The following is a 47,937-nucleotide window of genomic DNA, read 5'->3' as shown; positions in this document are numbered from 1 at the left end:
TTTCCCAGCGCGGTATTTGAGCGAGCCCCGATCTGCTCCCTTTCCCCCTCGCCCCCCTTGGGGGGAGAGGGCTGGGGTGAGGGGGGCTGGATCTCATTGGCACAACAAAAAGCCCCTGAATCTCACAATTCAGGGGCTTTCGTTTAAGCGTTGATCAGGCCGCTTCGATCTTGCGGTTTTGTTCAACCTTGCCCAGATAAGCCGCCAGTTTTTCCTGCTCTGCCGGCGTGGTGAACAAACCGAGTTTGCTGCGGCGCCACAGAATGTCGTGGGCAGTGGTCGCCCATTCTTCGCTGCACAGGTAATCGACTTCACGGGTGTAGAGTCCGCCGCCGAGGTGCTCGCCCATGTCGGCCAGGGTTTCCACGCCTTCGAGCATGCGCCAGGTGCGGCTGCCGTAAGTGGTGGACCAGCGACGGGCGATCTCGGTCGGCACGAAGTCGAACTTGTCGCGAATCTGCGCGCACAGAGCCTGTGGCGTGGTCATGTCTTCGCCACCGGGCAGGGTGGCGGTGGCCGTCCAGCTCGGGCGCATCTGGGTGAAAAATGGCAGCAACTGCGCCATCGCCGACTCAGCGAGTTTGCGGTAGGTGGTCAGCTTGCCGCCGAACACCGACAGCAGTGGCGCTTCTTCGCCGCCAGCCGACAAGGCCAGGGTGTAATCGCGGGTGACGGCCGACGGGTTGTCGGATTCGTCGTTGCATAGTGGTCGTACGCCCGAGTAGCTGTGCTGGATGTCGTCGCGGCTGATCTGCTGCTTGAAGTGTGCGTTGACCACTTTCAGCAGGTAATCGGTTTCGGCATCGGTAATCGCCACTTTTGCCGGATCGCCAGTGTATTCACGGTCGGTGGTGCCGATCAGGGTGAAGTGGTTGTTCAGGTACGGAATGGTGAAAACGATGCGCTGATCTTCGTTTTGCAGAATGTGCGCGTGATCGCCTTCATACAGCTTCGGCACGATGATGTGGCTGCCCTGAATCAGACGGATGCCGTACGGCGACTCCATCTTCAGGTCATCACGAATGAACTTGGCGACCCACGGGCCAGCGGCGTTCACCAGCGCTTTGGCAGTGATCGAAAACAGGCTGCCGTCGGCACGTTCCAGGTTCAGGTGCCACAGGCCCTTGGCGCGGCGAGCGCTGACGCAGCGAGTCTGGGTGTGCACGTGGGCGCCTTTTTCACGGGCGGCCATTGCGTTCAGAACCACGAGGCGGGCGTCGTCGACCCAGCAGTCGGAGTATTCGAAGCCTTTCTTGATTTCGCTTTTCAGCGCGCTGTCGGCGCCGAACTTCAGGCTTTTCGAACCTGGCAGTTTTTCGCGCTTGCCGAGGTTGTCATAGAGGAACAGGCCCGCACGAATCATCCACGCCGGACGCAGGTGCGGACGGTGCGGCAGCACAAAGCGCATCGGTTTGACGATGTGCGGCGCTTTGGCCAGCAGTACTTCGCGTTCAGCTAGCGCCTCGCGCACCAGGCGGAATTCGTAATGTTCGAGGTAGCGCAGGCCACCGTGGATCAGCTTGCTGCTGGCCGACGAGGTGTGGCTGGCCAGATCATCTTTTTCACAAAGGAACACCGAAAGCCCGCGACCGGCGGCATCCGCTGCGATCCCCACGCCATTGATCCCGCCGCCGATAACGGCGATGTCGTAGATCTCGGAGATTGGGGGCGTACGCAAGGTAGAGGTGGACATCGGCTGGCCTCGGGTTCTTTTGATTTTCTATATTGGAAATCGAACATTAATGTTCATTTGCGAAAATGGTAGCCCATAAAGACGCGCGCAGCCAGTCACGTTCGATTGAAAAAACTCATCGAAGGGCGATTAAAAGAAAATTTTCGAACATTAAAGGCAAAAGATCGCAGCCTGCGGCAGCACCTACAGGTCAAGTGAACTCATGTAGGAGCTGCCGTAGGCTGCGATCTTTTGATCATGCGGGAGTTAGACGACTTCGAGGCGAATCTTGTGCTGACTCAACAATTGCGCGAGCGCAGGCACTGGCTGCTGATCGGTTACCAGACAATCGATCAGGCTGATCGGGCCGAGGCGAATCATTGCATTGCGGCCGAACTTGCTCGAATCCGCCGCCAGAATCACTTGCCGCGCATTGGCAATGATCGCCTGGGAAACCCGCACTTCCTGATAATCGAAATCCAGCAAACTGCCGTCTTCATCAATACCGCTGATCCCGACCAGCGCGAAATCAACCTTGAACTGATTGATGAAATCCACACTGGCCTGGCCGACCACACCGCCGTCACGACGGACATTACCGCCGGTCAGCAGCACATCAAAATCATCCTTGGCACTGAGCATCGACGCTACGTGCAGGTTGTTGGTGATGATCTTCAGATGATTGTGATTGAGCAGAGCGCGGGCAATCGATTCGGTCGTGGTACCGATATTGATAAACAGCGAGGCGTGATCGGGAATCTGGGCGGCGATGGCTTCACCGATGCGTTGTTTTTCATCGCGCATCTGATCGGCGCGCATCGCATAGGCAGTGTTTTCGACGCTGGAATCATAAGCGGCACCGCCATGGTAGCGACGCAGCAGATTGGCTTCCGCGAGCTGATTGATGTCGCGGCGGATGGTTTGCGGGGTAACAACGAACAGCGTGGCCATTTCCTCGATGCTCACATAGCCGCGTTCGCGGACCAGCTCGAGGATTTGCTGCTGACGGGGAGGCAGATTCATGGGGCTTCCTTTGGGCTGCCGTGCAAAATTTGCCCATGATGACGCAGGAATCCGCTCCCTACCAGTTTCCAAACAACGTGAAAGCTACTTCGTGCTGGGCGCCTACGGCGTTACGCAAGCCATCCTGCGTTAAAAACAGGCTCGGACTGCTCATTTACAAACCCGTAAAGTCGAGTGCGACCCCAGCCGGTCCTCGCCTGTTTTTGCCTTGGCTTGCCTTCGCTCGCTACGCTTTCACGCTGTTTGGACCGTTTTAGCCAGTCCTAAGATTGGCTTATTCAGCGTCTTCACGCGCCCAGTCACGGGTGCGGCTGACGGCTTTTTTCCAGCCTTTGTACAGCTTCTCTTTCTCAACTTCATCCAGGCTCGGCTCGAACTCGCGCTCGATCACCGCTTTACCGCGCAGTTCTTCCAGGCTGCCCCAGAAGCCGCACGCCAGACCGGCCAGGTAAGCTGCGCCGAGTGCGGTGGTTTCGCGCATTTGCGGGCGCTCGACCTGCGTGCCGAGGATGTCGGCCTGGAACTGCATGAGGAAGTTGTTCGCCACCGCGCCGCCGTCAACACGCAGAGCCTTGAGGCGTTCGCCGGAGTCCTGTTGCATGGCGTCGAGCACGTCGCGGGTCTGGTAGGCGATCGATTCCAGCGCAGCGCGGATGATGTGATCCACACGTACGCCGCGCGTCAGGCCGAACAGCGCACCGCGGGCATACGGGTCCCAGTACGGCGCGCCGAGACCGGTGAAGGCCGGCACCAGGTACACGCCATTGCTGTCCTTCACTTTATTGGCGAAGTATTCGGTGTCGTGGGCGTCGTTGATGATCTTCAGTTCATCACGCAGCCACTGCACGGTGGAACCGCCGTTGAACACTGCACCTTCCAGCGCGTAAGCGACCTCGCCACGCGGGCCGCACGCGATGGTGGTGAGCATGCCGTGCTGGGACTTCACCGCTTTGTCGCCGGTGTTCATCAGCAGGAAGCAGCCAGTGCCGTAGGTGTTTTTCGCCTGGCCTGGCTCCACGCACATCTGCCCGAACAAGGCGGCTTGCTGGTCACCGGCGATACCGCCGATGGCGATGCCGCTCTTGGTGCGACCGTAGATTTCCGAAGAAGCCTTCACTTCCGGAAGCATCTCGCGCGGGATATCGAGGATCTCCAGCATCTTCGAATCCCACTCCAGCGAGTGGATGTTGAAGAGCATGGTGCGCGAAGCGTTGGTGTAGTCGGTGACGTGCACCTTGCCGCCGGTGAATTTCCAGATCAGCCAGCTATCGACGGTGCCGAACAACAGTTCGCCATTGCGCGCACGCTCGCGGCTGCCTTCGACGTTGTCGAGGATCCACTTCAGTTTGGTGCCGGAGAAGTACGGGTCGGTGACCAGACCAGTGTTGTCGCGGATATATTCTTCGTGGCCATCGCGCTTGAGCTGCTGGCAGATCTCGGTGCTGCGGCGGCACTGCCAGACGATGGCGTTGTACACCGGGCGGCCGGTGGTCTTGTCCCAGACCACGGTGGTTTCGCGCTGGTTGGTGATGCCGATGGCAGCGACTTGGTCGTGGTGCAGACCGGCCTGGGCCAGCGCTTCAACCATTACCGCGCTCTGGGTGGCGAAGATTTCCATCGGATCGTGTTCGACCCAACCGGCCTGCGGGTAATGCTGAGCGAATTCGCGCTGCGCGGTGCAGACCACGTTCGCATCGCGGTCGAAAATGATCGCGCGGGAGCTGGTCGTACCCTGATCGAGGGCAATGATGTAGTTCTTATTCTGAATGTCGGTCATGTCGATTGCCTTGGACGAAATAAGGGAGAGTGGGCCGTGGCGCAGGCTCTATCGGGCAGGAGCCGGCGCCGACTGTTTCAAGAAGTTCTTGGTTTGCCGTCAATGGCCGGTTCTGCATCCTTTGTAGCAGGTGTGGCGCCGGTCAGGTGACGGGCGATGAGCCCGCGATACCCGGCAGCGCCGAGGCAGGCACCGACAATCGGTGCAAAAATCGGAATCAGGAAGTACGGAATATCGCGGCCGCCAGTGAAGGAAATTTCACCCCAGCCGGCGAAGAAAGTCATCAGTTTCGGACCGAAGTCACGCGCCGGGTTCATCGCGAAACCGGTCAGCGGACCCATCGAGCTGCCGATCACCGCGATCAGCAAACCGATCAGCAGCGGTGCCAGCGGGCCTTTCGGCAGGCCGTTGTTGTCGTCGGTCAGGGACATGATCACGCCCATCAGGATGGCGGTGATGATCATCTCCACCAGGAATGCCTGAGCAGTCGACAGCACTGGATTGGGGAACGTCGAGAACACTGAGGCCAACTCGAGGCTGGCAGCCGAGCCGCGAACCATTTGGTGAGTTTGTTCGTAATCGAAGAATAGATTGCTGTACAGCGTGTAAACCAGCAGCGCGCCGCAGAAGGCGCCGGCGATCTGGGCAAGAATGTAGAACGGCAGTTTGCGCTTTTCGAAGTCAGCGAAGATCGCGAGCGCAATGCTCACCGCTGGGTTCAAGTGTGCGCCGGAAACCCCGGCAGTGAGGTAGATCGCCATGCTCACGCCGACGCCCCAAATGATGCTGATTTCCCACAGGCCGAAGCTGGCGCCCGCGACTTTGAGCGCGGCGACGCAACCGGTGCCGAAAAAGATCAGCAGTGCAGTACCCAGAAATTCGGCCATGCATTGGCTCGAGAGCGATGGTTGCTGTAAAGCAGTTGTCATTGAAAACCTCGGTTTTTGTTGTTGTCTGGCGTCATGCCGATAGGGCAGGGCGCGATTTTCCCCGGTCAGGAATCCCCATTCCTTTCCCGGTTTACTGCTGAGTGCTGCGATGACGATAATTCTTACATTATTCAGATTCGAAAAAATATAGACAAGAAACAAACCTGTCAAAGGTCGAAAGTGAACCATCGGTCACAATAAAACTATTCGCTGTGTGAATGATCCTTCGCCGGCGAGGCGGAACGGCGCGCTCAGAATGTCTGCAAGTCACGGGAATCACGGCTTGGGATAGAGCCTTTTAGGGGCTGATCACCTAGAATCCGGCACAGTGTTTTTCCGTCACTGCCGAGCCCGGAGCTGCCATGACCCCTGCGTTGGACTTGTTGAAAAAAGTTCGTGCCGAACATCGCGTGCACAGTTACGAACATGACCCCAAAGCCGCCTCCTATGGGCTGGAGGCCGCAGAAAAACTGGCACTTGAGCCGGCACAGGTGTTCAAGACCTTGCTTGCAGCCAGCGAAAAAGGTGAATTGCTGGTCGCAGTAGTGCCGGTCGTCGGAAGCCTCGACCTCAAGGGCCTGGCGCATGCTGCCGGGGTGAAAAAAGTCGAGATGGCTGACCCGGCAGCGGCCCAGCGCTCCACCGGTTATCTGCTGGGTGGCATCAGCCCGTTGGGGCAGAAGAAGCGCTTGCGCACCTTCATCGATAACTCCGCTCAGGGTTTTGCGACTATTTATGTCAGCGCCGGCCGGCGCGGCCTTGAAGTGGAATTGGCGCCCGCCGTGCTTGCGGAACATACCCAGGCGAAGTTTGCCGATATCGGCCGCACGTAGCCGTTATCGCCGTATGCAGAAAATTGGCCGGTTCTGTCACTGGCGCTGATTGCCTCGTGGTTGCATGCTCGGCGGACTGACTTAGGGAGAAGGTTATGCAGCTCGAGTTTCATCAGGTCGACGCGTTCAGTGATCGGCCGTTCAGTGGCAATCCGGCGATGGTTTATCGGCTGGAGGCGTGGCTAGCGGATGAGTTGATGCAAAAGATCGCCGCCGAACACAATCTGGCGGAAACCGCGTTTCTGGTGCGCGAAGGTCAGGCCTGGCATATCCGCTGGTTTACCCCGACCACTGAAGTGCCGTTGTGCGGGCACGCCACGTTGGCCAGTGCTTATGTGCTGTTCGACATCTACAAGGAAAGCGCTGAGCGTATCGACTTCACTTGTAAGTCCGGCGCGCTGAGCGTCACTCGAGAAGGTGATCGGTTGTGGCTGGATTTTCCGTCGATCATGCCGTCAGAGATCGGCGTTACCCTGGATGTTGAGCGGGCGCTGGGTGTCGAAGCGGTTGATGTCCTTGGCTCAAACGAACTGTTTGTGGTGCTGGAGTCGGAGCAGGCGGTGCTCGATTGCAAGCCGGACATGGTTGCACTCGCCAAACTGCCGTGGCTGGGCGCGATCGTTACGGCGCGGGGCAATCAGCACGATTTCGTTTCGCGCTATTTTGCACCGGCGATCGGCATCAATGAGGACCCGGTGACCGGTTCGACGCATTGCAGCCTGATTCCGTATTGGTCGAAACGTCTGGGCAAGTCGAGCCTGACCGCGTGCCAGCGCTCGGCGCGGGGCGGGGAGTTGTTCTGTCGTCTGGAAGGTGAGCGCGTGAAGATCGGCGGCAATGCGACGCTGGTTGCCAGTGGCACCCTGATCCTCGGTTAAAAGCTAAAAGATCGCAGCCTTCGGCAGCTCCTACATTGATCCCTGTAGGAGCTGCCGAAGGCTGCGATCTTTTGATCTTTAAAGCGCGGTGCTGTAGCGGCGGACGCCGTTTTCCACTGCCGGGATTTGTGCAGCGGTACTGCCCGATGCCTGGAACAGCACCAGATGTTCAGCAGCTACGCGAATCCCCACCTCTGCCCCAACCTGATGATCGGCATGGCTGGGGAAAATCGATTCCAGCTGCGCACCCGTCGGCAATTGCAGGCGATACAACGTTGAAGCACCAAGGAACGTCTTGCCGACAATCCGCGCTTTCAACGCACTGTCCGGCGCATAAACAATGTCATCCGGACGCAACAAAACATCCACCGCGCCGCCAATCGGCCAAGTGTAAGCACGATTGCCGCGCAGCTCACCCAGCTCAGTCTGCACCGATTCCGGGCTGTCGAGCTGGCCGCGAATGAAGTAACCCTGCCCGATAAAACTGGCCACATAGGGCGTCGCCGGCTCGTGATACAGGTTGTAAGGAGTGTCCCACTGTTCGAGTCGACCTTCCTTGAACACTCCGACGTGATCGCTGACGGCGAAGGCTTCTTCCTGGTCGTGGGTCACCAGAATCGCACTGGTGCCACGGGCCTTGAGGATGTCGCGCACTTCATGACTGAGCTTGCGGCGCAGTTCACCATCGAGGTTGGAGAACGGCTCGTCGAGCAACAGCAATTGCGGCTCCGGTGCCAAGGCGCGGGCGAGGGCGACGCGTTGTTGCTGGCCGCCGGACAACTCGTGCGGAAAGCGTTTGCCAAGGTTTTTCAGGTTGACCAGTTCGAGCAGCTCCTCGGTGACGCGCTCCTTGTTCGGGTGCTTGCGGATACCGAAGGCAATATTGTCGGCAACGCTCAGGTGCGGGAACAGCGCGTAATCCTGGAACACCATGCCGATCCGGCGTTTTTCCGGCGCCAGGGTGAAACCGGCGCTGGAGATGGTTTCGCCACCGAGGGTGATTTCACCTTCGTGCACCGGTTCGAATCCGGCGATGGCGCGTAGGGTAGTGGTCTTGCCGCAGCCGGACGAACCGAGCAGGCAGCCAATGTCACCGGCGTTGAGGTGCAGATTGAGGTTCTGCACCACGCGTTGGTCTTGATAGCCGCAAGCGAGGTTGCGCAGGTTCAGCAGTAATTCATGGCTCATGCGTGGTGATATGCCGGTTCGACGAGGAACTCGAGCAGGGCCTTTTGTGCGTGGAGACGGTTTTCTGCCTGATCCCAGGCGACGGAGCGCGGGTCATCAAGCAGGTCGAGGCTGATTTCTTCGCCACGGTGCGCAGGCAAACAGTGCATGAACAGCACGTCCTCGGCAGCGAGGTCGAGCAGGGCGCGGTTGACCTGGAACGGGGCGAACAGCTTGAGGCGCTTGGCAGTTTCCTCTTCCTGACCCATCGAAGTCCAGACATCGGTGCTCACCAGATGCGCGCCGCGCACGGCGTCGGCCGGATCGCGAACGATGGTCACGCGATCGCCAGCCTTGGCCACGAACTCCGGGTTAGGCTCGTAGCCTTCCGGGCAGGCGACGCGCAACTGGAAGTCGAACTGGATCGCCGCCTCTATATAGCTGTTGCACATGTTATTGCCGTCGCCGATCCAGGCCACGGTCTTGCCCTGAATCGAGCCACGGTGTTCAAGGAAGGTCTGCATGTCGGCCAGCAACTGGCAAGGGTGCAGGTCATCGGACAGGCCGTTGATTACCGGCACGCGCGAGTTGGCCGCGAATTCGGTCAGAGTGCTGTGGGCGAAGGTACGGATCATCACCGCATCGAGCATGCTCGACATGACGATGGCGCAGTCACCGATCGGCTCGCCCCGGCCCAGTTGGGTGTCACGCGGGGACAGGAAGATTGCCTGGCCACCGAGCTGGATCATCCCGGCCTCGAACGAGATCCGGGTGCGGGTCGAGGATTTCTCGAAGATCATCCCCAGCACGCGGTTTTTCAGAGGCTCGAACAGTACGCCGCGGTTACGCAGGTCCTTGAGCTCAACGCCTCGACGGATCACGCTGACCAGCTCTTCGGGCGTGCAATCCATCAGGGAGAGAAAGTGCCTTGCGCTCATCATTGACTACCTTTTTGCTACAAACCGCAGATGCTCAAAGCCTTGTTTAACGGAACAACGGGCGAGACCTGCGGCGTAAGCCGCACGGGGCGACGAAATAGGGGAAGGCGCGATATTGACACTAAATGTCGCGTTTTTCCAATAGGCTACGGTTTTTGCGGAAATCGAAGGGCGCACTGGATGTAGCAGTCACGCATTTGAAGTCGGGTTCAGGACAGCAGCGAGCCTCTTTGTACACTGGCCTCGCGGGGCTTGGCAATGCGCCGTGACGGGGATTGGGTCAACTGGGTCGGTTTACGACCGTGGCGCCATGCCATCACTTGGTCGGATGCTTGGGCTGAAACATTTGCTAAAGCAAAGTGCTGGGTTATAAATAAGTTTCGAGCGACGCAGGAAGCCTCCGCATGGAATCGAAAGAAAAACTGTTAATGGAACTGTTGGGCCACACGGCTCGCTCTCTGACTCATCTCACCGCGTCAGTCACTTCAATGTCATTCGAACTGCTGCGCAGCGAAGACGAAGTGGTGAAGAGTGCCGGCCGCCACATGATTGATCGCATGGCGACTATCAGCGCCGGGCTCGACGAGCATTGGCGGTTGATTGGCGAACTGACCGGCGTCCATGTCGCCCACGAGCAGATCGAAACCATTCAGGAAATCCAGTTGGCGGCACCGCCTCAGCTCCCTTCCAGTTAAACGTGGCGATCTATCGGCTCTCCTGATAGTCGTCGATTCACAAGACGAACGTCGCTGGCGCCTGGACGGCGCCGGGGCCATAGTTTTGTTCCCGCGGGCGTGATTGTCCGCCCAGAACAAGACAGAGACTGGCCATGACCAAGACTCTCCATCACCGTGCCTGCCACCTGTGCGAAGCCATTTGTGGGCTGACCATCGAGACCACCGAAACCGATGGCCATGTTGCGATCACCTCGATCAAGGGTGATGCCCTCGACACCTTCAGCCGTGGCCACATCTGCCCCAAAGCCGTGGCCCTGCAAGACATCCAGAATGATCCGGACCGCCTGCGCCAGCCAATGCGTCGCGTTGGTAGCGAGTGGCTGCCGATCGAGTGGGACGAAGCGTTTGCGCTGGTGGCCGAGAAACTGGCGGCGATTCAGGAACGTCATGGCCAGAACGCTGTGGCGGTCTATCAAGGCAACCCGAGCGTGCATAACTACGGGCTGATGACCCACAGCAATTATTTCCTCGGTTTGCTGAAGACGCGCAATCGCTTCTCGGCGACCTCGGTCGATCAGTTGCCGCACCACTTGAGCAGTTACTTGATGTACGGCCACGGCTTGCTGCTGCCGATTCCGGACATCGATCACACCGACTTCATGCTGATCCTCGGCGGCAATCCGCTGGCCTCCAACGGCAGCATCATGACCGTGCCAGATGTTGAGAAACGTTTAAAGGCAATCCAGGCGCGCGGCGGTAAAGTCGTTGTGGTTGATCCACGACGCAGTGAGACGGCGGCGATGGCTGATCAGCATTTGTTCGTGCGTCCGGGGGGCGATGCGGCGCTGTTGTTTGGTGTGCTCAACACCTTGTTCAGCGAAGGGCTGACCCGCGACAGTCATTTGCCGATTGATGGTCTGGACGACGTACGCGCGGCGGTGGCGGCGTTCACGGCGGAGGCGATGAGTCCGTTGTGCGCCGTGCCAGCCGAGCAGATCCGCCAATTGGCACGTGACTTCGCTGCTGCGCCGAGTGCGGTTTGCTATGGGCGCATGGGTGTTTCAACCCAAGCCTTTGGCACCTTGTGTCACTGGGTCGTGCAATTGATCAATCTGGTCACTGGCAACCTCGACCGGGTTGGCGGCGCGTTGTGCACCGAGCCGGCCGTGGATCTGGTGGCGTCGACTTCGGGCGGGCATTTCAACAAATGGCAGAGCCGTGTCTCGGGTCGTCCTGAATACGGCGGCGAGTTGCCGGTCTCGGCGCTGGCCGAAGAAATGCTCACTGAGGGCGACGGCCAGATCCGTGCGCTGATCACTGTGGCCGGCAATCCGGTGTTGTCGACGCCGAACGGGCGGCAACTGGAGCAAGCGCTGGACGGCCTGGAGTTCATGGTCAGCATTGACCTCTACATCAACGAAACCACGCGCTACGCCGATCTGATCCTGCCGTCGACCTCGGCGCTGGAGAATGATCACTACGACACCACCTTCAATCTGTTCGCGGTGCGCAACGTCACCCGCTTCAACCGCGCGATCCTCGCCAAGCCTGAGGGTGCTTTGCATGACTGGGAGATCTTCGTCGGTCTGGCCAAGGCCTTCGCCGAGAAGACCGGTAAAGAACTGAAACCGACCATGCCGCCGGCGAAGATGATCGACATGGGCCTGCGCATGGGCCTGTACGGTGACGCCTCCGAGCAGAAACTCTCGTTGGCGACATTGTTCGATCATCCCCACGGGATCGATCTGGGGGCGCTGAAAGCGAATCTGGCGTCGCGGCTGAAAACGCCGAATCAGCGAGTGCAGGCCGCTCCGCCAGAGATTCTCGCTGACCTTGCACGTTTCGCTGCCTTGCAGGCGCCAGCCGCTGATGAGCTGTTGATGATCGGCCGCCGCCACGTACGCAGCAACAATTCGTGGATGCACAACTATCACCGTCTGGTGAAGGGCAAGCCGCGTCATCAGTTGCTGATGCACCCGGACGACCTTGCCAGTCGTGGGCTCAACGATGGTCAGTTGGTGCGCGTCAGTTCACGGGTTGGCCAGATCGAGGTGGAAGTGCTCGGCAGTCTGGACATGATGAAAGGCGTGGTCAGCCTGCCGCACGGCTGGGGCCATGCGCGGCCGGGTGTGCAGATGGCGATTGCCAGTGGCCAGCCGGGCTCGAGTGCCAATGATCTGACCGATGAATGCCAGCTTGATGAATTGTCGGGTAATGCGGCCCTTAATGGTGTGCCGGTGACGGTGGCGGCGGCCTGAACGTGACCGTCGGGGAGACCGAGCATGGCGCTCGGGATTCCGTTACAATGCGTCACCGTGCCGACCCATGAGTCGGAAAGTTCAGCCGAGGTGCTCCATGGATATCATCGAAACGATTAAAGAGCAGATTGCCAACAACACCATTCTGCTTTACATGAAAGGCTCGCCGAATGCCCCACAGTGTGGCTTCTCCGCGAAAGCTGCGCAGGCTGTCATGGCTTGCGGCGAAAAGTTTGCGTACGTGGACATCCTGCAGAACCCGGAAATCCGCGCCAACCTGCCTAAATACGCCAACTGGCCGACTTTCCCGCAACTGTGGGTCGGCGGTGAGCTGGTCGGCGGTAGCGACATCATGACCGAGATGGCTGCAGACGGTTCGTTGCAAACCACCATCAAGTCGGCTGTTGAAGCGGCAGCGGCGAACAAGTCCGAAGCCTGATCGGCCAGGTCTCATGCGACAGCTGCTGCTTCTGTAGGAGCTGTCGAGTGAAACGAGGCTGCGATCTTCTGATCTTCAGCCAATAAAAAGCCCCGCCACTCGAAAGAGGGCGGGGCTTTTTAGTGCGTTCGAAAAGTTACTGCAAGTTGCCGGTGCAATCTGAAAAGATCGCAGCCTGCGGCAGCTCCTACTCTTCGCCCATCTGCGATTGCAGATAGTTCTCAAGACCGACTTTATCGATCAGGCCCAGTTGGGTTTCCAGCCAGTCGATATGTTCTTCTTCGGATTCGAGAATGTCTTCCAGCAGTTCACGGCTGCCGAAGTCGCCAACGGTTTCGCAATGCGCGATCGCGGTCTTCAGGTCAGCATGGCCGGTCTTCTCGATACGCAGGTCGCACTCCAGCATTTCCTTGGTGTGCTCGCCGATGTGCAGCTTGCCCAGGTCCTGCACGTTCGGCAGGCCTTCGAGGAACAGGATGCGCTTGATCAGCTTGTCCGCGTGCTTCATCTCGTCGATGGATTCTTTGTATTCGTGCTTGCCGAGCTTGTTCAGACCCCAATCTTCGTACATGCGCGCATGCAGGAAGTACTGATTGATCGCGACCAGCTCATTGGCAAGGATCTTGTTGAGATGCTGGATGACTGTAATGTCGCCTTTCATGATCGGAGTCCTGCCCTGTAATAGCTGTATATACGGCAGAGTTTGAGCTTCGCACTTATAAGTGTCAAACCTAAGTTATTGAATAATATATGAAAATTAATCGGAATAAGAATGTTTGTGTTCCGCGTCTGGACGCTAAGCAATTGATTTACAGGCATAAAAAAACCGGACATAAGTCCGGTTCTTTGAAATGGGGTGTTATTACGCAGCAGTAAATTCTACCGGATAGGGGATCGCGGCCTGAGCGGTTTGCAGCTTGGTCAGGGTTTCGCGGACCACTTCCTTGGCAAGGCAGGCACATTTGCCGCATTGGCTGGCGACGCCGGTGGCCTGGCGAACTTCTTTATAGCTGCAGCAACCTTCATAGATCGCTTCGCGGATCTGTCCGTCGGTGACGCCAGTGCAGAGACAAACATACATAAGTGAGAACCGTCGCTGGTTGTGACTCAATTGCGATGGATCTTAATGTTAACGAGAATGATTGTCAAAGTGCTTTCGGAACGCTTCAGCCGATTAACAGCCATGACTGACGAACGGTATTTACTGGCGATTTGCCTGGCCCCGTAAATGCAGCGCCGTTCTGCGCCTGCTTTGAAAAACCGTTAAGGACAGGCCAAATTCGCAGTGTATGATGGTCGGCCCTTGCGAAGGGGGTTCGTGTCACAGGGCTGTCGCCTGAGGGTGGCAGGCTGGCGCGGACCCTGAACTTCAAGTTTTTACACCAGGAGATATCAATGAGCGTACTCGTAGGCAAACAAGCCCCTGACTTCACCGTCCCGGCCGTACTCGGCAATGGCGAGATCGTTGACAGCTTCACCCTGTCCTCGGCCATCAAAGGCAAATACGGCCTGGTGTTCTTCTACCCACTGGACTTCACCTTCGTCTGCCCGTCCGAGCTGATCGCTCTGGACAACCGCATGGCCGACTTCAAGGCGCGCAACGTTGAAGTGATCGCTGTGTCGATCGACTCGCACTTCACTCACAACGCATGGCGCAACACGCCTGTGAACAATGGCGGCATCGGCCAGGTGAAATACACCATGGCTGCCGACATGAAGCACGACATCGCCAAGGCCTATGACGTTGAATCCGAAGGCGGCGTAGCTTTCCGTGGCGCGTTCCTGATCGACGACAAAGGCGTTGTCCGCTCGCAGATCATCAACGACCTGCCGCTGGGCCGTAACATGGAAGAGCTGATCCGTCTGGTCGACGCTCTGCAATTCCACGAAGAGCACGGCGAAGTCTGCCCTGCCAACTGGAAAAAAGGCGACAAAGGCATGAACGCTTCGCCAGAAGGCGTTGCTGCATACCTGACCGAGAACGCTGCTGCCCTGTAAGGCGCAACGTCGAGGTACAAAAAAACCGGCCCTAGTGGCCGGTTTTTTTATGCTCGGGATTGTGAGCAGCAATCTCTTGGCATTATTTGTTTCAAATGCCCGGGAAAAAATACTGGATGACTGAACAGTGGTTGGATAGGGTGATGGTCGAGCGATAACGGGTGAAGAGGGCGATTACCCTGGCCTGAATCGCGCTTCACTTCAGTAAGGACGGTGCAATGGATTGCATGATGCAGAAGGGGATTCAAATGCCGAGTAGCTTGGACGTTGCGGATTATTTCCTCTGTCTGGAAGGGCATGAGGGCGAGATCTCCAATCTCAAGATTCAAAAAATGGTTTATTACGCGCAAGGGTTCAGTCTGGCAGTCCATGGCGAGGCTCTCTTCCCTGAAAAGCTGGAAGCGTGGATGCACGGGCCAGTGGTTCCGGATCTGTATCGAAGATTCAGCCAATTTGGATCGAGTGCCATTCCTCCTCCAAGTGATTTCAATCCCGATGTTTTCAGTACCAAACAACAAACACTGCTCAACGAAGTGTTCGACGTTTATGGCCAATTCTCGGCGTGGAAACTGCGTCAGTTGACGCATGAAGAGGCTCCATGGCGTAGAAACTTCAAGGAAGGGGAGTTCAGCCGAGAAATTCCCGCCTGCGAGATGCAGGAGTATTTCCGGGAGCATTTGGTGAACTGAAAAATGGCCAAGTTCAAACGCAGGGAACGCGATGCGGCGGTGATAGTAACGGCACGGACGTCCACAATCGAAATGGACTCATCGGAAGCCCGACCTCCGGTTTTCTCATTTGAGTATTTGCAGAATGGCTGGTGCATTCAGGATTGTGAGGCCGTCGAACGGTCGAAAATGCTTGAGCGTCTCAGGATCCTGGGAAAGATGCCTTGGAGAGAATTGCGCAAGGAGCATAGGCATCGGTATGGATGTGAAACAATTGAGAGAAACAGCCTGAAAGTGGGGATACCTGCTTTTTTAACAGGTGATGTCAGGTTGTTGGTGTTTCGGGCTTTCGAGCGTGTAGCGATGGTGGGTTACAAGAACCATCGGGTGTTTTACGTCGTGTGGATTGATCGAGAATTTAAGCTCTATAAGCATTAACAAAAAAACCGGCCCAAGTGGCCGGTTTTTTTTATGCGAGGGATTTACTCAACGAGGATCAGTCGTCGAAATCTTCCCAACCGCCCATCTGTTTCCAGCGGTTGACGATGCCGCAGAACAGCTCAGCGGTTTTCTCGGTGTCGTAACGCGCTGAGTGCGCCTCACGGCCGTCGAAATCGATGTCGGCTGCCTGACAGGCTTTCGCCAGTACGGTTTGACCGTACGCCAGACCGGCCAGCGTCGCGGTGTCGAAGCTGGAGAACGGGTGGAACGGGTTGCGCTTCATGTCCAGTCGCGCGACAGCGGCATTGAGGAAGCCAAGGTCGAAGCTGCTGTTGTGGCCAACCAGAATCGCGCGCTTGCAGCCATTGGCCTTCAACGCTTTGCGAATGCCACGGAAGATGTCGGTCAACGCGGTTTCTTCGCTGACGGCCATGCGCAGTGGGTGATCGAGCTTGATTCCGGTGAACTCCAGCGCCGCTGCTTCGATGTTGGCGCCTTCGAACGGCTCAACGCGGAAGAAGTAAGTGTGATCCGGGTAAACAAAACCCTTTTCATCCATGGCGATGGTGGTCGCGGCAATCTCCAGCAACGCATCGGTGGCCGAGTTGAAGCCGCCGGTTTCTACGTCGACGACAACCGGCAGGTAGCCGCGAAAGCGTGCTGCCATCGGGTGACGGGAACCGCCACCGCCACTTTGACCGTCCAGTTCGTCGTCGAAATGGTCTTCACTCACGCGTGTTCCTCCAGCAGGCGCCAGCGCAGTTTTTCACCGGCGCGCAGCGGGATAACGGTCAGCTCGCCGAATGGCAGGCTGGTCGGGGCGGTCCATTCTTCACGGACCAGGGTAATGCGATCGGTGTTTGCCGGCAGGCCGTAGAAACGCGGACCGTTGAGGCTGGCGAAGGCCTCGAGCTTGTCCAGCGCGTTACGCTGTTCAAAGGCTTCGGCGTACATCTCGATGGCGGCGTACGCGGTGTAGCAGCCGGCGCAGCCGCAAGCGGCTTCCTTGGCGTGCTGCGCGTGCGGCGCCGAGTCGGTACCGAGGAAGAACTTCGCGCTGCCGCTGGTGGCGGCATCGAGCAGGGCTTCCTGATGCGTGTTGCGCTTGAGGATCGGCAAGCAATAGAAGTGCGGCCGAATCCCGCCCACCAGCATGTGGTTGCGGTTGTATAGCAGGTGATGCGCGGTGATGGTCGCGCCAACGTTGGCCGAAGCCTCGTTGACGAACTGCACGGCATCGCCGGTGGTGATGTGTTCGAACACCACTTTCAGCGTCGGAAAACGCTCGACCACGCGGCGCATGTGCTCATCGATGAAAATCTTTTCGCGGTCGAACACATCGACGTCGCCACGGGTGACTTCACCGTGGATCAGCAGCGGCATGCCAACTTCGGCCATGGCCTCGATCGCCGGCAGAATCTTGTCGATGCTGGTCACGCCGGAGTCGGAATTGGTGGTTGCGCCGGCCGGGTACAGCTTGGCGGCGTAGACAAAACCACTGGCCTTGGCTTCACGAATCTCTTCGGGCTGGGTGCGGTCGGTGAGGTACAGCACCATCAGCGGCTCAAAGCGACTGCCGGCCGGGCGGGCAGCGAGAATCCGCTGGCGATAGCCGTCGGCTTCAGCGGCGTTGCGCACCGGAGGTACCAGGTTGGGCATGATGATCGCGCGGCCAAAAGTGCGCGCAACATCGGCAACGGTATTGGTCAACACGGCACCATCGCGAAGATGAATGTGCCAGTCGTCGGGACGCAGCAGGGTCAGGCGGTCGGACATGAGGGGATTCCAGGCGGGTCAAACTGAGGCGAATGCTACCGGAAAAGACTCTTGCAGGCACTCGCTATCAAGTTTTGCGGGAACCTTCCGATATCCCGTAGGTATGCCGTAAACATAGTGTGAATCGGTCTTTGTGTTTCAGAAGCCAATGGAGCCTCCCGTGCGCCAGCGTTATTTAGCCTTGCTCAGTGTGTTTGCCAGCTTTCCCGCGATGGCGCTCACGTACCAGACCCGTCTGGAGAACATTGAGTGGACGGTCGCCGGCGACAAGTTCGAATGTCGTCTGACCCAGCCGATCACCGATTTCGGTTCGGGTGAGTTCGTGCGCAAGGCCGGCGAGCAGGCGATATTTCGTCTGAATGCCTACAACGCCATGCTTGGCGGCGGTTCGGCGACGTTGCTGGCGGCGGCTGCGCCTTGGCAGCCGGGTCGTGGTGACATCAATCTCGGCTCTGTGAGGCTTGGCAGTGGCAACGTGCTGTTCAGCAGTTCGCAGTCGCAGGCCGGCGGTTTGATCAGCGGCCTGCTGGACGGACGCAGCCCGGTCGTGCGTCGCGCGTCTGGCGATGGCCGTGTCTCGGAAGTGCGTTTATTGCCGGTGAAATTCAGCAAGGCGTTTAACGACTATCAGACCTGTGTAGCGAAATTGCTGCCGCAGAATTTCGACCAGATCAAGCAATCGCAGATCGGCTTCCCCGGCGAAGGCGTTGATCTGGACGCCGCCGCCAAGGCCAAGCTGCAAGTGATGCTCGAATTCATGAAGGCCGATCCGACGGTCAATCACATCGAACTCGATGGCCATTCCGACAACAGCGGTAATCGTCTGACCAACCGTGAACTGTCGCGCCGCCGAGCGCTGGCAGTGGTCGACTTCTTCAAGGCCAATGGCATCGCCGAATCGCAGATCACAGTACGTTTCCATGGTGAACAATACCCATTGGTTCCGAACACCAATGCGGCCAACCGGGCGAAGAACCGTCGGGTTGCGGTGAAGCTTGCACGCGTGGCGCCAACCACCGCTCCAGCGCCTCAGGCGAGCACCCCAGCCAGCACAGCAGCGACTTCCTGACCCGCCGGTCATCGTCGCGCTGTCGACAGATTCTGTCGCTTTGTCGTCTTAAGCTGTCGCGCCTCTGTAAATTATCGCGTTTGAGCGGTAGACTCCTCGGCTTTCCGTAGAACCCCGTGGAGTGATGGCATGGCGGACGTAAACAAGGTCGTTCTGGCGTATTCCGGCGGCCTGGACACTTCGGTGATCCTCAAGTGGCTGCAGGATACTTATAACTGTGAAGTGGTGACCTTCACCGCTGATCTCGGTCAAGGCGAAGAGGTCGAGCCGGCCCGCGCCAAGGCTCAGGCCATGGGCGTCAAAGAAATCTACATCGACGATCTGCGCGAAGAATTCGTGCGTGATTTCGTGTTCCCGATGTTCCGCGCCAACACCGTTTACGAAGGCGAGTACCTGCTGGGTACTTCCATCGCACGTCCGCTGATCGCCAAGCGTCTGATCGAAATCGCCAACGAAACCGGCGCTGACGCCATTTCCCATGGCGCTACCGGTAAAGGCAACGACCAGGTGCGTTTCGAACTGGGTGCCTACGCACTCAAGCCTGGCGTTAAAGTGATTGCCCCTTGGCGTGAGTGGGACCTGCTGTCCCGCGAGAAGCTGATGGACTACGCCGAGAAGCACGCGATCCCGATCGAGCGTCACGGCAAGAAGAAGTCTCCGTACTCGATGGACGCCAACCTGCTGCACATCTCCTATGAAGGCGGCGTGCTGGAAGACACCTGGACCGAGCACGAAGAAGACATGTGGAAATGGACCGTCTCCCCGGAGAACGCTCCTGACAAAGCGCAATACCTGGAACTGACCTACCGCAACGGCGACATCGTTGCACTGGACGGCGTCGAAATGACTCCGGCCACCGTGCTGGCGACACTGAACAAAATCGGTGGTGCCCACGGTATCGGCCGTCTCGACATCGTCGAGAACCGTTACGTCGGCATGAAGTCCCGTGGTTGCTACGAAACCCCGGGCGGCACCATCATGCTGCGCGCTCACCGCGCCATCGAATCGATCACCCTGGACCGCGAAGTCGCTCACCTCAAAGACGAGCTGATGCCGAAATACGCCAGCCTGATCTACACCGGTTACTGGTGGAGCCCAGAGCGTCTGATGCTGCAGCAGATGATCGACGCTTCGCAGGTCAACGTGAACGGCGTTGTGCGCCTGAAGTTGTACAAAGGCAACGTGATCGTCACTGGCCGCAAGTCCGACGATTCGCTGTTCGATTCCAACATCGCGACCTTCGAAGAAGATGGCGGTGCTTACAATCAGGCTGACGCTGCGGGCTTCATCAAGCTCAACGCGCTGCGCATGCGCATTGCTGCCAACAAGGGCCGCAAGCTGTTCTAAGCGTTGCAGACTGACGTGCAATGAAAAGGGCGGCCTTGTCATCGAGACAAGGCCGCCCTTTTTGCTTGATTCTTTGGCGGTTTCTGTTCGGGTCATGTTCAGGTTTTCGCACGTGTGGCAACGACTCTGCCTTCATGCTCGCCCCAGTAGTGTCACCGCTTGTGAGCAAAGGTTATAAACAATACACAGCGTGTTGCCAGAGCCTTTTTTTATGTGCCTGATTTGCAGCAGTGCATTTTGCGTCAGTAAAACATCGGACACATGATTGGAAAGAAAGACGACCACACGGGCAGTTTTCCTGTCCAGGTTGCGGATATTTTCCACTATCGTGGCTAACTCTCTCGATGCATCGACATCCCTGGCGTCTATGAGATGGAGATTGCTGATCGACGCGGGCAACTGAATGTTGTGCTGAACAATCAGGCTCGGTTTTGCGTTGATGTCCGCAGGCGGGTCAGGTGCGTTGTGTACTTTGCACGAGTCTTTGCATTCGACAGTGCCCGATTCGCTCGGCACGATACAACTGGAGAATCCGAATGTACCTGGTGTGACAGGTTCTTGCATCGAGGTGTTTCGTTTGTTCTCGCGATCACTGATATCGATTACTTTCAGGAAGTTCTTGTCTTTACCGAAATCGGAAGGTGAATAGAGGGAGCGGTAGTTGAAGTTCAAAGTGATAAAGAAAAGAAATAACAAGTAAAATGGAAAGCTGATCAAGAACCACACATAAATTTCCCTGTCCTCGTTGTCAAGGAAAGGCAGAGACACGGCGGCTGATGTTTCAGAGATGGCCGCAAATATGGCAATGACGGTCATTGGATTGCTAATCTTCTTTTTGATTTTTAGCATGTTTGTACTCTTTGGTCTGGTCTTGCTCATGGTTAATAAGTTCGTATTGTCTGGATGTAGTTAGTGGTGTTTCAGTGTTTATTTTTATAGCAAAATTATAGGGCTTGGTATAAATATCTTGTTTCAGGTGTTTATGTTTTTCTCGACGTTATAATGCCGATGCGACCGCTGTTGCCAGGTGTTTCCAATATCCCGATATTTTTCAGTCGCGCGCATATGCCCCGGCGCCAATGCCGTTCGGGCACAATGAACTGCAGCGACGAGGCGTGTTTTTTTTACCGGTAGTCGTAGTCCGTAACAGGTTGAAAGAGAAATTTTTCCTCCGGCAAAAGCATATGCGGCGTCGGATGTTTAGAGGGGTAGAGGTTTTTTGTAGGATTAATCCGCGATGGATGTAGGGCATGTCTCTCGATGCAAGTGCGTGTTAACACTGGCATGCCATAGAGCAAGTGACTGGGCTATTGTGCGTGTTCTAAAAATTCGAACAGCGAAACTGGACTTGCCCATGAATAAAGTGCTGATCGTGGATGATCACCCTGTCATTCGTCTTGCGGTACGTATGCTGATGGAACGTCATGGCTACGAAGTCATCGCAGAAACTGATAACGGTGTGGACGCGTTACAACTTGCTAGAGAACAAATGCCGGATATTGTCATTCTGGACATTGGAATACCAAAACTTGATGGTCTGGAAGTTATCGCACGCCTGACCTCAACGGCCATGCCTATTAAAGTACTGGTTCTGACTTCCCAGGCTCCCGGGCACTTTTCCATGCGCTGCATGCAATCGGGTGCGGCCGGCTATGTGTGCAAACAGCAGGACTTGACCGAGTTACTCAGCGCAATCAAGGCCGTATTGTCCGGCTACAGTTATTTTCCCAATCAGGCTCTGCATACCGTGCGTACCAGTCTGGGCAATGCAAGTGAAGCCGATATGGTGGATCGTCTGTCCGGTCGGGAGATGATGGTGCTGCAGCAGTTGGCGCGGGGCAAAACCAACAAGGAAATTGCCGATGGCATGTTTTTGAGCAACAAAACCGTGAGCACCTACAAGACGCGCTTGTTGTTGAAGCTCAATGCGCGTTCTCTGGTTGATCTGATCGAATTGGCGCAGCGTAATGGTCTGGTCTGAATCCATCGATGGCTGACAGGGTCATGGGCCGATCAAGCTCAGCTAGCCGCACAAAGAGAAAAGCCTCCGGTTCGGGAGGCTTTCAAGTATCAGTCATCAAAATCGTAATCGGCCAATTGCTTTTGCAGTCGGCGCTCCTCAAGCAGGTTATCGATCGTACGGCGCTTGCTGAGATTGGTTTTGGCGACTTCGACCACAGGTTCGGCGTCATCAGTTTCTGCAGCGATATCGTCATCTACATCCAGTGGTTCTTTGTCGCTACTCATAAGCTAACTCCCGGCTAAGAATGCCTTTGGCGCCCCTTATATCGACATTCCTGCAGCGGGTAAAAAAGATTTTTTCAATCGACTTATCAATTATTCCAATAGCCGGTCAATCGTCAGAAGTTTTGTCTTTGTACTCGCACAAGTCTTCGATCCGGCAACTCCCACACCGTGGCTTGCGGGCCAGACACACGTAGCGACCGTGAAGAATCAGCCAGTGATGAGAGTCGAGCAGGAATTCCTTGGGTACAAATTTCATCAGCTTGTTTTCCACTTCAACCACATTTTTGCCCGGTGCAATGCCGGTGCGGTTGCTGACGCGAAAGATGTGGGTGTCGACGGCCATGGTCAGTTGGCGGAACGCTGTGTTGAGTACGACGTTGGCGGTCTTGCGGCCTACTCCCGGCAAGGCTTCGAGCTCTTCACGGGTTTGTGGAACCACACTGCCATGGCGTTCGACCAGCAGGCGGCAGGTTTCGATGACGTTCTTGGCCTTGCTGTTGTAGAGACCGATCGTTTTAATGTATTCCGATAGACCTTCGACCCCTAAAGCATGGATCGCCGCCGGCGTATTGGCCACCGGAAACAGCTTCGCCGTGGCTTTGTTGACGCCGACGTCAGTTGACTGCGCCGAAAGAATCACCGCGATCAACAGCTCGAACGGCGAGGAGTAGGCCAGTTCGGTCTTTGGCTCCGGATTGTCTTCGTGCAGGCGGCGGAAAATCTCCAGACGTTTTGCTGCATTCATGGGCGATGCGTTTCCTTGGATATCGAGTTCGGGCGATTCCACGCCTGACGGGCCGCGAGCAGCAGACCCAATACAATAAAGGCGCCGGGCAACAGCGTTGTCAGATGCAGCCCAGCGCCGAATAAAACAAGACCGGAGTCATGCTCGAACAGCCCCCGGCCAAGGCTGCCCTGACCGATGAGTTCACGCAGCGCCGCGAGCCCCAGCATCAAACTGCCAAACAATGCGCAAAGTTTGAAGCGCTGGGCCAGCGGTCGGTCGAAGAAACCGTGGTGCTCCAGCACCACGCACTGCAAGGCGATCAATCCGCCATAGAGACCGAACGACTGATGCCACGCCAAAAACCAGCGTTGCGCCAGAAGATCTGCACAACTGCTTAACGTTGCAGCAAGCAGCACACCGGCCAGCAAGGCACTCGCCTTTGTCATGCGCGGGCGCAACGGTGACATGCCCAACGCATAAATGCCCACCACAAGGACAAACATCAACATCGTCCCCAATGCGCCGGCCAGAGAAACGGTGGTGCCCAGCAATAGCACCAGCATCAGTGAGTTGGACAGGTTCATGCTCCGCTCCCCAATAATGCCGTTCGATGCTCGTCAAAATAACGCAACGCATCGTGGATCGCGTTGATGGCCGCGCGCGAAGTAATGGTTGCCCCGGCCATTTGATCGAATTGCCCCTGATCTTTTTTCAGTGCCCAGCCAGTGTCATTCGGTTCACCGCGTGATTTGCCGGTGAAAACCTGAAGCCAGCGGTTCGGCCAGTCGCCAATCGGCCCGCCGAGTGCCGGGGTTTCGTTTTGCTTGAGGGGTTTCACGCCGAGCAACTTGCCGTTGGCATCGATCGCAATCAGCAATTCAATGGCCCCGGCGTAGCCCTCGGTCTGGTTACGCAGCAACACTGCAACGGTTTGACCATGCTTGGTTGCACGATAACCAGCCGCGAGCGTGCTATGGCTCAGACCTGTATCGGTCAGTGTAATCGGCTGGTCCAGCGGTTGGTTGTCGTAGCTGTCAGCGGGAAGCACGTCGAACAGTTTACGACTGTCGGCCCAGCGCTGCTCTGCAGCGATTTGCGGTGCACTGCTGCGTTGCAGCAGGTACGTCGCGCCAATGCCGACCACCGCCAACAACAATAACGTCAGTGCGCTGACCGCGCGGTTCATGTGCTCACCTGTGGCTGACGACTCGCGGCAAACCGCTCCAGCGCTGGCACGCACAGGTTCATCAGCAGCACCGCAAACGCCACGCCATCCGGGTAACCCCCCCAGGTGCGAATCGCATAAGTCAGCAGTCCGACGCCGACACCGAACAGCAGGCGGGCGAGCGTGGTTTTAGCGCCGGAGACCGGTTCAGTGATGATGAAAAACGCGCCCAGCATGGTCGCGCCACTGAGCAGGTGGAGCAGCGGCGAACCCTGAGAGTCTGACCCGGAGCCATTCCAGAACAGCAGGCTGACAACAAACAGACTGCCGAGCATGCCTGCTGGTGCATGCCAACCGAAGACCCGGCGCTGCAGCAAAAACAACCCGCCGGCGAGAAACGCCAGATTCACCCATTCCCCACCGTGTCCGCCAAAGCGACCGAAGGCCGGATTACTGGTGAACAATTCATCCATGGTCAGGCTCTTGTTGATGCGCAGGCTGTCCAGCACCGTGGCCTGCGCCCAAGCGTCCGGCGCCTGACCTGCGCCGAATACCTGTTGAAACGTTGCCGTCAGATCCAGGCCATGGGCCGGCCAGTGGGTCATCGGTTGCGGGAACATCACCATGATCAAGGCAAACCCGAGCATCGCCGGATTGAACGGATTTCTACCGACGCCGCCGTAAATGTGCTTGCCGAACAGCAGTCCCGAAGCAACCGCCATCACCGTCAGCCACCAGGGGCAATAAGGTGGCAGGGCGGCCGCCAGCAATGTTGCGCTGACCAACGCACTGCCGTCGCTCAACGCTGGCTGGATGGGCTGTTGACGCAGACGTGCGACGCCGGCCTCGACCATCAGCGCGGCGACGATCGCCAGCAGCAGATTGATCAGCACGCCCCAGCCGTACCACCAGAACAGCGCCAGCAACCCCGGCAAGGCGGCCAGCAGCACCAGCTTCATCGCCTGTTGCAGGCGATTGTCCGGTGTCTCAAGGGGCGACATGATCTTGTACCTGGCGCTCGGCGATTTGCAGGCGGACGCGGGCCTTGTCGAGGATTTCGGTGGGCGTGTCGGCGCGTCGTTCGAGTTTGTTGAGGTCCGCACGGGCGTAGGCCAATTCGGTTTTCAACTGACGAAGCTGGCTGTCGATCGGACGTTTTTCGACGCGCACCAAGTCAGGCAACGGCTGATCGCTTGTGGCTTCGGCGGCGTGCAGGGCCTGTTCGGCGTCGCGCAATGCCTGCTCAAGCGCGGCGATCTGCTCGGGCGCCGCTTCGGCGGTCTGGGCTTTTTTCAGTTCAGCACGACGCATGGCCAACTGGATCTTGGCCCGTTTCAGATCGGCGTCTTTGGCGGGGGCAGGCACGATGGGCGCTGGCGCCGGGTTGCTTTCAAGTTTCGCCAGAGCCTGTTCGGCTGCTTCGAACTGCTGCTGCAACACGATCAGTTGCGTCTGCTGCTCAAATGTCGGCGGATGGCCGAAGGCTTTCAACGATTTGTGCAATTGCGCACGGCTCATCGCCACATCGATCTTGGCTTTCTTCAGCGCCGCATCGGCGGTCGCCGCTTTCTGCGCACGCACCCGTTCCAGTGCCGCCTGTACCGGATCGGTTGCGGCCACTTCAGGTTGCACCGTCCGTTTCGCCCGCGCTTCACGCTCAGCCTGCTTCTGTTGTTCTTCGCGTTGCAAGCGCTGGTTTCGGCGCTCGAAGCGTTGACGCGCGTGATCGCGTTTGGCCGCGCGCGCGCGCTGTTCTTCAAGACTGAAGGCCAGACCGCCCACGACCGGCAATGTGCCGAGCGGCAGCGGGTGCATTTCGATGCAATCGACCGGGCATGGTGCGACACACAGATCGCAACCGGTGCACTCGTCAATGATCACCGTGTGCATCAGTTTCGCCGCGCCGACAATCGCGTCGATCGGGCAGGCCTGAATGCACTTGGTGCAGCCAATGCATTCGGCCTCACGGATGAACGCCACTTGCGGCGGCGCCGAACCGCGACTGATATCCAGTTCCAGCACCGGTACTTTCAACAGTTCAGCCAGCGCGGCGATGGTTTCGTCACCGCCCGGCGGGCACTTGTTGATCGGCTCGCCCTCGGCGATACCTTGTGCATAGGGCTTGCATCCGGGATGGCCGCACTTGCCGCATTGAGTCTGCGGCAGAAGGGCATCGATGCGTTGAATCAGACTCATGTTTTGATCAGTCCACTGAATCCGAGAAAAATCACTGCGATCAATCCGGCGCTGATCAGATCGATCGGCAAGCCGCGAAAGGGCAGGGGAATATCGTTGTCGGTCGTGCGTTCACGCAAATCCTGAAACAGGCTCAGCACCAGCCAGAAACCCAGTCCGGCACCGAGGCTCAGCGCTGTCGTCTGCAGCAGACCGCGATCATTTTGCGCGTTGATCAGCGCCAGCCCCAGTACACCGGCATTGCCCAGCAACAGCGGCCATAAACCGTCAAAAGGCAACTTTGGCAGCCAGCGCGCCAGCAGCTTTAACAGCGGCGTGATCAGCAATACGCTCAGCGGCAGAAACACGAACAGGCGCAGGAACTCAAGTCGCAGCGGCACCAGCAGCCAATGCCAGATCGCGTAACCCACTACGCCTGTGATCAACATCAGACACAACGTCGCCAGCCCCAACGCATGCACCTGACGACGACTGCCCGCCAACAGCGGATCGACGCCCAGCGGCCAGTGCAACACGAAGTTGTTGAGCAGTGCAGCACTGATGAGCGTAAGCACAAGTTCGGTCATGGTTCTGCCAGCGAAACGGGCGGGTGTCTCTAAAGGTTAGGCATTATCCGGCCAGATATGAAAAATCCCACAGGCATGCCGGGCACGCCTGTGGGATCAATTGACCGCCAACTGTTACTTGATGCGCTGACCTGGCTTGGCGCCGCTGTCCGGGCTCAGCAGGTAAATCTCTTCACCGCCAGGGCCGGCCGCCATCACCATGCCTTCGGAGATACCGAACTTCATTTTCCGTGGCTTGAGGTTGGCGATCATCATGGTCAGGCGACCGTCGAGTTTGGACGGATCCGGATAAGCGCTCTTGATCCCGGAGAACACGTTGCGCTGCTCGTCACCGATGTCCAGCGTCAGGCGCAGCAGCTTGTCAGCACCTTCGACGTGTTCGGCTTTGACGATCAGCGCGACGCGCAGGTCGATGGCAGCAAAAGCATCGAAGTCGATTTCCGGCGACAGCGGGTCCTTGGCCAGTTCGCCATTGCCCGCTGGGGCCGCGGCACCGGTGTCGGTCTGGCTGGCGGTGAGGTCTTCTTTCGAGGCGTCGCTCATGGCTTGTACTTTTACCGGGTCGATGCGGGTCATCAACGGTTTGAATTCGTTCAACTGGTGGTTGGCCAGCAGCGTGGTGTGGTCGTTCCAGGTCAGCGGGGCGACGTTGAGGAACGCCTCGGCATCGGCGGCCAACAGCGGCAGCACCGGTTTGAGGAAAATCACCAGTTGGCGGAACAGGTTGATGGCGGTGGCGCAGATCGCCTGGACTTCATCCTGTTTGCCTTCCTGTTTGTTCAACGACCACGGCGCCTTGTCGGCGATCCAGGCGTTGGCGCGGTCGGCCAGAGCCATGGTTTCACGCATGGCACGGGCGAAGTCGCGGGCCTCGTAGGCGTCGGCAATGCTTGGCGCAGCAGCGAGGAAAGCCTCGGTCAGCTCTGGCGCGGCATTGGTGCCGACCAGCAGGCCGGCGTTACCTTTCTGGATGAAACCGGCGCAACGGCTGGCGATGTTGACCACTTTGCCGACCAGGTCGGAGTTGACCTTCTGCACGAAATCTTCGAGGTTCAAGTCGAGGTCATCGACGCCACGGCCCAGTTTGGCCGCGTAGTAATAGCGCAGGTATTCCGGCGACAGGTGATCCAGATACGTACGCGCCTTGATGAAGGTGCCGCGCGACTTGGACATCTTCTGGCCGTTGACGGTCAGATAGCCGTGCACATTGATGCCGGTCGGCTTGCGGTAGCCCGCGCCTTCGAGCATCGCTGGCCAGAACAGCGCGTGGAAATTGACGATGTCCTTGCCGATGAAGTGGTACAGCTCGGCGGTGGAATCCTTGGCCCAGAACGCATCGAAGTCCAGCTCCGGCGTACGGTCGCAAAGATTCTTGAAGCTGGCCATGTAGCCGATCGGTGCGTCCAGCCACACGTAGAAATATTTGCCCGGCTCGCCCGGGATCTCGAAACCGAAATACGGTGCATCGCGGGAGATGTCCCACTGTTGCAGGCCGGCGTCCAGCCATTCAGCGATCTTGTTGGCGACGGCGTCTTGCAAGGTGCCGCTGCGGGTCCAGGTTTGCAGCATTTCCTGGAAGTCCGGCAGTTTGAAGAAGAAGTGCTGGGAATCCTTGAGCACCGGGGTGGCGCCGGAGATGGCCGACTTCGGATCCTTCAGATCGGTCGGGGCGTAGGTCGCACCGCATTTTTCGCAGTTATCGCCGTACTGGTCTTCGGTACCGCATTTCGGACAGGTGCCCTTGATGAAGCGGTCGGCCAGGAACATTTTCTTTTCCGGGTCGAAGTACTGGGTGATCGAGCGCTGGGCGATGTGCCCGGCGTCACGCAGCTTGATGTAGATCTGGCTCGACAACTCACGGTTTTCTTCGGCGTGAGTGGAGTGGAAGTTGTCGAAATCAACCAGGAACTCGGCAAAGTCGGCGCTGTGTTCAGCCTGCACGTTGGCGATCAGTTGTTCCGGGGTGATGCCTTCCTTTTCCGCGCGCAGCATGATCGCCGAACCGTGGGCGTCGTCGGCGCAGACGTAAATGCATTGATTGCCGCGATGCTTCTGGAAGCGCACCCACATATCGGTCTGGATATATTCCAGCATATGGCCAAGGTGAATCGAACCGTTGGCGTAGGGCAGGGCGCTGGTGACGAGGATCTTGCGTGGTTCGGACATGTGGGGCTTCGCTACTTGATGAAACGGAGGTCGGCCACTATAAAGCGCCGGGCAAGATATTTCACCCCTGCAAATCGTTGCCGGGCATGCCGTCCGGAGGATAGAAGGGGTAGGATACCCGCCATCTTTTCCCAGTCTTGTTATCGGAGTTGCCCATGAGCGCCATCACTCGCGCAGCGGTGGAAGCCGTCCTCAGCCAATACACCGACCCTTACCTGAACCAGGACCCGGTCAGCGCCGGTTGCGTGAAGCACATCGAGATCGTCGGTGATCGCGTCAACGTGCAGCTGGAAATCGGTTATGCCGCTGGCCTGTTCAAAAGCGGATGGGCGCAAATGCTGCAATTGGCCATCGAGAACCTCGACGGTGTCGCGGCCGCGAAAGTAGAAATCAATACAGTTATCGCTGCGCACAAGGCGCAGGCGCAGATTCCGGGGCTGGCCAACGTCAAGAACGTGGTCGCCGTGGCCTCCGGCAAGGGCGGTGTGGGTAAGTCGACCACCGCCGCCAACCTCGCACTGGCCCTGGCCCGCGAAGGCGCCAAGGTCGGGATTCTCGACGCCGATATCTACGGCCCGAGCCAAGGCATCATGTTCGGCATCCCCGAGCGCACCCGCCCGGAGGTCAAGGATCAGAAGTGGTTCGTGCCGCTCAAGGCTCACGGTGTCGAAGTCATGTCGATGGCGTTTCTGACCGACGACAACACGCCGATGGTCTGGCGCGGGCCGATGGTCTCCGGCGCGCTGCTGCAACTGGTTACGCAAACCGCGTGGGGCGATCTGGATTATCTGGTCATCGACATGCCGCCAGGCACCGGCGACATTCAACTGACTTTGGCGCAAAAAGTCCCGGTGGCCGGCGCAGTGATCGTCACCACCCCGCAGGATCTGGCCTTGCTCGACGCGCGCAAAGGCGTGGAAATGTTCCGCAAGGTCAACATTCCGGTGCTGGGCGTGGTGGAAAACATGGCCGTGCACATTTGCTCGAACTGCGGGCATGCCGAGCATCTGTTCGGTGAGGGCGGTGGTGAGAAGCTGGCGACCCAGTACGGCGTTGAACTGCTGGCTTCGCTGCCTCTGTCGATGCTGATCCGTGAACAGGCCGACGGCGGCAAGCCAACGGTGATCGCCGAGCCGGACAGCCAGATTGCCATGGTCTATCAGGAACTGGCCCGCCACGTCGGTGCGCGGATTGTGTTGCAGGAAGCGGCGACACCGGCGATGCCGAACATCACCATCAGCGACGATTGATACATCAGCAACACCGATAACCCTGTAGGAGTGAGCCTGCTCGCGATAGCGGAATAACATTCAAAAGATTTGTTGAATGAATGACCGCAATCGCGAGCAGGCTCACTCCTACATTTGTTTTGTGCTGGCAGTTAGATACGCAAGCCGCCATCCATCTCCAGAATCCGCCCGGTGTAATAGTCGTTCTCGAAGATATACGCCGCCGAGTGTGCAATTTCTTCCGGCTTGCCCATGCGCTTGAGCGGGATCCCCGAAGTCATCTTCTCCAGCGCTTCCGGTTTCATGCCCAGGGTCATCTCGGTCTCGATGAAGCCCGGCGCGATACCCGCCACACGAATGCCATAGCGCGCCAGCTCTTTGGCCCAGGTCACTGTCGCTGCAGCAACACCGGCCTTGGCTGCCGAATAGTTGGTCTGGCCAACGTTGCCTGCTCGAGAAATCGACGAGATGTTGATGATCGCGCCAGTGTTCTTCAGCTCGACCATTTTTGCCGCCACCTCACGGGTGCAGAGGAATACGCCGGTCAGATTGACGTCGATGACGGCCTGCCACTGGGCCAGACTCATCTTGGTCATTTCGCCGTCCTTGACCTTGAGCAGCAGGCCATCACGGAGGATCCCGGCGTTGTTGATCAGGCCGTGGATCGCGCCGAAATCAGCGGCGACCTGAGCGACCATGTGCTCGACCTGCTCTTCATTGGCCACGTTGCACAGATAGCTGCGCGCCTCGACGCCTTTGGCCTTGCAAGCCGCGACCGCGTCGTCGAGTTTTTCCTGATTGAGGTCGACCAGGGCGAGCTTCGCGCCTTTGCCGGCGAAATACTCGGCCATCGAACGGCCCAAACCCTGGCAACCGCCGGTGATAATGATTACTTTGTCGTTGAGTTGCATTCGCATGCCCCGATAGCAGGTCTGAGTAGTTTTTGTTTTCAGCGACTCCCGATCTGCACCGGCCGTGGCTGGTTTGCACATGAGAATTGCCCGCCGGCTGACCGGGACTTGATCCCCGGCGCCTGTCCGTTTTTTCGACGGATTCTATTTAAGGAGTCATAAATTGAGCGTTGAAGTGGCGAAGAATGCCCGAGAATTGCTTCTCAAGGAATACCGTGGAGTGCTGTCGACCCACTCCAAATCGATGCCCGGTTTTCCTTTTGGCTCCGTGGTGCCGTACTGCCTGGACGAGCAGGGCCGGCCGCTGATCCTGATCAGCCGCATTGCCCAGCACACCCACAACCTGCAAAAAGACCCAAAATGCTCAATGCTCGTCGGCGAGCGCGAGGCCGATGATGTGCAAGCCGTTGGTCGCCTGACCTACCTGGCCGAAGCGCAAAAGCTCGAAGACGCGGCTGCCATCGAAGCGGCCGCCGAGCGTTACTACCGTTATTTCCCCGATTCGCAGAACTACCACAAGGCCCACGATTTCGACTTCTGGGTGCTGACCCCGGTGCGTCATCGCTACATCGGTGGTTTTGGTGCGATTCACTGGGTCGATCAACTGACCCTGGCCAATCCGTTCGCCGGCAAGGCCGAGATCAGCATGGTCGAGCACATGAACAGCGACCACGGCAAAGCCATCGCGCACTACGTCGACCTCGCCGGTCTGCCGAAAACTGCGCCGGCGCAACTGGCCGGGATCGACACAGAAGGCATGCACCTGCGCATCGGTCAGGCGCTGTACTGGCTGCCGTTCCCAGTACCTTGTAATACGCCGACACAAGTGCGCGAAGCCCTGGTTTCATTGGCTCATGCCGAGGTCTGGCCAAAAAATGCAGTGGCCGATGCTTGAATTCACGAAAGGGCGACGTCATCTAAGGCTTACTGCAAGGCATTTCTTGCGTTGAGGAAACTTTGATGCGCCCTTTTCTGTTGCTCTTTCTGCTGTTTCCAGTGCTGGAGCTGTTCGTATTCGTCAAAGTGGCAGGCTCTATCGGGTTTTTCCCGGCCCTGCTGCTGATCATTCTCGGCTCGATGTTCGGCGTGTTCGTGCTGCGCGTCGCCGGTCTGGCCACGGCTCTGCGTGCCCGTGAAAGCCTGAACCGCGGCGAACTGCCCGCGCAAACCATGCTCGAAGGCCTGATGCTGGCGTTGGCCGGTGGCTTGTTGATCCTGCCCGGCTTCATCAGCGATGTGGTGGGTCTGATCATGCTGCTGCCGTTCACGCGTCGCCTTCTGGCCAACAAGATGCGTCAGCGCGCCGAAGACCAGGCCATGCGCCAGCGTGCGTTCGCCGACGACCTGCAACCCCGTGGCGGTCCTGCACCGCGTCAGCCTCTGGGCCGCGAGGGTGATGTGATCGAAGGCGAGTTCGAACATCGCGACTCCAAGTAACATCTGCATTGACACGGCACCTTCGGGTGCCGTGTTCGTTTATGGGCTGCTTTTGTGCAACATATCGGTGAAAAATTTTTAGCCGCGCCCTTGTAATAAGCTTATGCGCCCTTATGTATCGGTCACCGAAAGGTTTCTGGCATTTGCGCCAGTCAGTCTTCCGCGTCTCGCTCGACGAGGCGCAACCGGCGAAGGCCGGATTTGTTAAACCCGCCGGGACTACACCGGCCGATGAAAACCACAATTAGGAGAGATCGACAATGAAGCTTCGTCCTCTGCATGACCGCGTCGTAATCCGTCGCAGCGAAGAAGAAAAGAAAACCGCTGGCGGTATCGTCCTGCCAGGTTCGGCTGCTGAAAAAGCCAACCACGGTGTGATTCTCGCTGTAGGCCCGGGCAAAGCTCTGGAAAACGGCGAAGTGCGCGCACTGTCCGTGAAGGAAGGCGACAAGGTTGTGTTCGGTCCTTACTCCGGCAGCAACACTGTGAAAGTCGACGGCGAAGACCTGTTGGTAATGAGCGAGAACGAAATCCTCGCTGTTATCGAAGGCTGATACCCCCGTTCATTTTCCCGCTACTACAAAGTATTTAAGGAATATCGATCATGGCTGCTAAAGAAGTTCTGTTTGGCGATTCCGCCCGTAAAAAAATGCTCAAGGGCGTCAACGTCCTGGCTGACGCAGTAAAAGCGACCCTGGGCCCGAAAGGCCGTAACGTGATCATCGAGAAGAGCTTCGGCGCTCCGACCATCACCAAGGACGGCGTTTCCGTCGCCAAAGAAATCGAACTCGAAGATCGCTTCGAAAACATGGGCGCGCAGCTGGTCAAAGACGTTGCCTCCCGTGCCAACGATGACGCTGGTGACGGTACTACTACCGCTACCGTTCTGGCTCAGTCGATCGTCAACGAAGGCCTGAAAGCCGTCGCTGCCGGCATGAACCCGATGGACCTGAAGCGTGGTATCGACAAAGCGACCATCGCGATCGTCAAAGAGCTGAAGAACCTGTCCAAGCCATGCGCTGACACCAAGGCCATCGCTCAGGTCGGCACCATCTCCGCCAACTCCGACAGCTCCATCGGCGACATCATTGCCGAAGCCATGGAAAAAGTCGGCAAAGAAGGCGTGATCACCGTTGAAGAAGGCACTGGCCTGGAAAACGAACTGTCGGTTGTAGAAGGCATGCAGTTCGACCGTGGCTACCTGTCCCCGTACTTCGTCAACAAGCCAGAGACCATGGTTGCCGAGCTGGACAGCCCGCTGATCCTGCTGGTCGACAAAAAGATCTCGAACATCCGCGAAATGCTGCCAGTGCTGGAAGCCGTTGCCAAAGCCGGCCGTCCACTGCTGATCGTTTCCGAAGACGTTGAAGGCGAAGCCCTGGCGACTCTGGTTGTGAACAACATGCGTGGCATCGTTAAAGTCGCAGCCGTCAAGGCGCCAGGCTTCGGCGACCGTCGCAAGGCCATGCTGCAGGACATCGCTGTTCTGACCGGCGGTACCGTTATCTCCGAAGAGATCGGCCTGAGCCTGGAAGCCGCTACCCTGGAAAACCTCGGTAGCGCCAAGCGTGTGACCATCTCCAAGGAAAACACCATCATCGTTGACGGTGCTGGCGTAGAAGCTGACATCCAGGCGCGTATCACTCAGATCCGTGCCCAGGCTGCTGAAACTTCCTCGGACTACGACCGTGAAAAACTGCAAGAGCGTCTGGCCAAGCTGTCCGGCGGCGTTGCAGTGATCAAGGTTGGCGCTGGTTCCGAAGTAGAAATGAAAGAGAAGAAGGCCCGCGTTGAAGACGCCCTGCACGCAACTCGTGCAGCCGTTGAAGAAGGCGTGGTACCTGGCGGTGGCGTTGCGCTGATCCGTGCTCTGCAAACCCTGGTTGACCTGAAAGGCGACAACGCTGATCAGGACGTCGGTATCGCTGTTCTGCGCCGCGCTGTTGAAGCTCCGCTGCGTCAGATCGCTGCCAACAGCGGCGACGAGCCAAGCGTTGTGGTCAACGAAGTCAAGAACGGCAAAGGTAACTTCGGTTACAACGCTGCAACTGGCGAATACGGCGACATGATCGAAATGGGCATCCTGGACCCAACCAAGGTGACTCGTTCCGCTCTGCAAGCTGCATCGTCGATCGGCGGTCTGATCCTGACCACCGAAGCGGCAGTAGCTGACGCGCCGAAGAAAGACGGCGCTGCTGGCGGCGGTATGCCAGACATGGGCGGCATGGGTGGCATGGGCGGCATGATGTAAGCCAGCCTTACCCCGTAACGCAAAACCCCGCTGACGCGAGTCAGCGGGGTTTTTTATTGCCTTTGATTTAGTGTTGGCGAAAGTCCGAGTAATCGTTCATCGCTGGCAAGCCAGCTCCCACAGTGATTCGAGCGTTCACAAAATGTGTGCTCGGCACCAACCCTGTGGGAGCTGGCTTGCCAGCGATGGCGTCAGATCAGGCGCTGACCGGTTGCGCCTCGACCACGGCCTCGGCTTTCACCGCCGGGCGATACAGCACCCAATAATAAGATCCCAGACAAATCAGCCAGCAGAAAATCGCCGTCCACACGTTGTGCGAAAAGAAGTGCGCGCCCTGCATCATCCGGCTGATGGAAAACACCGACCCCAATGCGAAGGCAAAGATAAACGCCTGTCTGGCCAGGCGCGGACGCCGATCACGCAGGACAAAGAACAGCGCAAACAAAGTAAACCCCGTCGCCGCATGACCACCGGGCCAGCAACGCCCGGGTTTATCGGTCTGTGGACGATGCTCCATCAGTTTGCTGTAGGTCTCATGGCCACCGAATTGCTCCAGGCTCCATGGGCATTGCACCGCCGTTACGGCTTTCACCGGGGTGACGAACGAAGTGGCAAGCCCCAGCGACAGCACCAGGCAACCCAGTTCACGCTTGAACGGTTTCAGCCTGGCGAGAAAAAACGAGCCGATAAAGCCGAGGATGGCCAACACCGAGAACGCAATGACCACCTGTTTGGCACGATCATGGAGGATGTCTTCAAGGAAAAAACTGTGTCGCCCGATAAAGTCGCCTGCGACCGGGTCGTAGAACAGTCTGGCCAGATCCATGTCCAGATCGGTCAGTTCGAGCAACACCAGAATGATTGCCGCGACGGTGGGTATTCCCAGGCAAAGCCAGAAGTTCAGCGGTCTGGAAACGGGGCGGGCAGAAGTCGACACCATGGGCAATTCCTTGGGTGTAAGTAGGATCTGAGGAGCGCAACCGCGCGGAGTCTGCGCGTCTATGCGTCGCTGATTTGTTAATCGAAAGTGAAAAAAACGTTGGCTGGAACAATGAACGTTTTTCTCGCGCAACAACCCAACGCACGCCTAGCCGTGAGCCACACTTGGCCGTAAGCTGCGCGGGCCAAGACGGCCGTTACCCCGTACGGAGGAGGTGCCCATGCGAATTCTATTGGTCGAAGACAACCGCGACATCCTGGCCAATCTGGCCGATTATCTGGGCCTCAAGGGCTATACCGTCGATTGCGCCCAGGACGGTCTGTCGGGCCTGCATCTGGCCGCCACCGAGCATTACGACCTGATCGTGCTCGACATCATGTTGCCCGGCATCGATGGTTACACTCTGTGCAAACGCCTGCGTGAGGACGCCCGTCGGGACACACCGGTAATCATGCTCACCGCCCGCGATCAACTCGACGACCGCTTGCAGGGTTTCAAGGCCGGGGCCGACGATTACCTGATCAAGCCATTTGCCTTGTCCGAGCTGGCTGCGCGGGTCGAAGCGGTGATGCGCCGTGCGCAAGGTGGTGGTCGCCGTGCGCTGCAGGTCGCCGATCTGAGCTACGACCTCGACACGCTGGAAGTGACCCGCGACGGCAAACTGCTGAAGCTCAACCCGGTCGGCCTCAAATTGCTCGCGGTGTTGATGCAGAAGAGCCCGCACGTCCTGCGTCGGGAAATTCTCGAAGAAGCGCTGTGGGGCGACGATTGCCCGGACAGCGACAGCCTGCGCAGTCACGTTCACCAACTGCGTCAGGTGATCGATAAACCTTTTGCCAAACCACTGCTGCACACTGTGCACGGCGTGGGTTACCGGCTGGCCGACGTGTAATGGAGTTCAGGCAAAGTCTTTCCCAGCGGATCATCATTGCTTTTGCCTTGATGAGTGCACTGGTGGCCGGCGCCTTCGCAATGGGCATTGTCGCGACCGTGCATCTGGTGGAAGAAAAACTGATTTCGGCGGGGCTGGGCGGCGACTTGCAGCGTCTGCTGCTGATGGACAATGTTTCGGACTGGAGCCATCGCCCGGAACCCGACCAGTTGTTCTATTTCAGTGGCGGACCGGGCGATTTCGAGCTGCCCAAGGACCTGCGCCACCTCGATTCGGGTTTCCATGAAGTCTTCCGCGAGCAGCTGTCGTATCACGCGATGGTCGAGATCGTCGACGGTCGCCGTTACGTCTTGCTGCAAGATCAAAGCGATTTTGAAGAGCGCGAGCGCGTGCTGTTTGCCGTGGTCCTGGTGGGTTTTGTGCTCAGCCTGGCACTGGCGGTGTTCCTCGGCTGGGTGCTGGCGCGCAAGGTGATGGCGCCGGTGGTCCGACTGGCCCGGCAGGTGCGTCACCGTGACCAGTTACTCGGGTTGGCGCCGCCGTTGGCGCCGGATTACGCGGCAGACGAAGTCGGCGAGCTGGCGGTGGCCTTCGATGCCACATTGGGGCGTTTGCGTCAGGCGCTGACACGCGAACGTTTGTTCACCAGCGACGTCAGCCATGAATTGCGCACGCCGCTTATGGTATTGGCCAGTTCCTGCGAACTGCTGCTGGAAAACCCGGGGATCGACCAGCGTGGTCGTTCACAGGTCGAGCGAATTGCCCGCGCCAGTGAAGAAATGCGCGAATTGGTGCAAACCTTCCTGATGCTGGCGCGCGCCCAGCATGAAGATGCCGGCATGGCACTTCAGCAAAACCTCTCGCAAGTGGCCGAAGGCCTGTTGTGTCTGTGGCGCGGGCCGATCGAGAGCAAGGGCCTGAAACTGATCTTCGAACCTGGCAGTCCATCAGACATTCGCTACAACGCGACCCTGTTGAATGCCGTGATGGGCAACCTGTTGCGCAACGCGCTGCATTACACCGAAAGCGGCTTCATTCGCCTGACACTCACTGCCAACGGCTTCGCGGTGGAAGACTCCGGTGTCGGCATTCCGGAAGAAAAGCGCGAAGCCATGTTCGAGCCTTTCGTACGTGGCAGCGAAAAGCGTGGCGAAGGCCTGGGGCTGGGATTGTCGCTGGTGCAGCGGATCTGCGAGAACCAGGGCTGGACCGTCAGTTTGAGCACGATGGAGCCCAATGGCTGCCGCTTCGAGGTAGATCTGGGCAAAATCTGACGCACGGAGTGGCTCAATGCTACTCCCTCCTTCCTGTCTAAATCCTGTATAACGCTGTAATAATTTGTCTGTTTACCGGACATTTTTTTCACAAATGGATGACCTGACGCTGACACGCCGCTCCTTAAGGTGGTGACATCAGCAATTCAGGAGTCCAGGTGATGTCCGGTCCGATCAAACTCGATTTTTCCGAGAAGTACGACGATCAACACGCGCAGAAATATCTGCGCAAGCACAAAGAAAGTCTTGGACGGCGTCTCTCCCATTGGCGTGACGAACAGATGGCCCGCAAGGCGCTGGCGCTGGTTGGCGAGCCAGGGCTGGTGCTGGATCTGCCTTGCGGTGCCGGGCGTTTCTGGCCCTTGTTGGGCGAAAAGGCCAACCGGGTGATTATCGGTGCGGACAATTCCGAGTCGATGATCAAGACGGCCATGCAGTCGCAACCGGCCGATGTGGTGAAACGGGTACAACCCTTGCACACATCTGCCTTCGACATTGCCTTGCCTGACAACGCCGTCGACAGCATTTTCTGCATGCGTCTGCTCCACCACATCGGTGAAGCCGAGCATCGCCGGGCGATTCTGCGCGAATTCGAGCGCGTCACCCGCGACAGTGTGATCGTTTCGCTGTGGGTTGATGGCAACTTCAAAGCCTGGAAACGCCAGCGAGCCGAGCGCAACCGTGACAAACGCGAGTATCAGAATCGCTTTGTGTTACCGGCCGCTACGGTGGAAAAGGAATTCGAGGAGGCAGGTTTTCGGATTCAGGAACAACTGGACTTTATTCCGCTCTACGCCATGTGGCGGGTTTACGTATTACGCAAGAGGTAACAGGATGGCAGTGCAATTTGCAGCAGAAACGGATGTCGCTCCGCAAGATCGCTTTGACTTTTACTGGAACCAGCGCGGCGAGTGGGTGGAAGAGCCCAATGTTCGACGTGGCGGGGAAAGTGGCGTGCAAAGGGTCGTGGGGCGCGATGGTCAACTGCTGTATGCCAAGCGCCAGACCGGTCATATCTACCGCAGCTGGCTGCACCCTTTCGGCCGTCCTACTGTTCTGCGTGAACTTGACGCGCTGACTGGCGTGAGCAAGCTCGGTGTGCGCGTGCCCGAGATCGTCTTTTGCGGTGCCCAGCCTGATCCGCAACACAAGTGGCGTGCACTTTTGGTCACCAAGTCCCTGGACGGTTTCCAGGAACTGGAACACTGGCTGGCGGCTGCCGGCGGTCGCGATCAGTGTGGCGATGTGGTTTACGAGCGTGTGCTCAAGGACCTCGCCGAGAATCTGGCGCGTATGCACAAGGGCCGTTGGCAGCACAGCTGCATCTACATCAAACACGTGTTTGTGCGTGTGACGGGCGAAGGCGAGTCGGCCAAGGTCGAGGTCGCTTTGATCGATCTGGAGAAATGCCGCCAGCGTCTGACCGCCTATCGCGCCGCCTCCCATGACATGAAGCAATTGCGCCGCCATTCGTCGTTCCGCGACGCGGACTGGAAAAAACTCGTCTACTTTTATGAGACGGCGTTTGGCAGCGCTATCAAAGGTTTATAGCGATGAAACTAGAAATTGCACGAGGTTTGTTTTTGGTTGGAGCCTTGGCAGTTGCGTCATTGGCGGTGGCTGCCTGGGAGCAGCCCCGCATGCAGGTGGTTGGCGCGTCCGTAGACGACGCCCACTGCGCAGTCCCACGGGTGGCAAAAGCCTCCGTGGCGACCAAACCCGATCATGATCTGTTGTTGTTCATGTTCGGACTTTCTCAAGGGATGAGGCCGCAAAGTTGAACCGATTGAAGCCCACATAAAAGGCCTCGCAGTTGCGAGGCCTTTTTTTATGCAAGCAAGATCAAATGATCGCAGCCTTCGGCAGCTCCTACATGGATCGGTGTAGGAGATGCCGAAGGCTGCGATCTTTTGCTTTCAAGGCTTATCGGGTTTCGCCAGCAAGGTGTAAACGCACGGCAGGACAAACAGCGTAAACAACGTACCAATCGACATTCCCGTGGCAATCACCATGCCGATATCAAAACGGCTCACCGCACCGGCGCCCGTGGCCAGAATCAGCGGCACCATGCCAAACACCATCGCCGCCGTGGTCATCAACACCGGCCGCAAGCGAATCGCCGCCGCTTCCTCAACGGCTTCGCGCGCCGTCAGGCCCTTGTCCTTGCGCAACTGGTTGGCGAACTCGACGATCAGGATGCCGTGCTTGCTGATCAGCCCGATCAGCGTCACCAGCCCGACCTGGGTGTAGATGTTCATGCTCGACCAGCCGAGGAACAGCGGAATCAACGCCCCACAGATCGACAAGGGCACCGTCACCAGAATCACCAGCGGATCGCGGAAGCTTTCGAATTGCGCCGCCAGCACCAGAAAGATAATCGCCAGGGCCAAGGCAAACGTTACCCACAACGCGCTGCCTTCCTGGACGAACTGACGTGACGCGCCGCCATAGTCGAAGGCGAACCCGGCCGGCGCTTCTTCGCGAGCGATCTGCAAGACCGTGTCGATGGCTTCGCCCATGCTCACCAGCGGGAAACCGGAAATCTTCGCCGCGTTGAGCTGCTGGAACTGGTTGAGCTGGCGCGGTCGGGCGCGGTCGCTGACCTTGATCAGCGTCGACAGTGGCAGCAACTCGCCCTGGGTGTTTTTCACGTAGTAGTTGTTCAGCCAGTCCGGGTTATCGCGGTACGGCCGTTCAACCTGAGCAATCACCTTGTAGCTGCGCCCATCAATGGTGAAACGGTTGATTTCTGCCTCGCCCAACAGGGTGGCGAGGGTGCCACCGAGGTCCTGCATCGACACGCCCATCTGCGCCGCTTTGGCGCGGTCGATATCGACAACCACTTCAGGTTTGTCGAACGCCAGATCGAGGTCGACGAAGGCGAACTTGCCCGATTCCATGGCGCGTTTCTTGATCCGGTCGGCGACTTGCAACAGTAGTTCGTAGTCGTTGGCGGTGTTGACTACAAACTCGAACGGCAAGCCTTCGCCGGTGCCGGGCAGGGAGGGCAGGTTGAAACCGAAGATCTGCAAGCCCGGGATGCCTTCGAGTTTGCCCTGCACCTCCGGGAGGATCTGCATTTGCGTGCGGCTGCGCTCGTTCCACGGCTTAAGCAGGAAACCGCCGATGCCGGCCTGCACACCGTTGTAGCCGTTGATCTGGAACGAGGAGTAGTACTCGGGGAATTCCTTGAAGATTTTGATGAATTCGTCAGTGTAGGTGCTCAGGTAATCAAGGTTGGTCGGCTGTGGCGCAGTGGCCATCATGAAAATGATGCCCTGATCTTCGTCCGGGGCCAGTTCCGATTTGGTGAACTTGAGGAACACCGGGATCAGGCACAACACGATCACCGCGAATACCAACACCACAGGGCGCGTGTTCAGCGTGCCGTGCAACATGCTCTGGTAGCGGCGTTTTAGGCCGTCGAAAATACGGTCGAGGCGGTGCGCCAGACCACTGGGGTTTTCCTCGTGGCGCAGCAAAAACGCGCACATCATCGGTGACAGAGTCAGGGCGACGATCCCGGAAATCACCACCGCACCGGCCAAGGTCAGCGCAAACTCCTTGAACAGCGCCCCGGTCAGCCCGGTGAGAAAACCGATCGGCGCATACACCGCCGCCAGGGTGATGGTCATCGACACCACCGGCATGGCAATTTCCCGCGCGCCTTCCAGCGCCGCATCAAACGGCGTCTTGCCTTCCTCGATGTGTCGGTGGATGTTCTCCACCACGACAATCGCATCGTCCACCACCAGACCGATGGCCAGCACCATCGCCAGCAGCGTCAGCAGGTTCATCGAGTAGCCCATCATCTGCATGAAGAACATCACGCCGATCATCGACAGCGGAATGGTCACCACCGGGATCACTACCGAACGCAATGCGCCGAGGAACAGGAACACCACAACGATGACGATCAGCACCGCTTCGAACAGGGTTTTCACTACTTCATCGATCGAGGCCTGAATGAACAGCGTGGCGTCGTAAGCGATCTCGCTTTTCAGGTTTGGCGGCAGTTGCGCTTCCAGCTCCGGCATCAGCTTGCGCACTTCCTTGATCACGTCCAGCGGGTTGGCGCCCGGTGTGGCTTTGATGCCGATGTACACCGACGGCGTGCCGCCGAACGAGCTGATCGAGTCGTAGTTTTCCGCGCCCATTTCCACCCGCGCGACATCGCTGAGCAGCACGCGGCTGTCGCCACTGACCTTGAGCGGAATCGCCGCAAAAGCCTCGGCCGATTTCAGCTCGGTATTGGCGTTGATGCTGGTGACCACGTATTCGCCTTTCACTTCGCCGGCAGCGGAGAGGAAGTTGTACTGGCGCACGGCGTTGGTCACATCGCTGGCGCTGAGGCCGAAACCGGCGAGTTTTACCGGGTCGAGCCACAGGCGCATGGCGAACACCTGATTGCCGAGAATTTCCGCTTCGGCCATACCCGGCAGGGTTGCCAGTTTTGGCTGGATCACCCGTGACAGGTAGTCGGTGATCTGCGGGTTGCTCAAGTCCTTGCTGAAGAAGCTGATGTACATCAGCGCCGAAGCGTCGGCGGATTCCTTGCTCAGCACCGGGTCTTCGGCGTCCTGCGGCAACTTGTTTTTCACCTCGTTGGCCTTGGCCAGCAGTTCGGTGAACAAACGGTCGGTGTTGGAGCCGATGCGCGCGTAGATCGAGATTACCGAGAAGTTCTGCCGACTGACCGAGGTCATGTAATCGATGCCCTCGGCGCTGGCCAGACTTTGCTGCATTGGCTGCGTGATGTAGCCCTGAATGGTTTCGGCGTTGGCCCCGGGGTAAGCGGTGGTCACCGTGATCAGGGCGTTTTCCATTTGCGGGTATTGGCGCAGCGGCAGCTTGCTCCAGGCCTGAAAGCCGAGCAACACAATCAACAGGCTGACCACAGTGGCGAGCACCGGGCGGCGGATGAACGGATCGGTAAAAGCCATGGGAATTCCTTGATCAGTCGGCGCGGGGCGGACTGTTCTGCTCGCCGAGGGTCTTGTCGTCGCTGATGGCGATGTGGGCACCGTTGTCCAGTTTGATCTGGCCAGCCGTCACCACTTGTTCGCCACTCTGCACGCCCTTGTTGATCATCACCAGGCCATCGCGGCGCTCACCAGTTTCGATGAAGCGGCGTTCGGCGATCAGCACCGGTTGACCCTTGTCATCCTTTTCGACACTACCGTCCTCGGCTTTCTTCTGCCCGACCACGTAGATCGAGTTGCCGTAGAGGGTGTAAGTGATCGCACTTTCCGGCACCACGATATGTTTTTGCGGATCGGGCAGCAGCACTTCGAGGCTGGTAAACATCCCCGGCAGCAGTTTGCCGTCGGGGTTGGCCAAAGTGGCGCGGATCAGAATGTTGCGCGTAGTGCTTTCGACGATCGGGTTGATCGCGCTGATCTTGCCGGCGAAGTTTTGCCCCGGGTAAGCAGAGACCGAGATCTGCACCGGTTGACCGATGGCCAGTTTCGGCACCGATTGCTCGGGCAGATAGAAGTCGGCGTAGAGGCTGCTCAAATCCTGCAACGTCGCAATTTTGGTGCCGCTGGCGAGGTAGTCGCCGACGTCGACCTGACGGATGCCGATGGTGCCGCTGAACGGCGCGAGGATGCGTTTTTTTGCCAGCGAGGCGTTGAGCTGATTGACCGTGGCCTTGTTCTTTTGCAGAACGGCAGAGAGGCGGTCGTACTCGCCTTTGGAGATGGCGCGACTGTCGACCAGTTGCGCGCCACGGCCGAAGTCCAGTTGCGCCAGACCGAGATCAGCCTTGGCGGTTTCCAGCAGGGCGGTTTCAACGGCGCTGTCGAGTTGCAGCAACGGCTGTCCGGCCTTGACCTTCTGTCCGGATTCAAACTTGAGTTCGGTGACGGTGCCGGCGACTTCCAGACTCAGCTCGACACCTTGCAGCGCCTTCAGCGTGCCGACTGTCGGCAGGCGCAGCTGCCACGGCTGCTCGCTGGCGTTGGCCACGGCGACGCTGATCGGCGGTTTCGGCTTGGAAAAGCCCTGGATCATCGTGTAGATCGAAAAGGCTTTATACCCGCCCAGCACCAGGACGATCAGCAAAACAACACCCAACATGATCAGCATGCGGCGACGCAGCATATTTCCAGTTCCTTGGATAAATCAGGTGAGACAGGCGGGCACATTACTCCGAGTACAGGGGGGATTCCAACTGGCAGTTCTTACAGGGGGGGGCAAAAAGATCGCAGCCTGCGGCAGCTCCTACAGGGGAATGCATTCCAATGTAGGAGCTGCCGCAGGCTGCGATCTTTTAAGGCTGTTTTACGCCATCAAGTGCAGATGGTTGTCCCAGAGCCCCGCCGGCAATTCCAGCGGCTTGGCCAACAGCTCATCCTGGCGGCAATCGTAGTAACGGCAACGCCCTTGCCCGGAGGTCACGACAAAACCGTCCTTCACCGCACCGACACCGGCGCAATCGGGCAATGGTGCATCAAGGCGTACTTCGCCGCTGTCCAGATCCCAGATAAAGAAGCGGTTGCCACGCGGCGCCGTCAACGCAACCAGACGCAAATCACTGTGCACTGCGACGCTGGCGGTGTAATGCCCCATCGATTGCAACTGATGCTCCGGCACCGGGAACGCCACGAACGGCTGCCCCGGCCGCTTGATCGCCAACAGTTCCGAACGCTCATGCGACGCGCCCATGAATTGCTGACCGGCAACGATGGTGCCGTCGCTGGCGATGCCCAGATGGCGCACGCTGTTCATCTGCTGGGCGAGGGTTTCCTTGCTCAGCAGGGTGCCATCGCGCTGCATCAGCACCAGACTTGGCTCCATGGCGTTGAGGTTCATGTCGACGCGGCTTTCCGCCTCGGTACGAATCCCGCCATTGGCCACCACCAGCGTCTCGCCGTCGGGCATCCACGACACCTGATGCGGGCCGAGACCGTGGGTGGAAATCTCCCCCGTGTGCACCAGCCGCTCGCCTTCGAACTTGTACACGCCCAGCAAGCCGCGACCGGGATCGGTGGTGTCGTTCTCGGTGGCGTACAGGTATTCGCCGTCCTTGTGCACCACAGCGTGGCCGTAGAAGTGCCGGTTCGGCTGCGAGGTCACCGTCTGCAGCAACTGACCGTCGCGCAAGTCGATCAGGTAACTCTCGGTGCCCGGACGACGGGCGACGAACAGTGCAATCGGCTGCGTCGGGTGGTTGATGATGTCGTGGCAACGCTGGCCGACTTCGGTGGCGAATACGCGCGTGCCATCCAGCCGATAGCCGACGGCGTAATGCTTGCCGTCGGTGTCGTCGCGCGCCGACAGCAACAGCGGGCTCTGATCCTTGCGTTTGAACAGCGTCCAGCCGCCCAGCGTCACTGCTCCCAGCAGCGTACTAGCTAAAGTCAGAACCTGACGTCGCAGCATGGCACTTGCCCTCATCAGTCACCGTCGTTGGCGTTGAAGCCCAGTTGGATACCCAGCGCTTTGGCCAGTTCGCCTTCGTGCAGGCGATGGACGACGTTGAGGCTGTCGTAGATGTCGTTCAGTTGCTGACGACCGGCGTCGTCTTCAAGCATTTCGCCGAGCGAACGCTGGGTGCTGTCGAACAGTTTCAGCGAAGCGGCATAAGCGGCGTCGATTTTGTCGGCCAATGGCTTTTGCTCAGCCGGCAACAGACCGCGCAGGCCTTTGTTGTCGACGCCTTCCCACACGGTTTTCGCTGCCGCGAGGCTGGCCTCCAGTGCGGTCAGCGAAGACTGGCTGCGCCATGCATCGGCCTGGAATGGTTGTGGTACGCCCTTGCTCTGGCGGCCCATTGGCGTGCCGAGTTTTTTCTTCAGGGTGTCCAGCGCGGTGACTTGCACGCGCAGCAGATCGGCGATCGCTTCGTGGGAATCGGCGTAGCGCTGGTTCGGGAACTTGGTCATCTGCGCAAGCATGCCGTCGGTGTTGTTCCAGTTCTGCAGAATCTCTTCGGCCAGCTGCTTCTGACGCTCGCCGATGGCGATCAGCAGTGGGCAGTACTTGGCTTTCTGCTCGGCGTTGGCGACGTCAGGCTTGGCGTCGAACAGGATGTACTCGTAAGCCGACAGGCCTTGTACCACCACGCTCGATTTGGCGAGTGCGGCGGCATCGATCTGCGGCTGGGCGACGACCAGTTGCTCGACCTGACGGCCGACGAGGTTCTTCTTGTCCGGCCAGAACTGCACCTGCCACGAACGGTTGCCCTCGGCCAGCGGGCCGATCAGCAGCGGTTGCAGCTCGGCCCAGGCCTTCTGTGCATGGAGGAAGTCGGCGCGGGCGGTCTCCAGGGTTTCTTTGCCTTGGCAGTAGGCGAGGGCGCTGACCGCCAGTTGCTTGTCGGCCTCGACCCAACGGGTGTAGGTCGGCAGGATCACCGATTTGGCGATGGCCGCCGAGGTGACCGCTTGCGGATCCTGCGGCGAGCAGGCGCCGAGGGCGAGCGCGGCAAGGCTGGTGAACAGTAGCTTGGGACGGAACATGTCGGGCTCCCGATTCTTTATCAGTGTTTAAAGTGAGTTCAAAAACGCCAGCAACGCAGCGCGCTGCTCGGCATTGAAAGACAAAACCTGTTGCTGCGCGGCTTGCGCTTCGCCGCCATGCCATAGCACCGCTTCGAGCAGATTGCGTGCGCGACCGTCATGCAAAAACTGCGTGTGGCCACTGACTGCTTGCGTCAGGCCAATCCCCCACAACGGCGGCGTGCGCCAGTCGCGGCCGGAGGCCTGGAATTCCGTGCGGTTGTCGGCCAGACCGTCGCCCATGTCATGCAGCAGCAGATCGCTGTACGGGCGAATCACTTGATTGGCCAGTTCAGGTTCGGCGGCGTTGGCGGCGGTGGTGTATTTCGGCGTGTGGCAGGAATCGCAGCCGGCCTGGAAAAACAGGTTCTTGCCGGCCAGCACTTCTGCATCGTTGACGCCACGGCGTGCCGGCACAGCGAGATTGCGGCTGTAGAACAACACCAGACGCAGGATGTTGTCGCTGACTTCCGGCTCGCCGTCCGGGCCGTTGCCGTTCGGTGCCTGTTTGCAGGCCGTTTGCGCGTCGGTGCAGTCATCGAAGGGGCGCAGGCTGGTCGTGAGGCCCATGTCACCGGAAAACGCGTGAACATTCTGTTGATTGAGGTTCGGTTGCCCGGCTTTCCAGCCAAATCTGCCCATGACGGTCTTCTGCAAAGCGTCATCCCAGACCTGGTTGGGACGGCCGCTGATGCCTTTGTTGTCTTTGGCTTGCGCGGCGGCATTGGCCAGAATCGCATCTTCGGGGATCGCTTCGAGCAGGCCCAGCCCAATCATCGGCGGGGCAACGCGGGCCGAGAAACGCGTGTCCGGATGCATCGGGCCGTAGCCGAGTTGGGTAATCTGCAACACCGGTTTACGCAGTTCGACTTCGGTGCCGTCCTTGAAGCGTACAGGCACTGGCGTGTAGGTAACGCGGACTTTGCCCTCGGGAGCGACGCCGGGCACGGCCATGTCCTGAAACTGACCGCCGTACACCGGCTCCGGCACCACGCCGACCTGTTCAATGACTTTGGCAAATTCCGGTGTATCGGGAATCGACAGGCGCACGAGCATGGACACCGCGTTAGGTGCATCCGGTGGCGGCGGATGACCGCGCCCGTCCTTGATGTGGCAGCCCTGACAGGCATTGGTATTGAACAGCGGCCCGAGACCATCGCGGGCGGTGGTGGTCGACGGGGCGATCACCCACGGGCTGCGGAAGAAACTGTTGCCGACGCTGAAATCCACTCGCCGTGACGGCGGCAGGTTGGCCGAGGGCAGGGAGAACGCATTCTGATCGGTCTTGCGCACGGTCGCGGCACCGCCCGCGCGTGCTTCACCGGGCTCGGCCTTGGTGAAACGCGGGGCGTCATCGCAGGCACTCAGGCCCAGGGCCAGCAACAGTGCAGACAAGCGAAGAGGCAGCGAGGGCATCAGACATCCTGCGGACGGACGAAAACAAAGGCGCAAAGTCTAACAGGGCCGGGGTGATTGAATAAGAGGAATTATCGTTTGCTTGATATGACGCAGGGTTTCACTCGAGACCGAGGTGCGGCCATC

At 58.4% G+C, this 47,937-nt stretch carries 47 protein-coding genes; 21 read left to right on the top strand and 26 right to left on the bottom strand.

What is annotated here, in order from left to right; genetic code table 11:
* Positions 1–154: 154 nt before the first annotated feature.
* The 4 genes from glpD to PMI23_RS16165 all read right to left on the bottom strand — a co-directional run bounded on the left by glpD (position 155) and on the right by PMI23_RS16165 (position 5,401).
* On the bottom strand, positions 155–1,693 hold the full coding sequence (gene glpD / locus PMI23_RS16180) for a glycerol-3-phosphate dehydrogenase (RefSeq protein WP_007916702.1): 1,539 nt from the start codon (positions 1,691–1,693) through the stop codon (positions 155–157).
* Positions 1,694–1,939: 246 nt separating this feature from the next.
* Positions 1,940–2,695, bottom strand: a complete 756-nt coding sequence (locus tag PMI23_RS16175; RefSeq protein ID WP_007916700.1) for a DeoR/GlpR family transcriptional regulator — start codon at positions 2,693–2,695, stop codon at positions 1,940–1,942.
* 274 nt (positions 2,696–2,969) lie between these two features.
* Positions 2,970–4,472, bottom strand: a complete 1,503-nt coding sequence (gene glpK, locus PMI23_RS16170; protein WP_007916698.1) for a glycerol kinase GlpK — start codon at positions 4,470–4,472, stop codon at positions 2,970–2,972.
* A 77-nt stretch (positions 4,473–4,549) separates the two neighbouring features.
* Entirely contained in the window at positions 4,550–5,401 is an 852-nt protein-coding gene (locus PMI23_RS16165) for an MIP/aquaporin family protein (protein ID WP_007916695.1), read from the bottom strand.
* Between the two features lie 362 nt (positions 5,402–5,763).
* Between PMI23_RS16165 and ybaK the strand changes: the two genes are divergently transcribed.
* Positions 5,764–6,234 carry a Cys-tRNA(Pro) deacylase gene (ybaK, locus tag PMI23_RS16160; protein WP_007916692.1) on the top strand — a complete coding sequence of 157 codons (471 nt, stop codon included), beginning with the start codon at positions 5,764–5,766 and terminating at the stop codon, positions 6,232–6,234.
* Positions 6,235–6,329: 95 nt separating this feature from the next.
* Positions 6,330–7,112, top strand: a complete 783-nt coding sequence (locus PMI23_RS16155; RefSeq protein WP_007916690.1) for a PhzF family phenazine biosynthesis protein — start codon at positions 6,330–6,332, stop codon at positions 7,110–7,112.
* A gap of 78 nt (positions 7,113–7,190) precedes the next feature.
* On the opposite strand, the gene PMI23_RS16150 is transcribed toward PMI23_RS16155, so the two are convergent.
* Together PMI23_RS16150 and argF are read right to left on the bottom strand one after the other, a co-directional pair.
* Positions 7,191–8,300 (bottom strand): ABC transporter ATP-binding protein, encoded by a 1,110-nt coding sequence (locus PMI23_RS16150; RefSeq protein ID WP_007916688.1) that lies wholly within the window; start codon positions 8,298–8,300, stop codon positions 7,191–7,193.
* A complete protein-coding gene (gene argF / locus PMI23_RS16145; RefSeq protein WP_042704963.1) occupies positions 8,297–9,217 on the bottom strand; it encodes an ornithine carbamoyltransferase in 921 nt (306 codons plus the stop codon). The genes PMI23_RS16150 and argF overlap by 4 nt, the downstream gene beginning before the upstream one ends.
* 404 nt (positions 9,218–9,621) lie before the next feature.
* On the opposite strand from argF, the gene PMI23_RS16140 reads away from it, so the two are divergent.
* From PMI23_RS16140 to grxD, 3 genes are all read left to right on the top strand, one after another.
* Positions 9,622–9,912, top strand: a complete 291-nt coding sequence (locus PMI23_RS16140; protein WP_007916677.1) for a hypothetical protein — start codon at positions 9,622–9,624, stop codon at positions 9,910–9,912.
* Positions 9,913–10,046: 134 nt separating this feature from the next.
* Positions 10,047–12,152, top strand: coding sequence for a molybdopterin oxidoreductase family protein (locus PMI23_RS16135; RefSeq protein WP_007916675.1), 2,106 nt, complete (start codon positions 10,047–10,049; stop codon positions 12,150–12,152).
* Positions 12,153–12,249: 97 nt separating this feature from the next.
* Positions 12,250–12,591, top strand: coding sequence for a Grx4 family monothiol glutaredoxin (gene grxD / locus PMI23_RS16130; protein ID WP_007916674.1), 342 nt, complete (start codon positions 12,250–12,252; stop codon positions 12,589–12,591).
* Between the two features lie 187 nt (positions 12,592–12,778).
* On the opposite strand, the gene bfr is transcribed toward grxD, so the two are convergent.
* Entirely contained in the window at positions 12,779–13,252 is a 474-nt protein-coding gene (bfr, locus tag PMI23_RS16125) for a bacterioferritin (protein WP_007916671.1), read from the bottom strand.
* Positions 13,253–13,453: 201 nt separating this feature from the next.
* Entirely contained in the window at positions 13,454–13,672 is a 219-nt protein-coding gene (locus PMI23_RS16120; RefSeq protein ID WP_003227725.1) for a bacterioferritin-associated ferredoxin, read from the bottom strand.
* A 314-nt stretch (positions 13,673–13,986) separates the two neighbouring features.
* Here PMI23_RS16120 and PMI23_RS16115 point away from each other — a divergent pair, with 314 nt between their 5' ends.
* The 3 genes from PMI23_RS16115 to PMI23_RS16105 all read left to right on the top strand — a co-directional run bounded on the left by PMI23_RS16115 (position 13,987) and on the right by PMI23_RS16105 (position 15,695).
* A complete protein-coding gene (locus PMI23_RS16115) occupies positions 13,987–14,589 on the top strand; it encodes a peroxiredoxin (RefSeq protein ID WP_003227723.1) in 603 nt (200 codons plus the stop codon).
* A 218-nt stretch (positions 14,590–14,807) separates the two neighbouring features.
* Positions 14,808–15,278 carry a Panacea domain-containing protein gene (locus PMI23_RS16110; protein WP_007916669.1) on the top strand — a complete coding sequence of 157 codons (471 nt, stop codon included), beginning with the start codon at positions 14,808–14,810 and terminating at the stop codon, positions 15,276–15,278.
* Between the two features lie 3 nt (positions 15,279–15,281).
* On the top strand, positions 15,282–15,695 hold the full coding sequence (locus PMI23_RS16105; protein ID WP_042704962.1) for a hypothetical protein: 414 nt from the start codon (positions 15,282–15,284) through the stop codon (positions 15,693–15,695).
* A 58-nt stretch (positions 15,696–15,753) separates the two neighbouring features.
* Here the strand turns inward: PMI23_RS16105 and rnt are convergent, their stop codons facing one another.
* Positions 15,754–16,431, bottom strand: coding sequence for a ribonuclease T (gene rnt / locus PMI23_RS16100; RefSeq protein ID WP_007916667.1), 678 nt, complete (start codon positions 16,429–16,431; stop codon positions 15,754–15,756).
* Positions 16,428–17,474, bottom strand: a complete 1,047-nt coding sequence (gene pyrC / locus PMI23_RS16095) for a dihydroorotase (protein ID WP_007916661.1) — start codon at positions 17,472–17,474, stop codon at positions 16,428–16,430. The genes rnt and pyrC overlap by 4 nt, the downstream gene beginning before the upstream one ends.
* 160 nt (positions 17,475–17,634) lie before the next feature.
* Here pyrC and PMI23_RS16090 point away from each other — a divergent pair, with 160 nt between their 5' ends.
* Together PMI23_RS16090 and PMI23_RS16085 are read left to right on the top strand one after the other, a co-directional pair.
* A complete protein-coding gene (locus PMI23_RS16090) occupies positions 17,635–18,543 on the top strand; it encodes a flagellar protein MotY (RefSeq protein WP_007916659.1) in 909 nt (302 codons plus the stop codon).
* A gap of 129 nt (positions 18,544–18,672) precedes the next feature.
* On the top strand, positions 18,673–19,890 hold the full coding sequence (locus PMI23_RS16085; RefSeq protein ID WP_007916658.1) for an argininosuccinate synthase: 1,218 nt from the start codon (positions 18,673–18,675) through the stop codon (positions 19,888–19,890).
* Positions 19,891–20,022: 132 nt separating this feature from the next.
* On the opposite strand, the gene PMI23_RS16080 is transcribed toward PMI23_RS16085, so the two are convergent.
* Positions 20,023–20,739: a hypothetical protein gene (locus PMI23_RS16080; protein WP_007916657.1), complete on the bottom strand. Its 717-nt coding sequence runs from the start codon at positions 20,737–20,739 to the stop codon at positions 20,023–20,025.
* Positions 20,740–21,244: 505 nt separating this feature from the next.
* Between PMI23_RS16080 and PMI23_RS16075 the strand changes: the two genes are divergently transcribed.
* Positions 21,245–21,871: a response regulator transcription factor gene (locus PMI23_RS16075; protein ID WP_007916656.1), complete on the top strand. Its 627-nt coding sequence runs from the start codon at positions 21,245–21,247 to the stop codon at positions 21,869–21,871.
* A gap of 89 nt (positions 21,872–21,960) precedes the next feature.
* Here the strand turns inward: PMI23_RS16075 and PMI23_RS29880 are convergent, their stop codons facing one another.
* The 8 genes from PMI23_RS29880 to metG form a co-directional block, all read right to left on the bottom strand.
* Positions 21,961–22,137, bottom strand: coding sequence for a PA3496 family putative envelope integrity protein (locus PMI23_RS29880; protein ID WP_007916654.1), 177 nt, complete (start codon positions 22,135–22,137; stop codon positions 21,961–21,963).
* A 106-nt stretch (positions 22,138–22,243) separates the two neighbouring features.
* On the bottom strand, positions 22,244–22,882 hold the full coding sequence (gene nth / locus PMI23_RS16065; RefSeq protein WP_007916652.1) for an endonuclease III: 639 nt from the start codon (positions 22,880–22,882) through the stop codon (positions 22,244–22,246).
* Positions 22,879–23,448, bottom strand: a complete 570-nt coding sequence (locus PMI23_RS16060; RefSeq protein WP_007916650.1) for an Rnf-Nqr domain containing protein — start codon at positions 23,446–23,448, stop codon at positions 22,879–22,881. Before PMI23_RS16060 ends, nth begins: the two co-directional genes overlap by 4 nt.
* Positions 23,445–24,050, bottom strand: a complete 606-nt coding sequence (locus PMI23_RS16055; protein WP_007916648.1) for an RnfABCDGE type electron transport complex subunit G — start codon at positions 24,048–24,050, stop codon at positions 23,445–23,447. The genes PMI23_RS16060 and PMI23_RS16055 overlap by 4 nt, the downstream gene beginning before the upstream one ends.
* Positions 24,047–25,030, bottom strand: coding sequence for an RnfABCDGE type electron transport complex subunit D (locus tag PMI23_RS16050; RefSeq protein ID WP_007916641.1), 984 nt, complete (start codon positions 25,028–25,030; stop codon positions 24,047–24,049). The genes PMI23_RS16055 and PMI23_RS16050 overlap by 4 nt, the downstream gene beginning before the upstream one ends.
* Entirely contained in the window at positions 25,017–26,225 is a 1,209-nt protein-coding gene (rsxB, locus tag PMI23_RS16045; RefSeq protein ID WP_007916639.1) for an electron transport complex subunit RsxB, read from the bottom strand. The genes PMI23_RS16050 and rsxB overlap by 14 nt, the downstream gene beginning before the upstream one ends.
* Entirely contained in the window at positions 26,222–26,791 is a 570-nt protein-coding gene (locus tag PMI23_RS16040; protein ID WP_007916616.1) for an electron transport complex protein RnfA, read from the bottom strand. Before PMI23_RS16040 ends, rsxB begins: the two co-directional genes overlap by 4 nt.
* Positions 26,792–26,905: 114 nt before the next feature.
* Positions 26,906–28,957, bottom strand: coding sequence for a methionine--tRNA ligase (gene metG, locus PMI23_RS16035; RefSeq protein ID WP_007916615.1), 2,052 nt, complete (start codon positions 28,955–28,957; stop codon positions 26,906–26,908).
* Between the two features lie 155 nt (positions 28,958–29,112).
* Here metG and apbC point away from each other — a divergent pair, with 155 nt between their 5' ends.
* Positions 29,113–30,207, top strand: a complete 1,095-nt coding sequence (apbC, locus tag PMI23_RS16030; RefSeq protein ID WP_007916614.1) for an iron-sulfur cluster carrier protein ApbC — start codon at positions 29,113–29,115, stop codon at positions 30,205–30,207.
* Between the two features lie 131 nt (positions 30,208–30,338).
* On the opposite strand, the gene PMI23_RS16025 is transcribed toward apbC, so the two are convergent.
* Positions 30,339–31,097, bottom strand: coding sequence for an SDR family oxidoreductase (locus tag PMI23_RS16025; RefSeq protein ID WP_016986667.1), 759 nt, complete (start codon positions 31,095–31,097; stop codon positions 30,339–30,341).
* A gap of 163 nt (positions 31,098–31,260) precedes the next feature.
* Here PMI23_RS16025 and PMI23_RS16020 point away from each other — a divergent pair, with 163 nt between their 5' ends.
* The 4 genes from PMI23_RS16020 to groL all read left to right on the top strand — a co-directional run bounded on the left by PMI23_RS16020 (position 31,261) and on the right by groL (position 34,785).
* Positions 31,261–31,992, top strand: a complete 732-nt coding sequence (locus PMI23_RS16020; RefSeq protein ID WP_007916612.1) for a HugZ family pyridoxamine 5'-phosphate oxidase — start codon at positions 31,261–31,263, stop codon at positions 31,990–31,992.
* Between the two features lie 65 nt (positions 31,993–32,057).
* Positions 32,058–32,534, top strand: a complete 477-nt coding sequence (locus tag PMI23_RS16015; RefSeq protein ID WP_007916611.1) for an FxsA family protein — start codon at positions 32,058–32,060, stop codon at positions 32,532–32,534.
* 260 nt (positions 32,535–32,794) lie between these two features.
* Positions 32,795–33,088 (top strand): co-chaperone GroES, encoded by a 294-nt coding sequence (locus PMI23_RS16010; RefSeq protein ID WP_007916610.1) that lies wholly within the window; start codon positions 32,795–32,797, stop codon positions 33,086–33,088.
* Between the two features lie 50 nt (positions 33,089–33,138).
* Positions 33,139–34,785 (top strand): chaperonin GroEL, encoded by a 1,647-nt coding sequence (gene groL, locus PMI23_RS16005; RefSeq protein WP_007916609.1) that lies wholly within the window; start codon positions 33,139–33,141, stop codon positions 34,783–34,785.
* Between the two features lie 196 nt (positions 34,786–34,981).
* Here the strand turns inward: groL and PMI23_RS16000 are convergent, their stop codons facing one another.
* On the bottom strand, positions 34,982–35,725 hold the full coding sequence (locus PMI23_RS16000; RefSeq protein WP_007916607.1) for a phosphatase PAP2 family protein: 744 nt from the start codon (positions 35,723–35,725) through the stop codon (positions 34,982–34,984).
* Between the two features lie 220 nt (positions 35,726–35,945).
* On the opposite strand from PMI23_RS16000, the gene colR reads away from it, so the two are divergent.
* From colR to PMI23_RS15975, 5 genes are all read left to right on the top strand, one after another.
* A complete protein-coding gene (gene colR / locus PMI23_RS15995) occupies positions 35,946–36,617 on the top strand; it encodes a two-component system response regulator ColR (RefSeq protein WP_007916604.1) in 672 nt (223 codons plus the stop codon).
* Positions 36,617–37,891, top strand: a complete 1,275-nt coding sequence (locus PMI23_RS15990; protein WP_007916602.1) for a sensor histidine kinase — start codon at positions 36,617–36,619, stop codon at positions 37,889–37,891. The genes colR and PMI23_RS15990 overlap by 1 nt, the downstream gene beginning before the upstream one ends.
* 161 nt (positions 37,892–38,052) lie before the next feature.
* Positions 38,053–38,721 carry a class I SAM-dependent methyltransferase gene (locus tag PMI23_RS15985; protein WP_007916600.1) on the top strand — a complete coding sequence of 223 codons (669 nt, stop codon included), beginning with the start codon at positions 38,053–38,055 and terminating at the stop codon, positions 38,719–38,721.
* Positions 38,722–38,725: 4 nt separating this feature from the next.
* Positions 38,726–39,442, top strand: a complete 717-nt coding sequence (locus PMI23_RS15980; protein ID WP_007916599.1) for a lipopolysaccharide kinase InaA family protein — start codon at positions 38,726–38,728, stop codon at positions 39,440–39,442.
* A 2-nt stretch (positions 39,443–39,444) separates the two neighbouring features.
* Positions 39,445–39,672 carry a hypothetical protein gene (locus PMI23_RS15975; protein WP_034153490.1) on the top strand — a complete coding sequence of 76 codons (228 nt, stop codon included), beginning with the start codon at positions 39,445–39,447 and terminating at the stop codon, positions 39,670–39,672.
* 135 nt (positions 39,673–39,807) lie between these two features.
* On the opposite strand, the gene PMI23_RS15970 is transcribed toward PMI23_RS15975, so the two are convergent.
* The 5 genes from PMI23_RS15970 to PMI23_RS15950 all read right to left on the bottom strand — a co-directional run bounded on the left by PMI23_RS15970 (position 39,808) and on the right by PMI23_RS15950 (position 47,811).
* Positions 39,808–42,834 carry a multidrug efflux RND transporter permease subunit gene (locus PMI23_RS15970; protein ID WP_007916596.1) on the bottom strand — a complete coding sequence of 1,009 codons (3,027 nt, stop codon included), beginning with the start codon at positions 42,832–42,834 and terminating at the stop codon, positions 39,808–39,810.
* Positions 42,835–42,847: 13 nt separating this feature from the next.
* Positions 42,848–43,996 (bottom strand): efflux RND transporter periplasmic adaptor subunit, encoded by a 1,149-nt coding sequence (locus PMI23_RS15965; RefSeq protein WP_007916593.1) that lies wholly within the window; start codon positions 43,994–43,996, stop codon positions 42,848–42,850.
* Between the two features lie 180 nt (positions 43,997–44,176).
* The gene (locus tag PMI23_RS15960; RefSeq protein ID WP_007916592.1) at positions 44,177–45,277 is read right to left on the bottom strand and encodes a DUF1513 domain-containing protein; all 1,101 of its coding nucleotides are present in this window, start codon (positions 45,275–45,277) and stop codon (positions 44,177–44,179) included.
* A gap of 14 nt (positions 45,278–45,291) precedes the next feature.
* The gene (locus tag PMI23_RS15955) at positions 45,292–46,356 is read right to left on the bottom strand and encodes an imelysin family protein (protein WP_007916589.1); all 1,065 of its coding nucleotides are present in this window, start codon (positions 46,354–46,356) and stop codon (positions 45,292–45,294) included.
* Positions 46,357–46,383: 27 nt separating this feature from the next.
* Positions 46,384–47,811, bottom strand: a complete 1,428-nt coding sequence (locus PMI23_RS15950; protein ID WP_007916587.1) for a di-heme oxidoreductase family protein — start codon at positions 47,809–47,811, stop codon at positions 46,384–46,386.
* Positions 47,812–47,937 lie beyond the last annotated feature (126 nt).

The organism is Pseudomonas sp. GM24 (assembly GCF_000282235.1).
Taxonomy (GTDB): domain Bacteria; phylum Pseudomonadota; class Gammaproteobacteria; order Pseudomonadales; family Pseudomonadaceae; genus Aquipseudomonas.
The sequence above is the reverse complement of the archived record's forward strand: the minus strand, read 5'-3'. Positions and strand labels throughout refer to the sequence as shown.

What these genes read in the sequence shown, in the direction of transcription:
- PMI23_RS16165 (WP_007916695.1), bottom strand. Translation starts at nt 5,401, where the DNA reads ATGACAACTGCTTTACAGCAACCATCGCTCTCGAGCCAATGCATGGCC.
- PMI23_RS15985 (WP_007916600.1), top strand. Translation starts at nt 38,053, where the DNA reads ATGTCCGGTCCGATCAAACTCGATTTTTCCGAGAAGTACGACGATCAA.
- PMI23_RS15980 (WP_007916599.1), top strand. Translation starts at nt 38,726, where the DNA reads ATGGCAGTGCAATTTGCAGCAGAAACGGATGTCGCTCCGCAAGATCGC.
- PMI23_RS16140 (WP_007916677.1), top strand. Translation starts at nt 9,622, where the DNA reads ATGGAATCGAAAGAAAAACTGTTAATGGAACTGTTGGGCCACACGGCT.
- PMI23_RS16135 (WP_007916675.1), top strand. Translation starts at nt 10,047, where the DNA reads ATGACCAAGACTCTCCATCACCGTGCCTGCCACCTGTGCGAAGCCATT.
- PMI23_RS15965 (WP_007916593.1), bottom strand. Translation starts at nt 43,996, where the DNA reads ATGCTGCGTCGCCGCATGCTGATCATGTTGGGTGTTGTTTTGCTGATC.
- PMI23_RS16110 (WP_007916669.1), top strand. Translation starts at nt 14,808, where the DNA reads ATGGATTGCATGATGCAGAAGGGGATTCAAATGCCGAGTAGCTTGGAC.
- apbC (WP_007916614.1), top strand. Translation starts at nt 29,113, where the DNA reads ATGAGCGCCATCACTCGCGCAGCGGTGGAAGCCGTCCTCAGCCAATAC.
- PMI23_RS16055 (WP_007916648.1), bottom strand. Translation starts at nt 24,050, where the DNA reads ATGAACCGCGCGGTCAGCGCACTGACGTTATTGTTGTTGGCGGTGGTC.
- PMI23_RS16025 (WP_016986667.1), bottom strand. Translation starts at nt 31,097, where the DNA reads ATGCAACTCAACGACAAAGTAATCATTATCACCGGCGGTTGCCAGGGT.
- pyrC (WP_007916661.1), bottom strand. Translation starts at nt 17,474, where the DNA reads ATGTCCGACCGCCTGACCCTGCTGCGTCCCGACGACTGGCACATTCAT.
- PMI23_RS16175 (WP_007916700.1), bottom strand. Translation starts at nt 2,695, where the DNA reads ATGAATCTGCCTCCCCGTCAGCAGCAAATCCTCGAGCTGGTCCGCGAA.
- PMI23_RS16010 (WP_007916610.1), top strand. Translation starts at nt 32,795, where the DNA reads ATGAAGCTTCGTCCTCTGCATGACCGCGTCGTAATCCGTCGCAGCGAA.
- PMI23_RS15990 (WP_007916602.1), top strand. Translation starts at nt 36,617, where the DNA reads ATGGAGTTCAGGCAAAGTCTTTCCCAGCGGATCATCATTGCTTTTGCC.
- PMI23_RS16115 (WP_003227723.1), top strand. Translation starts at nt 13,987, where the DNA reads ATGAGCGTACTCGTAGGCAAACAAGCCCCTGACTTCACCGTCCCGGCC.
- ybaK (WP_007916692.1), top strand. Translation starts at nt 5,764, where the DNA reads ATGACCCCTGCGTTGGACTTGTTGAAAAAAGTTCGTGCCGAACATCGC.
- colR (WP_007916604.1), top strand. Translation starts at nt 35,946, where the DNA reads ATGCGAATTCTATTGGTCGAAGACAACCGCGACATCCTGGCCAATCTG.
- PMI23_RS16015 (WP_007916611.1), top strand. Translation starts at nt 32,058, where the DNA reads ATGCGCCCTTTTCTGTTGCTCTTTCTGCTGTTTCCAGTGCTGGAGCTG.
- PMI23_RS16040 (WP_007916616.1), bottom strand. Translation starts at nt 26,791, where the DNA reads ATGACCGAACTTGTGCTTACGCTCATCAGTGCTGCACTGCTCAACAAC.
- PMI23_RS15975 (WP_034153490.1), top strand. Translation starts at nt 39,445, where the DNA reads ATGAAACTAGAAATTGCACGAGGTTTGTTTTTGGTTGGAGCCTTGGCA.
- PMI23_RS16150 (WP_007916688.1), bottom strand. Translation starts at nt 8,300, where the DNA reads ATGAGCCATGAATTACTGCTGAACCTGCGCAACCTCGCTTGCGGCTAT.
- argF (WP_042704963.1), bottom strand. Translation starts at nt 9,217, where the DNA reads ATGAGCGCAAGGCACTTTCTCTCCCTGATGGATTGCACGCCCGAAGAG.
- nth (WP_007916652.1), bottom strand. Translation starts at nt 22,882, where the DNA reads ATGAATGCAGCAAAACGTCTGGAGATTTTCCGCCGCCTGCACGAAGAC.
- PMI23_RS15960 (WP_007916592.1), bottom strand. Translation starts at nt 45,277, where the DNA reads ATGCTGCGACGTCAGGTTCTGACTTTAGCTAGTACGCTGCTGGGAGCA.
- PMI23_RS29880 (WP_007916654.1), bottom strand. Translation starts at nt 22,137, where the DNA reads ATGAGTAGCGACAAAGAACCACTGGATGTAGATGACGATATCGCTGCA.
- PMI23_RS16120 (WP_003227725.1), bottom strand. Translation starts at nt 13,672, where the DNA reads ATGTATGTTTGTCTCTGCACTGGCGTCACCGACGGACAGATCCGCGAA.
- PMI23_RS16075 (WP_007916656.1), top strand. Translation starts at nt 21,245, where the DNA reads ATGAATAAAGTGCTGATCGTGGATGATCACCCTGTCATTCGTCTTGCG.
- PMI23_RS16060 (WP_007916650.1), bottom strand. Translation starts at nt 23,448, where the DNA reads ATGAACCTGTCCAACTCACTGATGCTGGTGCTATTGCTGGGCACCACC.
- bfr (WP_007916671.1), bottom strand. Translation starts at nt 13,252, where the DNA reads ATGAAAGGCGACATTACAGTCATCCAGCATCTCAACAAGATCCTTGCC.
- PMI23_RS16050 (WP_007916641.1), bottom strand. Translation starts at nt 25,030, where the DNA reads ATGTCGCCCCTTGAGACACCGGACAATCGCCTGCAACAGGCGATGAAG.
- PMI23_RS15955 (WP_007916589.1), bottom strand. Translation starts at nt 46,356, where the DNA reads ATGTTCCGTCCCAAGCTACTGTTCACCAGCCTTGCCGCGCTCGCCCTC.
- groL (WP_007916609.1), top strand. Translation starts at nt 33,139, where the DNA reads ATGGCTGCTAAAGAAGTTCTGTTTGGCGATTCCGCCCGTAAAAAAATG.
- metG (WP_007916615.1), bottom strand. Translation starts at nt 28,957, where the DNA reads ATGTCCGAACCACGCAAGATCCTCGTCACCAGCGCCCTGCCCTACGCC.
- rsxB (WP_007916639.1), bottom strand. Translation starts at nt 26,225, where the DNA reads ATGAGTCTGATTCAACGCATCGATGCCCTTCTGCCGCAGACTCAATGC.
- glpK (WP_007916698.1), bottom strand. Translation starts at nt 4,472, where the DNA reads ATGACCGACATTCAGAATAAGAACTACATCATTGCCCTCGATCAGGGT.
- PMI23_RS15950 (WP_007916587.1), bottom strand. Translation starts at nt 47,811, where the DNA reads ATGCCCTCGCTGCCTCTTCGCTTGTCTGCACTGTTGCTGGCCCTGGGC.
- PMI23_RS15970 (WP_007916596.1), bottom strand. Translation starts at nt 42,834, where the DNA reads ATGGCTTTTACCGATCCGTTCATCCGCCGCCCGGTGCTCGCCACTGTG.
- PMI23_RS16080 (WP_007916657.1), bottom strand. Translation starts at nt 20,739, where the DNA reads ATGCTAAAAATCAAAAAGAAGATTAGCAATCCAATGACCGTCATTGCC.
- PMI23_RS16105 (WP_042704962.1), top strand. Translation starts at nt 15,282, where the DNA reads ATGGCCAAGTTCAAACGCAGGGAACGCGATGCGGCGGTGATAGTAACG.
- PMI23_RS16085 (WP_007916658.1), top strand. Translation starts at nt 18,673, where the DNA reads ATGGCGGACGTAAACAAGGTCGTTCTGGCGTATTCCGGCGGCCTGGAC.
- PMI23_RS16155 (WP_007916690.1), top strand. Translation starts at nt 6,330, where the DNA reads ATGCAGCTCGAGTTTCATCAGGTCGACGCGTTCAGTGATCGGCCGTTC.
- glpD (WP_007916702.1), bottom strand. Translation starts at nt 1,693, where the DNA reads ATGTCCACCTCTACCTTGCGTACGCCCCCAATCTCCGAGATCTACGAC.
- grxD (WP_007916674.1), top strand. Translation starts at nt 12,250, where the DNA reads ATGGATATCATCGAAACGATTAAAGAGCAGATTGCCAACAACACCATT.
- PMI23_RS16000 (WP_007916607.1), bottom strand. Translation starts at nt 35,725, where the DNA reads ATGGTGTCGACTTCTGCCCGCCCCGTTTCCAGACCGCTGAACTTCTGG.